The organism is Novosphingobium pentaromativorans US6-1 (assembly GCF_000767465.1).
GTDB classification, from domain to species: Bacteria; Pseudomonadota; Alphaproteobacteria; order Sphingomonadales; family Sphingomonadaceae; genus Novosphingobium; species Novosphingobium pentaromativorans.
The window spans coordinates 2,168,398-2,224,131 of sequence record NZ_CP009291.1; the positions used below are offsets into that span (position 1 = coordinate 2,168,398).

Sequence of the window (55,734 nt, forward strand, 5' to 3'; positions counted from 1 at the left end):
TAATCCGTCGCATCGTGGATCGCGTCGAGGGGCAGCGCCGTCATCCGCCTGCCGAAGCGACGGTCGACCTCCTGCAGGGCCACGATATCGGCATCGACTTCGCGCAGGATGCGCAGGATGCGCTCATGGTCGCGTCGGCGATCGAGACCGACCGCCTTGTGGATGTTGTAGCTGGCGAACCTGATCTTCACGCGCGAAACCGCTCCTGCCGCCCCCGACCGGGCCGCCCTTGCAGCAGAGTATCTCCGACGATCCGGAGCTGCCAAGGTCTGTACAGGATCAATCCGCGAGAGAGGGGGAGAGTTCCCTGCTCAGCGGCCGGATCAACGCTCCTTGGTGGCGCTGAAGGTCAGATCGGGATTGCGTTCCTGCTGGTAGCTGACGTCCCAGGCGGACTTGGCCATGAACACCGGATCGCCGTCGCGGTCCTTGGCGAGGTTCATCTTGTTGAAATCCGCAAAGTCCCGGAGCGCCTTGTCGTCGCCCTTGATCCAGCGCGCCGTGTCGAAGGGCGATGCCTCGAGCACCGCCTCGACCTTGTACTCGGCCTCCAGCCGCGAGATCAGCACGTCGAGCTGGAGCTGGCCGACGACGCCGACGATCCACTGCGAGCCGATCTCCGGATAGAAGACCTGGATCACGCCCTCTTCGGACAGGTCGTCGAGCGCCTTGCGCAGCTGCTTGGTCTTGGTCGGATCCCTGAGCGCGACGCGCCGCAGGATTTCCGGCGCGAAGTTGGGCAGGCCGGTGAAGCGGATCTGGTTCTTCTCGGACAGGGTATCGCCGACGCGCAAGGTGCCGTGGTTGGGGATTCCGATGATATCGCCAGGCTCGGCGCTGTCCGCGATCTCACGGTCCTGCGCGAAGAAGAGGATCGGCGAGTGCACCGCGATCGGCTTGCCCAGCCCCGACGGCGTCAGCTTCATCCCGCGCTTGAAGGTGCCCGAGACCAGCCGCATGAAGGCGATGCGGTCGCGGTGCATCGGGTCCATGTTGGCCTGGACCTTGAAGATGAAGCCAGTGACTTCCTTGTGCTCGGGATCGACCGGCCCTGCCTCGGTCGGCTGCGGGCGCGGCGGCGGCGCGAAGTTGGCGATCGCCTCGATCAGTTCGACCACGCCGAAGTTCTTGAGCGCGGAACCGAAGAACACCGGAGTCAGGTCGCCCCCGCGATAGGCCTCGATGTCGAATTCGGGATAGCCGGCCTGGGCCAGCTCGATTTCCTCCGCGACTTCCTCGGGCAGTTCGACGTTTTCGTCGACCTTGCCGAGGAATTCCTTGCTGCCGCCTTCCGGACGGCTGACCTTGCCGCTCTTGAGATCGAGAATGCCCTGGAAGAGGCCACCCATGCCGACCGGCCACGACATCGGGCAGACATCGAGCGCAAGCATGTCGGCCACTTCGTCGAGCAGGTCGAAACAGGCCCGGCCTTCGCGGTCGACCTTGTTGACGAAAGTGATGATCGGCACCGACCGCAGACGACAGACCTCGAACAGCTTGCGGGTCTGCGGCTCGATGCCCTTGGCCGCGTCGATGACCATGATCGCCGAATCGACCGCGGTTAGCGTGCGGTAGGTGTCCTCGGAGAAGTCTTCGTGGCCCGGCGTGTCGAGCAGGTTGAATGTGATCGTGTTGCCATCGGCATCGGTACGCTCGAAAGTCATGACCGAGCTGGTCACCGAGATGCCGCGCTGCTGTTCGATCTTCATCCAGTCCGAGCGCGCGCGGCGCGCCTGGCCGCGCGCCTTGACCTGTCCGGCAAGGTGAATCGCCCCGCCCTGAAGCAGGAGCTTCTCGGTCAGGGTCGTCTTGCCCGCGTCAGGATGCGAGATAATGGCGAAGGTGCGGCGCGATGCAGTCATGGGCGCGCCTTTAGTGGGGCGCGCGCCTTACCGCAACTTTCGCGCGCCTATCCTTCGCGGGCAACCTGGAAACCGGCGAAGGACTGGTTGACCGGCATGAGCTCAAGAGCATTGATATTGACGTGCGGCGGCTGGCTGGCGACCCACAGCACGACATCGGCGATATCCGCCCCCGTCAACGGGTTCACCCCGGCATAGAGGCGGTCCGAGGCCTCCTTGTCGCCGCCGGTGCGGATGACGGTAAACTCGGTCTCGACCATGCCCGGCTCGATCGAGGTCACGCGCACGCCGGTGCCCGACAGGTCCGAGCGCAGGCCCAGCGAGAACTGGCGCACGAAGGCCTTGGTTCCGCCATAGACGTTGCCGCCGGTGTAGGGGTAGGTCGCCGCAACCGAGGAAAGGTTCACGATCACCGCCTTGCGTTCGATCAGCGCCGGCAAGAGCTTGTGGGTGAGCGAGACCAGCGACGTCACGTTGGTCTCGATCATCGTCTTCCATTCGGCGAGATCGGACTTTTGCGCCGGCTGGGTGCCGAGCGCGAGCCCGGCATTGTTCACGAGGCAGTCGATCTGCGCAAAATCTTCGGGAAGCGCGGCCAATGCAGCGTCGCGGGCTGCTTCATCGCGCACGTCGAATACGCAAGGGTGGACCTTGTCCGCCCCCAGCTCGCTTGCCAGAGCCTCGAGCCGCTCCGCCCGGCGGCCGGTAGCCACCACGCGCCAACCCGCTTTCACGAAAGCGCGGGCACAGGCTTCGCCGATACCGGCCGTGGCACCGGTGACGAGAACGGTCTTCATATTGATCTCCTTCAATCGGCCGTCAGGACGGTCACATCCATGCGGAACGAACGGCTGGCGCCGGGTTCGAGTTCGACGATCCCCGGCTTGCTGCGGAACTCTCCAGCGAATCCCACCGGATCGGCATGGCCCTGCCAGGGCTCGATGCACAAGTAGCGTGCGCCGGGTTTCTGCCAGATGCCCAGCATCGGCGTATCGGGAAAGGCGATGGCAAGCTGCGAGCCGCCGGGCGTCCCGAAAGTCAGCGAACGGCTCGTCGGCGCGTCCCAGATCATCGCATCCGGCTCGAACAGCGCGGCATCGAGTTCCAGATGATGCCCCTCGACCGGGGATTCGAAGACTTCGGAAAGCAGCAGGCCGCTTGGCGGATCGATTCGCCGGATCGGCTGCGGCTCGGGCTCGGCGAAGGCAATGACGTGATCGGCCTTTTCCGACCCGCCGGGCAGCGGCCAGGCAAAGGCGGGATGATAGCCGAAGCTGAAAGGCAACTGCGCTTCGCCGGTGTTGCGGACCGTCGCCGTCATGTGCAGCGTCATGCCCTCCAGGCGGAACTCCACCTCCAGCGCGAAGGCGAAGGGATAGACCGCGCGCGTCGCCTCACTGTCCGTCAGCCGAAAGCAGGCGCGGCTCTCTTCTGCTGCGATTGTTTCGAACAGGGAATTGCGGGCAAAGCCGTGCTTGGGCAGTGCGTATTCCAGCCCCTCGAGCAGGTACCTGTCACCATTGAGCGCGCCGACGATGGGGAACAGCAGCGGAGCATGGCCGCCCCAGAACGCCGGATCGGCATCGGTCATGAACTCGCGCCCGAGGGCATCGGTCAGCGACCACAACTCGGCCCCGAAAGGGTTGATCCGGGCAGTCAGATCGCCGGAACCGATAGTCAGCAATTCCACTTCCGGCACCGGCGATCTCCTGTCCGTGTCTGTCAGCCGCGAAGAACGGCCCCGAGCTTGGCGGCCGCGGCGGTTACCTTGTCGGCAATCGCCTTGAGGTCTTCTTCCTTGTAGCTCTTCTCCTGCGGCTGGAGCGTCACTTCAAGGGCCAGCGACTTCTGTCCCTCGGGAACGCCCGTGCCGCGGAAATCGTCGAAGAGCCGGGCCGAGACGATGTTGGCCTTGTCCGCACCCTGCACCAGCCGCACGAGATCGCCCGCGGGCGTTTCGGCCGGCACGAGGAAGGCGAAGTCGCGCGTGATCGCCTGGAGCGCAGGCGGCGCATATTTGATGCGGGCGAAACTGGCCGCGCCCTTCTTCGCCGGGATGGCGTCGAGATAGATCTCGGCCAGGGCCACCGGCCCGTCGATGTCGAACTGCTTCGCCACCCCGGGATGGATCATGCCGAACCGGGCCAGCACGTTCTTGGGCCCAAGGCGCAGCGTGGCCGATTGGCCGGGATGGAACTGCGGCCCGGCCTCACCCATGACCTGGAGCTTGTCGGCAGGGGCGCCTGCTTCGGCAAGCAGGGCCAGCACTTCGCCCTTGGCGTCGAAGGCGTCGAAGGCAGTCGCCTTGCCCGATGCCCAGCCGCGCGGCGTCTTCTCGCCTGCAAGCACCACACCGAGGGTCAGGCGCTCGTCGCTCATGCCCGCCTTGCCGCGCAGATAGCGGCGGCCAATCTCGAACAGGCGCAGACTGGCGGCGCCGCGGTCCAGATTGCGGCGAGCGGCGGAAAGCAGGCCCGGCAGCAGCGAAGGGCGCATGACTTTCATGTCCTCGCTGATCGGATTGGACAAGGTCCAAAGGGGGCCCTCGCCATCGGCAAAGGCTGCCGCTTCCGCTTCGGGAAGGAACGACCAGGTCACCGCCTCATGCATCCCGCGCGCTGCGGCAGCGCGGCGAACGCGGCGTTCGAGCTGCTGCATGGCCGTGGCGGTCGGCAGGGCGACACCGTCGGCACGCGGCAGGGCCACGCTCTCCACCTTGTCGAGCCCGTGAATGCGCACCACTTCCTCGACGATGTCGGGCGCGCCGTCGATATCCGGACGCCAGCCCGGGACAGTCACGGCCCAGGCCTTGTCGAAATTCGCTTCCTCGACGACCACCGAGAAGCCCAGCGCCTCGAGGATTCGCTGTTGCTCCTCCGGCTTCACCACAACGCCGCCGAGCTGCTCTGTCAGACCGGGCTCGAAATGGACGATCCTGGGCGTAGCCGGCGCCGCACCGGCGCGAACCACGTGCGAAGCCTCACCGCCGCAGATCATCTGGATCAACGTCGTCAGGTAATCGAGACCGGTATCGAGGAACTGCGGATCTATGCCGCGCTCGAAGCGGCTGCGCGCATCCGAGGTGAGATTGAGCTTGCGCCCCGTCTTGGCGATGCGGACCGGATCGAAATAGGCGATCTCGAGCAGGACGTCGGTCGTCTCGTCCGAACAGCCCGAATGCTCGCCGCCCATGATGCCGGCAATGTCATGCACGCCGCTGTCGTCGGCGATCACGGTCATCTCGCCATCGAGCGTGTAGCTCTTCTCGTTCAGCGCAACGACGGTCTCTCCATCGCGGGCGCGGCGGGCGACCACGGGACCGGAAAGCCTGGCCAGATCGTAGGCATGGGCCGGGCGGCCGTGGCCAAGCATGAGATAATTGGTGATGTCGACCAGCGCCGAAATCGGACGCTGACCTGCCGAGAGCAGCTGGTCCTGCAGCCACTGCGGCGACGGGCCGTTCTTCACGCCCTTGATGACGCGGCCGTAGAAGGCCGGACAGCCTTCCGGATCGTCGGTGCGGATCTCGACCGGGCACGGGAACGTGCCTTCGACAGGCTCCACCTTCATCGGCTTGAGCGTGCCGAGACCGGCCGCGGCCAGATCGCGGGCAATGCCGAAGAGCCCCATGCAGTCGGGCCGGTTGGGCGTGATCGCCACTTCGATGATCGGACTGGCGCCGTGATAGGCGGCGAAATCGGTGCCGACCGGCGCATCTTCGGGCAATTCGATGATGCCGTCGTGGTCATCGCCCAGCTCCAGCTCGCGCGTGGAGCACATCATGCCGTTCGATTCGACGCCGCGCACCGCGGCAACCTTGAGCACCATGCCGTTGGCCGGAACCGTCGCGCCGGGCAGTCCCAGCACGCCGACGAGGCCGGCGCGCGCATTGGGCGCACCGCAGACCACCTGAAGCGGATCGCCGTCTCCGGTATCGACCGTCAGCACCTGCAGCTTGTCGGCATCTGGATGACGCGCGGCAGTCAGGACCCTGGCGACGCGGAAGCCGGCGAGCCTGGCGGCCGGGTCTTCGATGCCTTCGACTTCAAGGCCGATGGCATTGAGCGTTGCCGCCACTTCCTCGACGGTCGCTTCGGTTTCGATGTAGCGCTTGAGCCAGACGAGCGAGAATTTCATGTGTTCTTTCCTTCCGCTCAGGCCGGCGTACCGACGCCGCCCGAGAGGGTCGGCACGTCGAGGGCGGAGAATCCGTAGTGAGAGAGCCAGCGAACGTCGCCGTCGAAGAAGGCGCGCAAGTCGTCCATGCCGTATTTCAGCATGGCAAGTCGATCGACGCCGGTACCGAAGGCAAAGCCTTGCCATTCGTCGGGATCGAGCCCGCCAGCCTCGATGACGCGGCGATTGACCATGCCCGAACCGAGCACTTCCATCCAGGCGTGCCCCGGCGCATCGCCCGATCCGCCCACGACGCGGCGGCCGCCTTCGTAGGCATAGCCCACGTCGACTTCGACCGAAGGCTCGGTGAAGGGGAAGTAGCTGGGACGCAGGCGCAGGACGATGTCGTCACGCTCGAAGAAGGCCTTGAGGAAAGTTTCGAGCGTCCACTTGAGGTGTCCCAGGTGAATGCCCTTGTCGATCACGAGGCCTTCGATCTGGTGGAACATGGGCGTATGGGTGGCATCGCTGTCCGAGCGATAGACACGGCCCGGCGCGATCACCCGCAGCGGCGCACCTTGCGCGATCATCGAACGGATCTGCACCGGCGAAGTATGCGTGCGCAGCAGCATCTCGCGCCCGTCATCGTTGTGATCGGGGAAATAGAAAGTGTCGTGCATCGCACGCGCCGGATGGCTCTCGGGCATGTTGAGCGCGGTGAAGTTGTGCCAGTCGTCCTCGATTTCGGGGCCAGTGGCAACGGCAAAGCCCATGTCGGCGAAGACTTCGGCCAGTTCGTCCATGACCTGCGAAACCGGGTGCACGGATCCGCGCGGCTGGTCGGGCGCGGGCAGCGAAAGATCGATGGTCTCCGAAGCGAGGCGGGCGTCGAGAGCGGCGGTTTCGAGCGCTTCCTTGCGCGAGGTCAACGCCTCGGTCACGCTTTCGCGCAAGCCGTGGATCTTGGGGCCTTCGGCCTTGCGCTCGTCCGGGCTCATCTTGCCCAGGGTTTTGAGCAGGCCGGAGATCGAGCCCTGCTTGCCCAGAAACTCGACGCGCAGCGCCTCCAGCGTATCGAGATCGGATGCCCCCGCTATCCGCGAGAGCGCCTCCTGGCCGGTTGCTGCGTAGTCCACGTGTCGTCTGCCTGCTGCGTTGCTGGTATCGAGCCGCGGTCCTTAGGCAGGTCAGCCGCGAATCGCAACGAAAGAGCAGGATAGCGCGGTGCGAAGGCGCAATTCTTCACAAGTCGGGCTTGATCCCGTGCCAGCTCGCACCTTCCTTCAACTCGAGCGCGACTTGGCGGGCATAGCGCGTGCGTTCACGGATGACCGGCTCGACGACCGGCTTGGACAATTGCCCGTATTCCGAGGGGGTCATGCCCATGAATTCCCGGAAGTCGCGCACGAACTGGGCTTGGTCGTGATAGGCCGCATCCATTGCCCCCATCCACCTGAGGGTCGGGTCGACGGTGAAGTGGGTAAGGCTGCGCAGGAACCTCTCGCGGCGCAGCAGGGTCTTGGGTGAGAAGCCGAAGGCCCGCTGGCACAGGCGCTCCAGCGTGCGGCGGCTGACGCCCGAACGCTCGACCAGCTCCGGCACCGTCTCGATCTCCGGATCATACAGCGCCTCATAGACTTCGGCGATGCTGCGGGCGGAAGGGTCGCGCAGCTGCTCGAGCCCGTCGAAAAAGTCGGTGAGGCGGTCAAGTTCCCCTTGCCTGTCCGGCTCGGGACCAAACAGGATTTCGGCCAGGGGCCTGAACTTTGCGAATGCGGGATCGGTCATGCCATCGGCCAGCCGATTGGCATATTTATGCGCGGGCGCCCCGACCAGCAGGGCCCAGCCAAGCGGATGAAGCAGGACGCCCCACTGGCGAATGGTCCCCGTTCGCAGGTAAGCCTCCTGCGTGCGCGGCCCGGAGACGGAGAAAGTCGCCGTACCCAGAGCCTGGCCGTCGCGCGTGGCGCCGCCAACCAGCGGTACGTGATTGAAGCGCAGGGTGGCCCAGTCAGGGAACATGAAATCTTCGATGAAGCCGTCGCCTTCGACTTCGATCTCGATGAGGAACACACCTGCAAAATAGCGCAGCAACCTCGGAGAGGTACTCATGTATTCCGCAGTTACCTTGCAGGACGGGGGCATCCTTTCAAGCTCCTAGCTGGACCGGCAAACCTAACGCAAAGTTGTAAACACGCAAGAAAATGGGCGCGGATTTATGCATCCGCGCCCATTCTCCGATCTCGGTCCGGGCCAATCGGCCCGGCTTAAAAACGATTCCGATCAGGCCGGAAGCGCTTCCTTTGCCTGCTTGATCACCGCCGAGAAAACCGAACCTTCGTTCATGGCGAGGTCGGCCATCGTCTTGCGGTCGAGTTCGATACCGGCGAGCTTGGCGCCGTGAATGAACTGCGAGTAGGTCAGGCCTTCGGCGCGGACGGCAGCGTTGATACGCTGGATCCAGAGCGCGCGGAAAGTCCGCTTCTTAACCTTGCGGTCGCGATAGGCGTACTGGCCGGCCTTTTCGACGGCCTGGCGAGCGACGCGGATCGTATTCTTGCGGCGGCCGCGGTAGCCCTTGGCCTGGTCCAGAATACGCTTGTGCTTGGCGCGGGTGGTAACACCCCTCTTGATACGGCTCATCGGTCAGTACTCCTCAGTTGAGCCCGTAGGGCGCCCACTTCTTGATCGTCTTGGCATCGGCGTCGGAAATGACCTCGGTGCCGCGATTCTGGCGGATGTACTTGCCGTTATGGCTAATCAGGCGGTGACGCTTGCCGGCAACGCCGTGCTTCACCTTGCCGGTGGCGGTGAGCTTGAAGCGCTTCTTGACGCCGCTCTTCGTCTTCAACTTGGGCATTTTCGACTCCTTTTCAGGGACACGTCGCACCAGCCGTGGCAGCCCTTCATGGCCAGACCAGCACGCCGAATCCCCGTCGCGGAGATTCGACCGTGTCGATTGAAGGTCGCGCCCTTAGTGGGAAGATCGCCGCAAGGCAAGCGCGAAGACGCCGCCGAGCGGCGTTCAGGCCCCGTTGCGCAGCGTGGTGAAGGCACTCAACCGGCTTTCCTCCAACCACGCGAGGTAATCGCCGCCGGCTATCGGGCGGGCATGAGCGGGCAGCGGTATCCGCCAGAGTATAGACCTGCGCCGCGACCCGCCCGCCTTTGCCGATAAGCACCGGCATCGCCGCGCGGCGGTATTCGGCGCCTTCATAGCGATCGAGCAGCGAAAGTTCACCGGGTGCGAGTTCGAGCTCACACAAGGTACCGCGCACACGATGCGCCGACGCAGCCGGGACCAGCGCGGGGAACCAGCCGTTGCCGCTGCGGATCGCATGGATTTGTCCAGGGAGGCTCGCATCTGCGCTGGTCTGGCAGCGCGCGGCGATCCACGCGCCCATCCGGGTTCCCGCGCGGGGTTGAAGCGTGCCGTAAACGAAGAGCCGCAGCCGCGTCACCTTCTCGCGTCGCAACCGGTCAGTGATGGCAGGCCAGCGCCTCGACGACGTCTTCCAGCCGGGCCGGATCGCCGATCGCCAGGACCTCACCGCCCGAAGCGGCATGGAGCGGATCGCCGTTCCAGTCGCACATGGTCCCGCCCGCACCTTCAACGATCGGCACGAGAGCGGCCCAGTCGTGCAGCTTCAGCCCGGCCTCGCAGACGAGGTCGATCTGGCCGGATGCAAGCAGACCGTAGTTGTAGCAGTCCCCGCCCATCATCATCCGGCGATGGTCGGTGCGGGCCGCAAGCGCCATGAAGTGGTCGCCCTGGTGGTCGTCGAAGTATTGCGGACCGGTTGTGGCCAGCATGGCATCGGAGAGCTGGCGGCAGGGCCGTGTCCGCACTTCACGGCCATTGAACGTGGTCGCCATGCCGCTGGCACCGACCCACCGCTCGCCGAGAATCGGCTGATCGATCACGCCCATCACGGGCCAGCCATCCACCAGCAGGGCGATCAGGGTGCCGAAGATCGGCCGGCCGGCCAGAAACGACACGGTGCCGTCGATGGGATCGAGGACCCAGCTCCGCCCCGAAGTCCCGGCCTCGGTGCCGAATTCCTCGCCGACGATCTCGTCGCGCGGCACTTCCGCCTTGAGGATCCGGCGCATCGCCTCTTCGGCGGCGCGGTCGGCCACGGTTACCGGCGAGGCGTCTTCCTTGCGCTCTGCATCGAGCCCCGAGCGGAAATGCGGACGAATGGCATCACCGGCAGCATCCGCCAGACGCAGGGCAAGGGCGAGGTCCTGATCGATCTTCATGAGCACCCTCTGCCTGCAGCATTCCGGGCTGGTCAAGCGGCAATATATTACCTGCAGTACCTGTAAGAAAATTGCAGGTCGGATGGAACGAATGTATAGATTTCCTCCATTGCGACACTTGGAGCGGCATCGTATTTCATGGTTAAGGGCTTTTAACTTAACGAAAGAGGGGCATGCATCGCAAGAAACGTCCGGCTGTGGATACGTCCATCGAACCGGAACAAGGGGTGACCAGCGGAGGCCAGCCCCTCTCCTATAACCGGGCACCCGCACCGGACCTGGCTCCGTGGGTGGGCCGCCTCTACGTGACCAAAGTTACCGCGCCCGAAGATTATCAGTTGTCCTGCGGGCTGTTCAACGACACCGCCTGCCTTCGCATCCAGCTTGCGGGCGATTGGCGGGCGGTGACCGCTACCGGCCCCGAGCATTTCGGCAAGGCTGCCCTGTTCTTCGGGCCGCAGTCGCGGCGGATGCCCGTCTCGGTAACCGGCAGCTTCACGAGCCTCGGCCTGATCCTGCGTCCGGGCGCCTGCCTTACACTGCAGGGTCTCCACGTGCGCGAGTTCGTGGACCGGCTGGTCGTGACCGACGCGGTCAAATCGCCCTCTGCCAAAATCCTGTCGAACATCGATCCGGACGGATCTCCCGAAGATTGGCTGCAAGCGCTTGAAAACATGGTGCGACGCCGGATCGATCAGATTGACGCCAGGCATCCCGATCCGGTGACCTCCCGATTCGAAGAGCTGGCTTTCAGCAACCCGAACATCACCGTCGCCCAGGCCGCGCGCGATTGCGGCGTCGAGCGCCGCAAGCTCGAACGCATGATCAACCGCGACTTCGGCATGTCACCCAAGCAAGTGCTGCGGCGTGCGCGCGCGCTCGACATGGCCAGTCATTTGCGCGGGGTGGCGGACAGGAACGAAGGCGACGAGATCGCGCTGCGCTATTACGACGAGAGCCACCTCATCCATGAGTTCACCGAATTGTTCGGAATGTCGCCGCGCCAGTTCCAGAGCACACCGCAGCCGATCCTGACCCTGGCGCTGGAATCGCGGCAGGCCCGCAGGCTGGAAGCGCTCAAGCGGCTCCAGCCCGGCCAAGACAGGCCCTGGGCCTGACAGGACCGACGCCGCTCTTGCAGCGCCAGTCCTTCATCAATTGATCCGAAGTGGATCGACCTCAGTCGAAAAGGCTGGAAACCGAGCTTTCGTCGGCGATACGGCGAATCGCCTCGCCGATCAGCGGTGCGATGGTCAGGATCCGGATGCGATCCGATTCGCGCGCGGCATCGGTGGCCTGGATCGAATCGGTGATCACCAGTTCCTTGAGCGCCGAATTGTTCACGCGCGAAACCGCTGCGCCCGAAAGCACGCCGTGGGTGATGTAGGCAGTGACGCTGACTGCGCCCTCGTCCATCAGCGCCTGCGCGGCATTGCACAGGGTCCCGCCCGAATCGATGATGTCGTCGATCAGGATGCAGGCGCGGCCCTTGACGTCGCCGATGATATTCATGACCTCGGACTGCCCCGGGCGGTCGCGGCGCTTGTCGACGATGGCCAGCGGCGCATTGTCGAGACGCTTGGCCAGCGCGCGGGCGCGGACCACGCCGCCGACGTCCGGCGAGACCACCATAAGCGACTGGTCGCCGTAGCGGGCCTGGATATCGGCCGCCATGACCGGCGCTGCAAAGAGGTTGTCGGTCGGGATATCGAAGAAGCCCTGGATCTGCCCGGCGTGCAGATCGACCGAGAGAACGCGGTCGGCCCCGGCCTCGGTGATCAGATTGGCAACGAGCTTCGCCGAGATCGGCGTGCGCGGTCCCGGCTTGCGGTCCTGGCGGGCATAGCCGAAGTAGGGAACGACCGCCGTGATCCGCTTTGCCGAAGCGCGGCGCAGCGCGTCGATGCCGATCAGCAGTTCCATCAGGTTGTCATTGGCCGGAAAGCTCGTCGGCTGGACGACGAAGACGTCCTCGCCGCGCACGTTCTCGTGAATCTCGACGAAGATTTCCTCGTCGGCAAAGCGCCGGACGCTGGCGTCGGTTAGCGGCAACTCGAGATATCCCGCGATAGCGCGCGCGAGCGGAAGGTTGCTGTTGCCGGACATGATCTTCATCGCGAATCCCCGAGACGGCCGATAGTTTTTGGGCTGATGGCGCAGGCCTCTAGCCATGCGTCATCCGATTGCAATAGAGCGCGGCAGGTTTTTCTCCCCCGCCACAAGCGGCAAGGCCGGACCCGCACCAACGGACCCGGCCCTAACTGCCTGAATCGTCAGGACGACGCGATCAGTGGCGGTGTTCGCCCTTGATCCAGCGCACAGTCCCCGAACTTGCGCGCATGACGACACTTTCGGTCGTCATCTTGCCGCCCTTGAGGCGCTTGACGCCATCGAGCAGCGAGCCGCTGGTCACACCGGTCGCCGCGAATATGCAGTCGCCCTTGGCCAGTTCGCCGAGCGTGTAGATCTTGTTCAGATCCTCGATGCCCCACTTGCGCGCACGGGCCCGCTCATCGTCGTTGCGGAACAGCAGGCGGCCCTGCATCTGCCCGCCCACGCAGCGAAGCGCAGCGGCGGCCAGAACGCCCTCGGGCGCGCCTCCCGAACCCATGTAAACGTCGATGGTGGTCGTCTCGTCGGTCACCGCGATCACGCCGGCAACGTCGCCATCGGGAATGAGCTGGATGCCGCAGCCGATCTCGCGCAGTTCCTCGATCAGGTCCGCATGGCGCGGACGGTCGAGTACGCACACGATGATCTCGTGCGGATCCACGCCCTTGGCCGCAGCAATCGACTTGATGTTCTCGGTCGGCGTCTTGTCGAGGTCGATCACGCCCTCGGGATAGCCCGGCCCCACGGCCAGCTTGTCCATGTAGACGTCGGGTGCGTTCAGCAGGCCACCTTCTTCGGCGGCAGCGAGGACGGCCAGCGCGTTCGGTCCGGCCTTGGCCGTGATCGTCGTGCCTTCCAGCGGATCGAGGGCGATGTCGATCTTCGGCCCCCGATCGGGAGCACCGCCAACCTTCTCGCCGATGAAAAGCATGGGAGCCTCGTCACGCTCCCCCTCGCCGATCACGACAGTCCCGTCGATATAAAGTTCGTCAAAAGCCTTGCGCATGGCCTCGACGGCGGCATGATCGGCGGCTTTCTCATCACCGCGACCAATGAGTTCGGAAGCGGCAATGGCTGCCGCCTCAGTAACGCGCACCATTTCGAGAACGAGGACGCGGTCGAGAACTTTACTTGCAGGAGTTTTCTTGTCGGACATGTTCACTCCGGATTAATCCGAGGAGGAAAGGTTCGGACCGCTTAGACAGAGGAATTGAAATTGTCGAGAAGGTGGCCGTTCGTTTTCGCGCTTATTGCATTCGCTCCAGTCCCGACAATTGCACAGGTGAGCGAAGCCGACCGAGAATTAGCGGAAAAGATGATGGCGCGCGGTCGCGTAACGCCCGACAAGTTGACCAATCGCTGTTCGACGCCCGAGCGTCGCGGCGACATCGTCGTCTGCGCACCCAAGCAGGACGAATTCCGCATGCCGTCGACGGCCGACAGCGATCCCAATTCGAAGGAAGCGCTGGACGACGGCCAGCTTCGCGCGCCCGACGTTGCCGGAAACGGCATCTTCAAGGGCAAGGCGACGATGGGTTTCGGCAGCGTCACCCGCCCTTACATCATCGATCTCTCGTCGATCCCCCAAGCGCCGGAAGGCTCGGACGCCGACAAGATCGCCAAGGGCGAGATGCGCGCCGACTGACGGCGGCAGACGGGAGCCTGGTGCGAGGAAACCTCCCCCGCGCTTGACCTCACCGCGCCATCAGTTGGCGATGATCTGCATGACCAGCGGCTGCGCGGCCAGGTTGTCCGAGCCATCCAGAATGCGCATGGCCTCGGTAACGGCCGATTCCGGCCCCTCGTGCGTGACCACGGCGATGATGACTTCGCCGGCATCGTCCGAAGGCGCCTTCTGGATCAGGCTCTCGATCGAGACGCCGGCATCGCGCATGGCTGCGGTGATCTCGGCAAGCACGCCCGGACGGTCGTGGACGATGAAGCGCAGGTAGGAACGGCCGAACCGATGGCCGGTCGGTGCCGGCGCAATGTCCTCGAGCTCGCTTGCGGGCATCGAGAAGGCCGCTCCCTTTTCGCCGCGGGCGATGTCGATGATGTCCGCAACCACGGCGCTGGCGGTCGGTCCGTCACCGGCACCGGCACCCTGGAACAGGAGGCGGCCCATGAAATTGCCTTCGGCGACGACCGCATTGGTCGCACCGTCGACATGCGCGAGCGGATGATCGATCGGGACAAGATGCGGCCGCACGCGCTGGAACAGGCCCACACCGCCATCGAGGCGATCGATCTCGGCCATCCCGATCAGGCGAATGACGTAGCCCAGCGAACGGGCCTGCTCGATGTCCGCAGCCTTGACCGGCGAAACGCCCATGGTCTCGACGGCGTCGAAGCGCAGGCGGGAACCGAAGGCAATCGCAGCAAGGATCGACAGCTTGTGCGCGGCGTCGATGCCCTCGATGTCGAAGGTCGGGTCCGCTTCCGCATAGCCCAGACGCTGTGCTTCCTCGAGAACATCGGTGAAATCGCGGCCGGTATCCTCCATCGTGGAGAGGATGTAATTGCAGGTGCCGTTGAGAATCCCGTAGACGCGCTCGATCTTGTTCGCGGCGGCGCCTTCGCTCAGACCCTTGATGACCGGGATGCCGCCGGCAACCGCGGCTTCGAACTTCAGGGCCACGCCGGCGGATTCGGCAGCCGAGGCCAGTTCCAGTCCGTGATGGGCGATCATCGCCTTGTTGGCGGTAACCAGCCCCTTGCCATTGCCAATCGCCTTGCGCGCGAGCGACAGGGCAGGTCCATCCGAGCCGCCGACCAGTTCGACGACGACATCGACATCCTCGCGGGCGGCAAGCGCTGCCGGATCGTCTTCCCAGGTGTACTGCGTCAGGTCGACGCCGCGATCCTTGGTGCGGTCGCGCGCGCTTACCGCGGCGATCCGAATCGGACGCCCCGCACGGCGGGCAATCAGCTCCGCGTTGGTCTCGATGAGACGGACGACACCGGTACCGACGGTACCCAGACCTGCGAGTGCGATATTGAGCGGTTCTACCATGGACTTCCCTTTCGGGAGCGCGCCCTAGGCGACGCCGGACGGAATTGCCAGTACCTTCCCGCGCCGACACCCAATCTTGCCGCAGAACTACTGCGCCAACGCCGCTGTCCTCACGGTGCCGCCCCTCAGACGCCCTGCCCAAGCGTCCGGCGGCAAACGCCCAGTTCACCCAGCACCATGCGATAATCGGACTCTGCCTGTCGCCGCGCCGCGAAGCCTTCCGAAACGTTGGCCTTGGGCGGCAGGGCATTGGGCAGGAAGCAGGCCAGGCGATACCATTCGAGCGTGTCGCGCCTTGGCGGATTGCCGACATCGGCGATGAGTTCCGAGAAGGACGCGCCCCAGATCGGCGGCCGCCCCGGCTCATGGCGCACGGTGATCGACGCCGCCGAGCCATCCTTAGTCGACAGGAAGATCTGCGTCTCGCCTTGCCCCGCCAGCGTTCCGGGCACGTAGAGGATCTCACGAACCCCGGTCACTTTCGCCGGCGCGTCGGGCGAGACGAGGGCCTGCAGCACGCGGCGTACTTCGGCATCGGCTTCGGGCGTCCACAGCTGCTGCGCTTCGGGCGAGACGAGCTGTATTTCTCCCGGGCGCCCCTTTACCGCACGTGCGAAGAGAAGAACCTCCTGCTTCTTGAGATTGGGTGCCTTGCCGCGCGCGTCGAGCGGCAGGTCGACAAGGTAGGCAACCGATTCGCCCAGCGGCGTGGATCCCGTGAGCAGGGCCTTGGTGTCGGCCTGCACATAGAAGCGTGCCATGCCCTGCTTAAGCCCGGGAGACCTCTCGTCAGCCACCCGCACCAACTTTCGAATCTGTGCATGGATCACCAGTCCTGACGAATCGGCCAGGTCTGCGATGTCGGCGTAAGTTACCCCGGCCGAAGCCGCCGTGCCTTCCTGAGCCCGTGCTGGAACGGCCTGCGCAAAGAGCACTATTCCGGCAAACCCCGCCGCAAGTGAGCGCAATTTCGATGACATGTGACGGTATCTCCGTGGCAAGAGCATTGAGTATAAGCGTGTCGATTGACAGGCCCAAAGTCGCTTGACGACAATTTCGTCTCAGCCGGGCTGAATTGACGGTTAACCTGTGTCAGGTTCATAAGACATTGCGCAGGGTGGGCTTCGCCGCTAAGGAAGCTCGCAAAACGGGGCAAAAACACAAAATCGCCCCTCGGCCCGGACCTCCGTCGCATAGTCTACGGGTTAAGGGCTGTCAGCCGTCAGGGTGGGTAATTTAGGTTTCGTCATGGTTTTCGCAACTGCGAAGGCCATGGTCGCCCTTGGATTCGTCCGGGGCTTGGTAATGGAGTGATGCGTCTGAATGGCTTACGCTGACCAGCAAATGAGCGGTAATAAGATTACCGCGCTTGTCATTGTCGCGCTGATCCACGTCTTCGTCGGCTATGCGCTAGTCACGGGCCTCGCCTACGAGGCGGCGAAGAAGGTCATCAACAAGGTGACCACCGTGGACATCAAGGAAGATAAACCCAAGGAGGAAGAGCCGCCGCCGCCACCTCCTAAACAGGAAAATGTGCCGCCGCCGCCCATTGTGGCGCCGCCGCCGCCGATCAACATTGCCCCGGCCCCGCCGCCGGTGCAAACCGTGATCACCCCGCCGCCGCCGCCGCCTGTGGTCATCCAGACCGCAGCGCCGCCGCCGCCGCCGCCGCCGCCGTCCAAAGCCAAGGGCGCCTCGCCCAAGGGCATGAACAGCTGGGCCGCCCGCATCCAGGCCAACTATCCGACCCGCGCAGCTCGTGAAGAGCGTGAAGGTCGCGTTGGCGTGCGAGTGACCATCGGCGCGGACGGCAGGGTGTCCTCCTGCTCGGTTACGAGCTCGAGTGGCAGCCCTGACCTGGACGAAGCAGCATGTGACGGCATGAGCCGCTACGCGCGCTTCAACCCGGCCATCGACACCGCGGGTAATCCGACGACGGATACGTATTCGACCGCGATCGTCTACAAGCTCAACTAACTCCTGTACGGCAGGGTCCCGTGCGGACCCAGGCCAACTCCTGCATTCTTCTTGAGAGGTAAAATCGCATGCTTATCGTTGACATCCTCGCCGCTGCCGGCGAAGCCGCCGCGCCTCAGAACAAATTCGGTTTCGCAGAAGCCCTCGAGCAGGGCGGCTTCATCGCCTATGCGACCGTGATCATTCTCGGCATCATGTCCTTCGGTTCGTTCTACATCCTGTTCACCAAGTGGTTCGAACAGTCGAAGATCCTGCGCCAGTTCAACACTGTCCGCAGCAGCTTCTGGAAGGCCCCCACCCTGCGTGAAGGCGCCGCCAAGCTCGAAAAGAACAGCGCATGGCGCCAGCTCGTCGACGACGGCATCGCCGCTGAAGACCAGCACGCCAAGATGACCGATTCGCTCGAAGCCCACGACTGGCTGCACGGCTCGCTCGCTCGCTCGGAATCGACCATCAACGCCCGTCTCGCTTCGGGTCTGCCGTTCCTCGCCACCGTCGGCGCGACCGCACCGTTCATCGGTCTGTTCGGTACCGTCGTCGGCATCTACCGCGCTCTGATCGCCATCGGCATCGCCGGTTCGGCCTCGATCGACAAGGTCGCCGGTCCGGTCGGTGAAGCTCTGATCATGACCGCGCTGGGTCTGCTCGTCGCCGTTCCCGCCGTTCTCGCCTACAACTACCTCCAGAGCCGCAACAAGCGCATCTCGGAAATGCTGACCGGCTTCTCGAACGACGTTCTCGCGAACATCAACTCGAAGGGCGCCGTCAAGCCCGCCATGGCTGCTGCTCCGGCGAAGGCCGCTCCGGCCAAGCCCGCTGCCGCTCCGGCCAAGTCGTAAGACGCTAGGAGCGCGGCAGGTACTCAAGCTGCCGCGTTTTCGGGGCCCAAGGCGACGGAGCGATGCATGCGTGTCCGTCGCCTCCCCAGGGCAACGCTAGAATTAGGATAAGACTATGGCGATATCCACGGGCGGAGGCGGTGCAGACTCACCGATGTCCGACATCAACACGACGCCGCTCGTCGACGTCATGCTGGTGCTTCTGATCATCTTCCTGATCGCGGTTCCGGTCGCGATCCAGACGATCGAAAAACTGCACATTCCGATCATCAAGTCGGTCGAATCGAAGGACAAGGTCGAGAACCTGCTCCTCACCGTTTCGACCACCGACGATGGCGGACGCAGCGCTGGTGAACCCGGGTACACGGGTGCGTCGCGCAATGGCGAGTGCCGCGTCTACTTCAACAACATCACACCGGTCACTGCGGAAGAACTGCGCGACCGTGCCTTCAAGCGCCTCGACTCGATCGTGAAGCGCGAAGGCGGCGCCGAGGCCCTGATGAAGAATCCGGACCTCATCCCGCAGGTGCACATCCGCGGCGACGTGAACGCCCCGTGGCGTTGCATTGCCGGTGCGATCTACAACGTCCAGATCTCGGGCTACCCGACGGTCGGGTTCATCTCGAACCCCGTCGACCCGAACGCCTGACGTTCGTACAGGAACAGGAGTAACACCCCATGGCAATGTCAGGCGGCAAGGATGATGGCGCCCCGATGATGGAAATGAACACGACGCCGTTGATCGACGTCATGCTCGTGCTCCTCATCATGTTCATCATCACCATCCCGGTTGCGACCCACTCGATCGACATCGATCTGCCGGTCGCGACTCCCCCGGACTCGACGCCTCCGCCGGTCGACCCGGTCCGCAACAAGGTCGTCCTCACCTCGGACGACAAGATCATGTGGAACGGCAACCAGATCGACGGCGCAACCCTGCAGCGCCTGCTCGTGGATACGACCAACATCGATCCCGAGCCGGAACTGCAGTTCCAGCCGGAGCCGCAGGCCAGCTACGATCTCTCGGCCAAGGTGCTGCAAGTGATCAAGGCTTCGAAGGTTTCGAAGTTCGGCTTCGTCGGCAACGAACAGTACGCTGAATTCGGCAAGTAAGTCGAAACCGGCGGATCCCTCAAGGATCACGGAAAAGGGGCGGAGAAATCCGCCCCTTTTTTCATGCGCGCAAGAAACGTCCCGGAATCGGCGACACGCCCATCTATTCATCCCCCATCTATTCATCGAGCGCCGGATCGACCCGCATGGCAAGCGAGGCCAGGCTCTCCGCTTCATGCAGGAGTTCGTCGTCCGCCGCGCCCGAGGGCAGGCTCTCGCGCCCGATCATCGAGAGCACGGGAACCGACAGCGGGCTGATCCGGTCGAGCCGGATATGATCGATCTCTCGCGCCGCCCGGTCGAGAACGTCCGCCACGCGCGCCACGTCGGTCATACGTGAGCGGGCATCGGCCCAGGCAGCCTCGATCAGCAGGTGGTCGGGCTCGTACTTGCGCAGGACGTCGTAGATAAGATCGGTCGAGAAGGTCACCTGCCGCCCCGACTTGCGCTTGCCAGGATGCTGCCGCTCGACGAGGCCGGAGATGACCGCGACTTCGCGGAAGGCGCGGCGCAACAGGTAGGACTGCTGAACCCAATCGACGAATTCGTCCGTAAGGATGTCCGGTGAAAGCAGCACCGCCGGATCTTCCACCGGCTTGAGGCCCCAGATCGACAGCGCGTAGTCCGTCGCGACAAACCCGAGAGGGCCGAGGCCGCGATCCTCCATGCGCCGCGTCACCAGCATCCCGAGCGACTGGTTCGCCGGCCAGCCTTCGAAAGTATAGTACGTCGTGTAGGCCAATCCGCGATGGGGGAAGCTCTCGACCAGAAGACGTCCTGGAGCCGGCAGGTGCGAACGCCAGTCCTGCACTTCGAGCCATTCGCGCACGTCATCGGGAAAGCGCGCCCAGCCCGCGCGGTCTGCCAGCATCTCACGGACCCGATCCGCCAGATGGGTCGAAATCGGCATGCGCTGGCCCATGTAACTGGGGATCGTCGCCGAACGCTTCGCCGCCCGGACGACAAGGTCGAGATCCTTGAGCGATTCCACTTCGAGATCCATCCCGGCAAAGCGGAAGGTATCGCCCGGCTCCAGGCTAGCGCCGAAGCCCTCCTCCACCTTGCCCAGCGAGCGCCCGTTGCGGAAGCGCACATCCAGCATCTCGGCATCGACGATGATCCCGGCGTTGAGCCGGTGGCGCGCCGCGTGCTCGGGATGGGTCAACCGCCAGGTGCCGTCCCGGTCCTTCACGATCCGGCGAAAGCGGTCGTAGGAGCGCAGCGCGTAGCCCCCGGTCGCCACGAAATCGAGCACCCGGGCGAAGATCGCTTCGTCGACCCATGCATAGGCCTGGGTGGAGCGTACTTCGGACAGGACGTCTTCCTCCCGAAACGGACCGGAACAGGCAATGGCCATGACGTGCTGGGCCAGGACGTCCAACCCGCCCGGACGGAACCCCTCGCCATCGCGCCGGCCTTCACGCACCGCCTCCTGCGCGGCGAATGCCTCGAAGAACTCGAAGCGGTTGCCCGGGACCAGTATGGCCTCGCTCGGGCTGTCGAGACGGTGGTTCGCCCTGCCGATGCGCTGCAGCAGGCGAGAGGAGCCCTTGGGCGCCCCCATCTGGACGACAAGGTCGATATCGCCCCAATCGATGCCGAGGTCGAGACTGGCCGTGCAGACGAGCGCCCGCAACTCGCCCCGCGCCATCGCGCCTTCGACCTTGCGACGTGCCTCCTTCGACAGGGAACCGTGGTGGATGCCGATGGGCAGCTTGTCCTCGTTGGCATCCCAGAGGCACTGGAAGATGTACTCGGCAAGGAAGCGCGTGTTGGTGAACACCAGCGTCGTGCGGTGGGCGCGGATCTTCTCGTAGAGCTGGTCGATCGCCCATGTCGCCGCATGCCCGCTCCAGGGAATGCGCTCGTCGCGCGGGAGCAGGATCGAAACATCGGGTTCGGCCCCGGCTTCGCCCGCGACAAGCGCGACCGTATCGATGTCGCCCCAGGGTGCCAGCCAGCCGCGATAGGAATCCGGATCCGCCAGGGTCGCCGAAAGTGCCGCGCGCTGCATCGCGGGCGCCAGTGCCTGCAGCCGCGCGAGCGAGAGCGCCAGCAGATCGCCGCGCTTGCCCGTGGCGAAGGCGTGCACCTCGTCGATCACCACCCGCTGCAGGGTCGAGAACAGCTCCGGCGCCTCGGGGTAGCTCAAAAGCAGCGAAAGCGATTCCGGTGTCGTCAGCAGGACATGCGGCGGGCGGGCGCGCTGGCGGGCCTTGCGGTCCGAAGGCGTATCGCCGCTGCGGGTCTCGATCCGGATCGGCAGACCGATTTCCTCGACCGGGGTAACGAGGTTGCGCTGCACGTCGTGTGCCAGCGCCTTGAGCGGAGAGACGTAGAGCGTGTGGAGACCCTCTGCAGACTTCATCCCTCCCAACCGCGACGGGCAGAAGGCCGCCAGCGTCGGCAGAAACCCTGCAAGGGTCTTGCCGGCCCCGGTATCGGCCACGAGCAGCGCATGGCGCCCCTCGTCCGCAGCCGCAAGCATGTCGGCCTGATGGCGCCGGACGCGCCAGCCGCGGCCATCGAACCATTGCGCAATCTCGGGCGGGACTCCCGCTTGCTCACTCATTCCTGGTCTGTCCCGGCACGGCTCATCGTGTCTGCAGCATAGCGTTCCCCACTGGAAATGCAGCGGGAACTCTCCCGGTTCCGGCATGTCCCTCTTGCGACACCTTCCGCGATCTTCGAAGAAGGCCGAAGCGACGCCCCGGGGAGGTGTAATGATAGCGATTGCCGACACCGATCACCTGACCGCCGCCGGTGTCGGTCTCGCACTGGGGTTGCTTGTGGGCCTGCAGCGCGGCTGGGCCCTGCGCGACCGTCCGGAAGGCTCGCGCTTCGCCGGGATCCGCACTTTCGCTCTCATCGGCCTGGGTGGCAGCCTCGCGGGCCTGCTCTATGCCAATGCCAAGGGGCCGGCCACGACGCTGCTGGTGGCGATCTGCGCGCTGGTGATCCTCGGTTACGAGCGAGCGACGCGCAACTCGCAGCGGATCGACGGCACCTCCGGCGTGGTCGCCCTGCTCACGCTCGCCTGCGGTTTTCTCGTAGGTACCGGAGAGGAACTGCTGGGCATCGTCATCGCGGTCGTGATGGTCCTCATCCTGGCCATGCGTACCCAGTTGCACGGCTGGATCGAGCGCCTGAGCGAAAAGGAGATGCTCTCCATCGCGCGCTTCGCGCTGATTGCGCTCGTCATTCTTCCGCTGCTGCCGGACAAGTCGTTCGGCCCCTACGAAGCATGGAACCCGCGCAAGCTCTGGCTCGTCGTCGTGCTCGTCTCGGGCTTCTCCTTCGCGGGCTATTTCGCCGCACGCATCCTCGGGCCAACCCGCGGCATTCTCGCGACCGCGGCAGCCGGTTCGTTCGTTTCGTCGACGGCCGTTACCGCCTCGCTCGCCAACAAGCTGAAGGAAGGCACGCAGGGAACCATGATCGTGGCCGCCGGGATCTCGCTGGCGTCCGTGGTCATGTTCATACGCGTGCTCGCGCTCGTGAGTGTGCTGGCACCGCCGGCGCTGACCGAACTGGCCCAAATCGTGGCCCCCGGCATGGCTGTCAGCCTCGTCCTGACCTTGTGGTACCTACGGCGATCGGCGCAGGAAAAGCGCGAAAAGGGCGGCCACGAAGTGGAGATGCGCAACCCTTTCGACATCGGGCCTGCCCTGCTCCTGACCGCGCTGGTCATGGCCCTGACGGTGGCGGCGCAATGGGTGCTCCAGCACTACGGCGACCGGGAACTGGCCATCGTCCTCGCATTGTCGGGAGCGCTGGACGTGGATTCCGCAATCATCACCCTGGGCAACCTGCCCACAGGCACATTGGCGCCGAGGACTGCAGGGCTTGTCCTTGCCGTACCGGTCGTCCTCAATACCCTGTTCAAGGCCTTCGTCGCCAGCAGCGTCGGGGGCTGGCACAAGGGCAAGCACGGCACTTTGCCTCTAATCGCCTGCGCCGTTCCGGTAACGGTAACCGCCCTGCTCATGATCTGACCTTGCAAGGTCCTGCAGGCTTGCAGTGCCTCGGCACCCTTCGAGAGGCGCAGGGGTGGATGCGCTTCAATTCCCCCGCGAAAGACCCGACATGGCAAGCTGTGCGTCGACCTCGGCGATGAGCCGCTCCAGCCCTTGCGCCGTCCCGCTTTCGGCGCGGGCGACCAGCACGTCCTGCGTGTTGGACGCCCGCAGCAGCCACCAGCCGTCCGGTGTCCTGACCCGTACACCATCGATCGCGACGAAATCCGCCCCCGCTTCGGCGAGGCGGCGGCGCACTTCCTCGACCGCCGCGAACTTGCGGGTCTCGTCGACATGGAAGCGCAGTTCGGGCGTGTTGAGCAGTTCCGGCATGGCCCCGCGCAATTCGGTGATCGAGCGCCCCAGCCGCACTGAAGCGGCCATCAACCGGACCGCGGCATAGAGTGCATCGTCGTAGCCATAGAAGTCATGCGCGAAAAAGACATGGCCGCTCATCTCTCCTGCCAGCGGTGCTCCCGTCTCGGCCATTTTCGCCTTCATCAGCGAATGGCCTGTCTTCCACATCAGCGGCTCACCGCCATGCCCGGCAATCGCGTCAAACAGGGCCTGCGACGCCTTGACGTCAGCGATGACGGTCGCACCGGGCACCATGCGCAGCAGGTCTTCGGCAAAGATCATGAGCAGTTGGTCACCCCAAATCGTCCGTCCCATGCCATCGACGACGCCGATGCGGTCGGCATCGCCGTCGAAGGCGATCCCGAAATCGAGGCCCTCGGCAGCGACCAGCGCCTTGAGGTCGGCCAGATTGGCTTCCTCGGTCGGGTCGGGATGGTGGTTGGGAAAGGTGCCGTCGACAGCAGTGAAGAGCAGGAAATGCTGCCCCGGCAAGCGCGCCGCCAGCTTTTCCAGCGCCAGCCCGGCAGCGCCGTTTCCGGCATCCCAGCCGATCCGCAGCGCGGACAGCGCCTCCCTCGGCACTTCGCCCAGTCCCTCGACGATGCGGGCGACGTAGGCATCGAGGACTTCGCGCAGCTCGACACTGCCAGCGCCTTCGTCCCAGTCCCCCGCCTGCGCCATGGCACCGAGGCGGGCGATATCCGCGCCGAAGAACGGCTTGCCTGCCAGCACCATCTTGAAGCCGTTGTGCCCGGGCGGGTTGTGGCTGCCGGTGATCTGGATGCCTGCGTCGATGTCCGCCCCTGTGGCTTCGGCAAAGTAGAGCATCGGCGTCGGCCCCAGGCCGATCTGCACGACATCCGCGCCGCTGCCCACGAGCCCCTCGACCAGCGCGGCCTCCAGCATCGGCGAACTGGTCCGACCGTCACGCCCCACCGCGACCTTGCGCCCCCCGCAGCGACGCACGAGCGTGCCGAAGCTGCGACCGATGGCGCGGGCATCGTCGGGGCCCAGCGTCTCACCGACCACCCCGCGAATGTCGTACTCGCGCAGGATCGTCGGATCGATGCGATGGCTCATGGCTGGGGGGTGCTGTCCTGCGGCAGGTTGGCCAGCAGGATATCGCGCGCTTCGTTGGCTTCGTGGACCTTTTCGCTCGACCCGCCCCGATCAGGGTGCACTTGCGCGATCAGCCGCCGGTGCGCTTCGAGGATATCCTTGCGGCTGGCGCCTTCCGACACGCCCAGCAGGGCCCGGGCCCGCGCGCGCGGGAAGGCCTTGCCGCTGCGCTTGCGCGATTCCCATGGCCAGCGCCCGAAAGCCATTTTCCAGGCAATGCAGGCCAGCGCCGCCAGCCACAGGAACTTCATGCCTGCGACGCGAGCTCGAGTTGGCCCTTGTCGCGGGCCGGCACCGGCAGATTCAGGCCGGCGACGAGGCTGCGCAGCTCCTGCCGGGCGACGAGATGGCTGGTGCCCAGTTCGCCCAGGTGGCCCTTGTCGAGCAGGGTCAGGCCCGAGGGAAACAGCTCACGGTAGATGACGCGTTCCGAAAGGCCGCTGGCGATGCGGAAGCCCACTCGCTTGGACAATTCCTTCAGGGCCTCGTCGAGACGGCGCATGTTGCGCGCCTCGACGTGCTGGACGCGGTTGCGCACCACCACCCAGTCCAACTCGCGCCGACCATCCTGGATCGTCTTCAATCCGCGCTTCTTGCGCGTTTCCCACATGAGCTCTGCATAGAAGGACAACTTCTTCACGCGGAAGCTCTCGCTCTCGACCTGGCCGATGAGGTCGAAATCGACGAAGCTGTCGTTCAGCGGGGTGACGAGCGTGTCCGCGGTCGTCGCCACGTGGCGGGCGAAGACATCGTCACGGCCGGGCGTATCGAAGATCAGGAAATCGTAGCCCTCGGCGATTTCCTCGGAAAGCGCGTCGAGTTCGTTCACGTCGTCGCCATCGTAAACCGCAAAACGCGCGCCGGGCAGCGCGATCTCGCGTCGCTGTTCGGTTTCCACGCGGTTTTCCAGATAGCGGAACAGGGTGCGCTGGCGCGGATCGAGATCGATCGCGGCCACTTTCGCACCCTGATAGGCAAGGCCGATGGCTACGTGGACGGCGGTAGTGGACTTGCCGGTACCGCCCTTTTCGTTGGCGAAGACGATGCGATGCGCTGTCACGAGACCTGTGTTCGCTTTCCCTGTTGATGCGGGCTATTCACCCGGCCACCAAGTCAAATACATTGCCGCCCCCGGCGCGCTGCGGCTAATGGCCGGCGCGCCAGCCGGTCAAGGGCATCATATCGGAGCAGCCGTCAGCAATGCAAACCGTCCACAGACTTGATCCACTACGCCGTGCAGTCGACGCTCTGCGCACGCGTGGATCGCTCGCCCTCGTTCCGACCATGGGAGCGCTTCATGAAGGCCATCTGACACTCGTTCGCGAGGCCAAGTCCCGGGCGGACCATGTCGCGGTCTCGATCTTCGTCAACCCGCTGCAATTCGGCGCAGGTGAGGATCTCGATGCCTATCCCCGCCAGTTGGAGCGCGATTCGGCACTGCTGCAGGCCGAAGGCGTTGACTTGCTGTGGGCGCCCACCGTCGATGCCATGTACCCGGACGGCTTTGCCAGCAACATCTCGATCTCGGGCGTGAGCGAAGGTTTCTGCGGCGCCTCGCGCCCCGGCCACTTCGATGGCGTCGCAACCGTCGTGTGCAAGCTGTTCAACCAGGTCCGGCCCGATTTCGCCCTGTTCGGCGCCAAGGACTGGCAGCAGCTGGCCGTCATCCGCCGCATGGCCCGGGACCTCGACCTCACCCTGCCCCTGGCCGACAACATCATCGGCGTGGAGACCGTGCGCGAGGCGGATGGTCTCGCGATGTCCTCGCGCAATGCGTACCTCACCCCCGAGCAGCGCGGGCAGGCCGCCACCCTGCCCTCGGCGATGAAGACCGCCATCGCGGCCATCGAATCAGGCGAGACCATCGCCGCCGCCCTCGCGCAACTGGAGGCCACGCTACTGGCCGGCGGGTTCTCCGCCATCGACTATGCCCGGATCGCCGATGCCGACACCCTCGTTCCGCTCGACGCGCGCAGCCAGAGGCCGATGCGCCTGCTGGTCGCGGCAAGGATCGGCAGGGCGCGTCTGATAGACAACATGGCGGTTCAGCCACAGTAATGTGACAAAAAACACTGAAAACAACTGTTGTTGACTTTGAAATCCTGACTAAACTTGTTCGAGCCCGGGAAGTGGGCTGATGGCGAATCCAGTTTATCGCCCGTCAGGAGGGATGGATTTCATGAAAAAGCTTGCCTGCGCACTTGGCGCAATCGCAGTCGCTGCCTTGCCGCATGTTGCAACGGCGGCCGACAAGTCTTCGGCCCGCAAGCAGCAGGAACAGGGAACCCGCGACATTCCGCGCTGCACCAAGAACCTGGGCACCGTCGGAATTGTGGAGCCCGAAAACCAGTGGTGGCGCGAACTGAGCCTGGGCAGCCCCGAGGCCATCCTGCGCGTCTTCGTCCAGCGCTCGGGCTGCTTTACACTCGTCAATCGCGGCCGTTCACTGCAGAGCAGCGCCATGGAACGCGCCCTGGCCGAACAGGGCGAGCTGCAAAGGGGCTCGAACATCGGCAAGGGCCAGATCAAGGCAGCCGACTATTTCCTGCAGCCTGACATCGTCAGCACCAATTCCAACTCGGGCGGTGGCGGCGTCGGCGGCATCCTTGGCAGTGTCGGCGGCGGCCTGTTCGGTCGCGGCTTCGGCGCGGTGGCAGGCGGCCTCAACGTCAAGAAGGGCGAGGCGAACGTGACGCTTTCCATCGTCAATTCGCGCACGACGGTCGAGGAGGCGCTGACCGAGGGCTATGCCCGCAAGTCCGACATCAGCTTCGGTGGCGGCGGCCTGTTCGGCGGCAACACTTTCGGCGGCGTTGCCGGTGGCGGCTACCAGAACACCAAGATTGGCCAGATCATCGTGCTTGCCTACCTCGATGCCTATACCAAGCTGGTGACCCAGCTTGGCGGTCTGCCCGAGGACGCGGCAGCAGCAGCGCCCGCCGCGCGGTGACGCGAGGCTGGCCGGGCCTGCCGTGGCACCTACCCACCAGGTCTTACCCTGCATTGGCGCTTGCCCGACTCACTCGCGAGGCGTAATCAGGAAATCGACCGCGAAAGGCATCCCTCGCCAGGATCGCGATCCAGACCACGACATGCACCGCAAGGGCAAAGTCCATGGACAGGATCGCGGACAAGAAGGGCCGGTCAGGGGGCCGCTTCGAAAGAAGCGGCCCTTTCCCTTTGCAGCGGCGAATTTCCGGCAAGCGAGCCGATTGCGACGAGCGCACAGGCGCCTGTTGCAGCGCGCCTTGCCCACGGGGCAGTCAAGTCGGGAAAGGTCAAGTGCTGCCTGCCTGCATGCCGGGATTGGAGTCCAAGGGGGGACGGCCCGAGGCGCTACGTCCGAAACGTGAGCAGCGATCCGGCACTATCCTGCGACCGGAGAAGTGACAACTTCGGCTCGTCAGACGAACCTTTCAGCTTGTCGCATTCCTGCGCATTTCCCCCTGTTTTCAGGGCGCAAACGCCGCGCTGTCAGGCCGCAACCTGCAGTTGATTGCGGCCCGAACGCTTCGCCGCGTAGAGCGCCGCGTCCGCATTGTGGATCATGTCCTCCACACCCAGGCCGGCGATGTGATAGACCAGCCCGCAGCTGATCTGCGCACTGATGTCCTGTCCGAAAGGCAGATATACTGCTTCGCTCGCCACGCGATCCACGATGCGCCTGCAGATCCCCTGAGCCACTTCGGTACTGCCTGTACGCAGGAGAATGACGAATTCGTCGCCTCCCAGCCGGCCGACCAGATCTGTGTCGCGCACTTCGCTCACCAGACGCGCAGCGATCTCCCTGAGCACGGCATCGCCAGCCGGATGGCCGAAATCATCGTTGATCGACTTGAAGCGGTCGACATCGATCAGGGCGAGGCTGATGCCCGTTGTGCGCTCGTCGGCGATGGCGGCCTCGAAGCGCTCCATGAAACCGGCGCGATTGAGCACGCCTGTCAGCTCATCGGTATGGGCTGCATCGGCAAGTTGCCGTTCGCGCAGCTTGCGCCGCGTGGCATCGAGGATCGTTGCAATCGAACCTGCGAACTGGCCCTCGCTGTCATAGCAAGCGCAGAACGTCGCCTCGATCCAGCGTCCGTCTTCCAGCTCTATCTCTGCGATGGCCCGGCCTTGCGGATTGTCGATGGCCTCGACGTGCGCGCTCATCAGCGCATCGGCGCAGACCTCCTGCAAATCCAGGATATCCTCACCGATGAGGTCCTGCGCAGAGCGGCCGAAAATCGAAACGGCATCGCCCGCGACCTGCGTCACCCGCCCAGCAGGCGAGAAATTGACGAGAAGCACCGAAGAGCTTTCCGCCAGCACGTGGATCGCCCGCTCACGCTGGGCCAGCTTGTCCAGCAAGGCGCGGCGCTCGTCGAGCGATGCCGCGATCGGCATGTTGGTAAGCAAGAGGAAGGCGAGATAGACCTGAAAGAACGCGGCTTCGACCCAGAAGCCCTGCCATGAAACAAGAGACACCGGCCCGGCGCCATGCATCGTGGCAACGGCGCCGATTGCCGCGATCAGCATGACGGCCAGGTTCGTACCCAACCACCCAAGCCGAAACGTGACGAGAATCAGCGGCAAGATCGGCACGAAGAGCAACGGGAAATCGCTTTGCCGAAAAACGGCTGCGGCAACCACGACCACTACAGCCTGCAGTGCAAGTGTCTGGAGACGTTCGGCCCCGGACTTCGAGCGGAAACATTGCAGGTACTGGCCTGCAAAGAGGCAATGGAAGAATGGCGTGAAGACCAGCAGGCCGAGCGCATCGGCGGCGAACCAGATGGCGACAGACTCGCCGATCGGCTGTCCGAACATGAGGTAGGCAGTCAGGGCCCCGAAGCCCGTGCTGGCTGCCGGCGCCAAGAGCCCGCTCCAGAATATGAACCGGATCACCGAACCCTTGTCGTGAAGGAGCTTGTTGTCCGCGCTGACGCCCCGCCGCAGTCCCCAGGCAGCGATCAGGATTTCAGGAAGATTCGACAGGCCGAGCATGAGCGAACCGACCCCGGCGCCGCGCACGGCCATGTTGGCCGCGCCATTGCCCAGCAAGGCGGCAAGCAGGTAGAGCGGCCATTCTCCCCGGGGCCGCTGCAGCATCATGGCCACGACAACGGCATTGGCCGGCCAGACCGTGGCAATGCTGCCTTCGTAACTGGTAAGATGGATCGTCGAAGCCGCCAGCGCGAAATAGAGCCCCGCCGCCGCGATCGCCTTGCTCGCCGAACGGAGCGTCACGGCTGCCCTGATTGTATCTGCGACCCTTCCCATGACCCTGTGAAATAAACGAAACAAGATTATCAACGCGTTAAACCGGCGCCGTAAGCACCTGAAATCATGATGTGTTTACTTTGTCACACAAGAATGAGCCCTTGAAATTGCGTTCACCAGGCAACCGGTTGCCTGGACTCGAAAGGCGAACGGAAGTCATCGCCGGCCCCGCGATCGGCCAGACGACCCGATGCCGCGATATGCTTAATGGCCGGAAAAATTCGCCCTCGTGGACACTCCTGACTGAATTTCTTCCCTGCGCAGCCGTAGTTAATGGCTGGAAACAGAAACGCCGGAGAATCAGGGATGGCATATTTCGACCCCGAATGCGGATCTTCGCCGGTTCCGCGCCGGGAAACGCGCGAACAGGTGGAAATGCTCGCGAAATTTCGTCGCAACTTCGTGAGCAGCACGGTCCTGCTCAAGGACCTGACGCGCTTCGGCGCGAAAGTCGAAGGGGTAGGCCGCCTCTGCACCGATGAAGCCGTCAGCCTGGCGCTGCCGGGATGCCGGCCGTCGATGGCCTTCGTCGCATGGGCCAACGATCACAGCGCCGGCCTGGAATTTGCCGACCCGCTCGACGGCCAGACCTTCTCAGATCTCGTGGCCCGCTTCGGCCTCGGTCGCAGCGCTGCCAAGGCCGCCTGATCACGAAAAACCCGGGGCGGCCGGGTCGCCTGCGAAGTTTCAGCTTACTGCCGGTTCAAGAACCGAAATCGTCCCCGCATCGGCATCGATTTCGGCCATGACGCCGACCGGCATGCTCACCTGCCCGGCGATATGGCCAATCTGGGCGCCCTGGAATGCCGGCACGCCCAGCCCTGCAAACCGGCGGTCGAGCACTTCGTAGATCGTGAAGTTCGAATAGCCGCCCTCGGCATTGCTGCAGCCGGTGCACTGGCCGAAGACGACGCCCGCCAGTTTTCCGAGAATGCCTGCAAGGGCCAGCTGCGTCAGCATCCGGTCGATGCGATACTCTGCCTCGTTGGTGTCCTCCAGGAACAGGATCGCGCCGCTGAAATCGGGCAGGTAGGGAGTCCCCACCAGAGCCGCGAGGACGGTAAGGTTGCCACCGATCAATCGGCCACGTGCCTTGCCGCCCCGGAAAGTCCGCACCCGCTCGCTGCGCCGGCCGAGGTAGGTGCCGGCATGCTCGGGCACCGCATATGTCGGCGTCGCCCCGTCGAAAGCCAGTGCGCGGAACGATTCCCAAGCAGCCGGGGGCCAGGACGCCGAGGCGTTCGGTCCGTGAATGCTGGGCACGCCGGTCCGGGCGGCAAAGGCGAGGTGGAGCGCGGTATTGTCGCTGAACCCGGCGAACAGCTTGGGCGTGCGGGCCATCGCGTCGAAATCGAGCCATGGCAGTATGCGCGCGCAGCCCCAGCCGCCGCGTACGGCCATGATCGCGCGCACCTCGTCGTCGGCGAACATCGCCATGAGATCGCCTGCTCGGTCCTTGTCCGATCCGGCAAGATAGCCTTCGCGATCGAGCATATGCGGCGCAGCCCTGGGCTCCAGCCCCATGGCCCGCACGGCCTCCTCGATCTCCTCCAGCCCGAAGCGGTCGCCGATGAAACCGGCCGGGGCGACGAGGCCGAGCACGTCGCCCCGGCGCAGACGCGGCGGCTTCTGCCTGCTTGGCGCACCGGTCGGTCTTGCCGGCATCGCAGGGACCGCAATCGTGGCGGCGGCGGCGCCGAGGCCCATGAGCGCACCGCGCCGCGAAAGATCGGGGATCGTCATGGCGCAAGCCTAGCCGCAGGAGCCCGGGCAGGCGAGTCCCCGCATCTTCGCAAGAGTTTAATATGATGCGGCTATTCTCTCGACGGAAGCCGATCGAACCTCCATCTAGGATCTATGACCGAAGAAGAAAAGAAGATAGCCGACCGCCGCTTCTACAAGGCGGAGCAGGAAGCCTCGTTCGCCGATCAGCAGGAAGGCACCCTGCAAACCCAGAACCCGGCCTATCGGCTGGCGTTCCAGGACACCGAATTCCTCCTGCGCGACGAACTGCGCCCGGTGCGATTCCAGTTGGAACTGCTCAAGCCGGAAATGCTGCTCGAAGAAGCGAACATCGGCTCGACCCTCGTCATGTACGGATCGGCCCGTATTCCCGCGCCCGACGAGTGCGACGCCCTGCTGGCGAAGGCGAGGAGCGAACAGGAAAGGAAGATCGCCGAGCGGCTGGTCGCCAAGTCGAAATACTATGACGAGGCGCGCAAGCTGGCCCAGCTCGCCAGCAAGTGCGCGGTGGTCGAGAAAGGCATGCGCCAGTTCGTCGTCTGCTCGGGCGGCGGCCCGTCAATCATGGAAGCGGCCAACCGGGGCGCGGCAGACGTCGGCGCCGAATCGCTGGGCCTGAATATCGTCCTGCCGCACGAGCAGGCACCCAACCCTTACGTGACGCCGCGCCTCTCGTTCCAGTTCCACTATTTCGCGCTGCGCAAGATGCACTTCCTGCTGCGCGCCCGCGCCGTCGCAGTGTTCCCGGGCGGGTTCGGCACGCTCGACGAGTTCCTCGAACTGCTGACGCTGATCCAGACCGGCAAGATGAAGCCGATCCCGATCCTGCTCTACGGCCGCGAATTCTGGGAGCGGATCATCAATTTCGAGGCGCTGGCCGAAGAAGGCACCATCAATGCCAGCGACCTGGACCTGTTCCACTGGTGTGAAACCGGCGAGGACGGCTGGGCCCGGATCCGCGAATTCTACGACCTCGACTGCGGCTAGCAGCCGGCGTCGATCAGCGGACCGCGTGGTGCCCCATCGGTCCGTTGCCCGCGCCGAATTCCGGCGCATTGAGCAGGGCCGCGCGCACGAAATCGCGGGCGTCCTCGATGGCTTCCTCAAGTGTGGAACCCTGCGCGAGGAACGTCGCGATGGCGCTGGACATCGTGCAGCCTGTGCCGTGGTTGTGCCGCGTGTCGATGCGCGATCCTTGCCAGATGACAGGCTCGTGGCCCGGCACGATCAACCGGTCCTCGACCGTTTCGCCTTCAGCGTCACCGCCTTTGGCAAGGTAGGCCGCCCCGCGCGATGCCATTGTCTCGGCCCCGCCCAGTGCTGCCAGTTCGCCGATGTTCGGCGTCGTCAGCATGGCGAGTTGGATCAGCCGTTCGAACGCAGCCACCGTTTCCTTGTCAGCCAGCGTCGACCCACTCGTCGAAACCATGACCGGATCGAAGATCACCGGTACCTCCAGCCCTTCCAGCCGCTGCGCGACGCACTCTGCGATCGGGGCCGAGCCGAGCATGCCGATCTTCACTGCATCGACGCCGATGTCGGTAATGCAGGCATCGATCTGCGCGCCGACCAGCTCGGGAGACAGCGCCTCGATCGCCTGAACGCCAAGCGTGTTCTGCGCCGTTATCGCGGTGATCGCGGTCATCGCATAGCCGCCAAGCACAGTGATCGTCTTGACGTCGGCCTGGATGCCTGCGCCCCCCGAACTGTCGGAACCGGCAATGGCAAGGATACGAGCTGGCTTCATGAAATAGTCTCGACCGCACACCCACGGGCAGGCTCAAGGCGAACGGGTCAGGAGTCTGCACAAGGCCCCAAAACGTGCCGAGCCTGTCGCTGCACCTGGGGGGGGGAAGTGCTCCCTTAGGCCTTGTACCGCCTCTGCGTCGAGGGGGGATGCGCCGCGTGGTGCTTTTTCGCGCGCGTCGGGCGATCGGTCAGTTCGCCCCCGCAGTTGGGGCACAAGTCGTCGAGGTCGTCCGCGCACGCGGCGCAGTAGGTGCATTCGAAGCTGCAGATGAAGGCGCCGGGCGCCTCTGCCGGCAGATCGACGCCGCAGCGTTCGCAATCGGGGCGCATTTCGAGAGCCATCAGGCAGCCGCCTCTTCCACGGCCAAGCAGATCGAGGCGACCGCTGCCTCGACATCGCCGGCATTGTCGCCTTCGGCCATGACCCGGATCACCGGTTCGGTCCCCGAAGGGCGAATCACCAGTCGGCCCTTGCCCGCGAGCGACGCCTCGGCATCGGCGATGGCGGCCTTGACCCGGTCCACTTCCAGCGGCTTGCCGCCCGCGAAGCGCACGTTGCGCAAAAGCTGGGGCACGGGATCGAACAGGTGCAGCAATTCGCTGGCCCGCTTGCCCGACTTCACCAGCGCCGCGAGCACCTGCAGCGCGGCGACGGTGCCATCCCCGGTCGTCGCGTGGTCGAGCAGGATCATGTGCCCGGACTGTTCGCCGCCGACATTGTAGCCTGCGCTGCGCATCTTCTCGAGCACGTGGCGGTCGCCGACCTTGGTCCGCACGAGGTCGAGCCCGCGCCCCTGCAGGAAGCGTTCGAGCCCGAGGTTGGACATGACCGTGGCCACCACGCCGCCTCCGGTCAGGCGGCCCTGCTCCGCCCACTGGCTGCCGATCAGCGCCATGATCTGGTCGCCGTCGACCGTCTGGCCCTTCTCGTCGACGACGATCAGGCGGTCGGCATCGCCATCGAGGGCAATGCCGATGTCCGCGCCGGAAGAGACCACGGTTTCCTGCAACAGCTCGGGATGGGTAGATCCGCAGCGTGCGTTGATGTTCTTGCCATTGGGATTGACCCCGACCGCGACGATTTCCGCGCCCAGTTCCCAGAACGCCGATGGGGCGACCTGGTAGGCCGCGCCATTGGCGCAATCGATCGCGATTTTCAGCCCGTCGAGGCGGATGTCCTCGGGCAGCGAGCGCTTGACCGCGTGGATGTAGCGACCGCGCGCATCGTCGATGCGGCGGGCCCGGCCGATGTCCTCGGCATCGGCGAGCGCGAGATCCTTGCCCAGCAAGGCCTCGATCGCCAGTTCGTCCTCGTCGGAGAGCTTGTACCCGTCCGGGCCGAACAGCTTGATGCCATTGTCCTGGTAGGGATTGTGGCTGGCCGAGATCATCACCCCAACGTCGGCGCGCAGTTCACGCGTGAGCAGGGCCACCGCGGGTGTCGGCATCGGCCCGAGCAGGACCACGTCCATGCCCACACTGGTAAATCCGGCGACCATCGCGTTCTCGAGCATGTAGCCGGACAGGCGCGTGTCCTTGCCGATCACCACGCGGTGCCGGTGATCGCCGCGCAGGAAGCGGCTGCCTGCCGCCTGTCCCACTTTCATGGCGGTGGCGGCGGTCATCGCCCCCTGGTTGGTGCGCCCGCGAATGCCGTCGGTGCCGAAGAACTGCTTGCCCATGCTCAAGATCGCTATCGAATGTGTTGTCGGACTTGCCCATGCGGGCAAATTGCCATGTCGCGCAACTTCGTTAATGTCTGTTGCACCACAAGGCCAGCCATTGGTGCAATCCTGAGCAACGAGACTTCCCGAACAGGCAGCGCATCACGGATGCCCGAAATCCGCGTCCCCGGCTTGTTGACGCTTGCCGGTCTCGTCGCGGGTCTGGTCTGCGGCGCGCTGCTGGCACACTCGCCGGAGATGGACAGCGCACTTGCGATTGCCGGACCGGTGGGCTCGCTGTGGCTGCAGGGCCTGAAGATGACGATCCTGCCGCTCGTCGCCGGACTGCTGTTCACCGGCATCGTGGAGACAGCCGCCGCGGCCCGCGCCGAGGCCATGGCGAAGCGCACGATGGCCTTCATCTTCGGCTCGCTGGCTTTCAGCGCCTTCGTCGGCGCGACAGTCATGCCGCTACTGCTTTCGTTCAGCCCGCCGCCCGAAGGCGTCGCCGTGCCCGGAACCCAGGCTCCGCCCCAAGTGCCCGGCATCGGCGACTTCCTGCTGTCGATCATGCCGACCAATGTCGTCACCTCGGCCGCGAACGATGCGCTGCTTCCCGTCATCATCTTCGTCGCCCTGTTCGCCGTCGCTTCCTTGCGGCTCGATGAGGCGCCGCGCCGGCAGCTGGCCCTGCTGTTCGAAGGAATGGCCGGGGCGATGATGGTCCTGATCGGCTGGGTCCTGAAGGTCGCGCCGGTCGGCGTCTTCGCGCTCGGCTTCAGCCTTGCCGCGCGCAGCGGTGTCGCCGCGATCGGTGCGCTGGCGCACTACATCGTACTGGTCAGCGCTTGCGGCGCGGTGTTCCTGCTCCTTGCCTATCCGCTTGCCGCCGTGATCGCGCGCAAGCCGCTGGGCCGGTTCGCCGCGGCGGTCCTGCCCGCGCAAGTCGTCGCCATTTCCACCCAGTCCTCGCTCGCCAGCCTGCCCACAATGCTCGCGTCGTGCCGACGCCTGGGCGTGGCGACGACGACAGCCGAGTTCGTCCTGCCGCTGGCCGTGACCATCTTTCGCGCGACGAGCCCGGCGATGAACGTGGGCGTCGTCATCTATGCCGCGCACCTGGCCGGGGTAGAGCTGCATCCCGGCGCCATTGCCGCGGGCGTCTTCGTCGCCTTCCTCACCACTTTCGGGTCGGTCTCGCTGCCCGGCACGGTCAGCTTCATTGCTTCCACCGCGCCGATCGCCGCGGCCATGGGCGTGCCGCTCTGGCCGCTGGCAGTGCTGGTCGCGGTGGAAATGCTGCCCGACATCATGCGCACGGTCGGGAACGTGACGATGGACGTTGCGGTTACGGCCAGCGTAGATATCTCTCGGCAGAGCGCACCTGCCACGACAGAGGACTAAATCTGGGGCTACTGGCTTAGGGACGATACCCGATCTTGCCCCCGCGAGAGTCTCGACCTAGAGGGCCCGAAAACTCCCATCACTGCAGGAAACCACCGTCATGACCGATTCCGTCCAGATCCGCCGCGCACTCTTATCGGTGTCCGACAAGACCGGCCTTGCGGAACTCGGCAAGGCGCTGGCCGACCGCGGCGTCGAACTCGTCTCGACCGGCGGCACCGCCAAGGCGCTGCGCGATGCCGGCCTGACCGTCAAGGACATCTCGGAAGTCACCGATTTCCCCGAAATGATGGACGGCCGCGTCAAGACGCTGCACCCCAAGGTCCACGGCGGCCTGCTGGCGGTGCGTGACAATCCCGAGCACGCCAAGGCCATGGCCGACCACGAAATCGGCGCCATCGACCTCGTCGTCGTCAACCTCTACCCCTTCGAGGCGACCGTCGCCAAGGGTGCGGACCGCGACACGATCATCGAGAACATCGACATCGGCGGCCCCTCGATGGTGCGTTCGGCGGCGAAGAACCACGCCTACGTCACCATCGTCACCGACCCCAGCGACTACGAAGGCCTGCTCGTCGAGCTGGAAGCGACCGACGGCTGCACCACGCTGCCCTTCCGCAAGCTGATGGCCGCACGCGCCTTCGCCCAGACCGCCGCCTACGATTCGATGATCTCGCAGTGGTTCGCCTTTGCCGACCAGGGCCAGACCTTCCCCGAGATGCTCGCCGTCAACGGCCGCCTCGTCACGGAGCTGCGCTATGGCGAGAACCCGCACCAGAAGGCCGCGCTCTACACGCCGGTCGGCCCCTACACCAAGGGCCTCGCCCAGGGTGAGCAGGTGCAGGGCAAGGAACTGTCCTACAACAACTACAACGATGCCGACGCCGCCTTCGAACTCGCTGCCGAGTTCAAGGGCCAGGACCCGGCCGTCGTCATCGTCAAGCACGCCAACCCTTGCGGCGTCGCTCAGGGCAAGTCGCTGCTCGAGGCATGGGAAGGCGCCCTGGCCTGTGACGACGTCTCGGCCTTCGGCGGCATCGTCGCGGTCAACCAGACGCTGGACGGCGCCACGGCCGAGGCGATCTGCAAGATCTTCACCGAAGTCGTCGTCGCTCCCGATGCCGACGAGGAAGCCCGCGCATTCTTCGCCAAGAAGAAGAACCTGCGCCTGCTGCTGACCGGCGACCTGCCCGATCCGCGCCGCGGCGGCCTGACCGTCAAGCCGATCACCGGCGGACTGCTGGTGCAGGGCCGCGACAATGGCGCGATCGGCTTCGACGACCTCAAGGTGGTGACCGACCGCGAACCGACCGACCAGGAACTGAAGGACTGCCTTTTCGCCTGGACCGTCGCGCGCCACGTGAAGTCGAACGCAATCGTCTATGCCAGGGACGGCGTCACCGCCGGCATCGGCGCAGGCCAGATGAACCGCCGCGATTCCTCGCGCATCGCCGCGATGAAGGCCGCCGAGGCCGCCGAGAAGTTCGGATGGGACAAGCCGCGCACGGTCGGCTCGGCTGTGGCTTCGGACGCATTCTTCCCGTTCGCCGACGGCCTGCTCGCTGCAGCCGAGGCAGGTGCTACCGCCGTGATCCAGCCGGGCGGCTCGATCCGCGACGATGAAGTCATCAAGGCCGCCAATGAGGCAGGTCTGGCGATGGTCTTCACCGGCATGCGCCACTTCAAGCACTGATAACGGGGCCGGGACGGCCATGTGGCTGCACTGGCTCGGACCTCTTCTCGGACTGGCATTTCTGGCCGGTCTGGCTTCCGCTGCCGTGCTCCTTCGCCTTGGCAAGGTCCACGGCAGGCGGCGTATCCTCGCCACTGCGGCGTTGCCTTTCGGATGCCTCGCGGTCCCGCTGCTCGGCCTGTCGATACTGGCCGTCGCAGGCTGGGCATTCCGCCCCGGCTGACCGCGCCAACATCCAAAGGGACAGAAACCGGCGCGCAGCGGTGCTGCGGCTTTCCCTGCCTCGATTGTTCCCTCCATTCATCGCACGCGGCGCGCAACTGATCGCAGCATCATGCGAAATGTGGGTTTATTCACTGGACCGAAAGCACTTTAGCGGCATGTGGGCCGCATCGAAATCGAACTACGGATTGCTACGCAGGACATGGGACTCTTCAAGGCCGACTTCTACCGCTTCTTCGCTCTCGGGTTCGCCGGGGGCGCACTGCTGGTGTTCGGTTCCATGGGTCTGCACCACAGCGCTTCGCTGGCCGACAACATCGTCCCGCCGGCCGAGGCCGCGACGACGCGCTGAGGCCCGGCGCCGGGCAGGCCGGGGCCTCCTGCCCGCCCGGCGCGATTGCTTCCGGCCGCTTCCGGCCCCATATTGCGGCCATGGCGACACGACACGTACATCACGAACATTCGGGCGCAGGCCTCGTGAAGGCTGCGCAGTCCGCGCTTCTCAAGGCCGGCGAGCAGTGGACCGAAATGCGCGCCGACGTCTTTGCCGCACTGGCAGAGCATGACCGGCCCGCCTCCGCCTACGACCTCGCCGAAAACGTCTCGGCGCTGCGGGGCAAGCGCGTCGCGCCCAACAGCGTCTATCGCATCCTCGACCTCTTCGTGCGCACCAACCTGGCGCGCCGGGTGGAAAGCGCCAATGCCTATGTCGCCAACAGCCACCCGGGCTGCCGCCACGACTGCATCTTCCTGATCTGCGATTCCTGCGGCCAGATCGTCCATATCGACGACGACCGCCTGACCGGTTCGCTGATCGCGGCGGCACGCGATGCGGGCTTCGCCGATGTGCGCCCGGTGGTGGAACTGCGCGGGACTTGCGCGGCCTGCGGCTGACCCGGCGCACTCCCCCCGCCATGCGCCAAGCCCCTCGCGGCCTTGCGAAGTTGTCCGCCATACGGCAGGGCAGGGTATTCGACTCCCGCCCGCAATCCGTGTAGACACGATCCATGACCGCCAACCCGGCAACGCCCCTCCTCGACACTGTCGATACGCCCGTTGACCTGCGCAAGCTCAAGCCCGCGCAGCTGCGCCAGCTCGCCGATGAGCTGCGCGAGGAAATGATCTCCGCCGTCGGCCAGACCGGGGGACACTTGGGCTCCGGCCTCGGCGTCGTCGAGCTGACAGTGGCGCTGCACTACGTCTTCAACACGCCTGAGGACCGGCTGGTCTGGGACGTGGGCCACCAGGCCTATCCGCACAAGATCCTCACCGGGCGGCGCGACCGTATCCGCACCCTGCGCCAGGGCGGGGGCCTGTCCGGCTTCACCAAGCGCAGCGAGAGCGAATACGATCCGTTCGGCACCGCGCACAGCTCCACCTCGATCTCGGCGGCGCTGGGCTTTGCCATCGCCAACAAGCTTTCGAACCAGCCGGGCCGCGGGATTGCCGTGATAGGCGATGGCGCGATGAGCGCGGGCATGGCCTACGAGGCGATGAACAACGCGCGCGAGGCGGGCAACCGCCTGGTCGTGATCCTCAACGACAACGACATGTCGATCGCGCCGCCGGTCGGCGGGCTTTCCGCCTATCTCGCGCAGCTCGTTTCCTCGCGTCCGTTCCTCAACATCCGCGATTTCGCGCGCAAGGTTTCGCGCCGCCTGCCCGAAGCGCTGCACCGCGCCGCGAAGAAGACCGACGAATTCGCCCGCGGCATGGCGATGGGCGGCACCCTGTTCGAGGAACTGGGCTTCTACTATGTCGGCCCGGTCGACGGCCACAACCTCGAACAGCTGATCCCGATTCTCGAAAATGTGCGCGATGCCGCCGAGGGCCCGATCCTGATTCACGTCGTGACCAAGAAGGGCAAGGGCTACGCCCCGGCCGAGGAAGCGGCAGACAAGTATCACGGCGTTCAGAAATTCAATGTCGTCACCGGCGAGCAGGCCAAGGCGCCGGCCGGTCCGCCCAGCTATACCGGCGTATTTGCCAAGGCCCTGATTGCCGAGGCGAAAGGCGATCCGCGCGTCTGCGCGATCACGGCGGCGATGCCTTCGGGCACCGGGCTCGACAAGTTCGCCAGCCAGTTCCCCGAGCGCAGCTTCGATGTCGGCATTGCCGAACAGCACGCAGTGACTTTCGCCGCCGGGCTTGCGGCCCAGGGCATGCGTCCGTTCTGCGCGATCTACTCGACGTTCCTGCAGCGCGCCTTCGACCAGGTCGTGCACGACGTCGCGATCCAGAACCTGCCGGTGCGCTTCGCCATCGACCGTGCCGGCCTCGTCGGTGCGGACGGCGCAACCCATGCCGGATCGTTCGACGTGACCTATCTGGCCACCCTGCCCAACTTCGTGGTCATGGCCGCCGCCGACGAGGCGGAGCTGGTGCACATGGTCCACACCGCCGCGCAGCATGACAGCGGCCCGATCGCCTTCCGCTATCCGCGCGGCAACGGCACCGGCGTCGCCCTGCCGGAAAAGCCGGAAGTGCTGGAGATCGGCAAGGGCCGTATCGTCAGGGAAGGCACCAAGGTCGCCCTGCTTTCGCTCGGCACCCGTCTGGGCGAGGCATTGAAGGCAGCCGACACGCTGGAAGCCAAGGGCCTGTCGACCACCGTCGCCGACCTGCGTTTCGCCAAGCCGCTCGACAGCGACCTGATCCGCAAGCTGATGCTGAGCCACGAAGTCGTCGTTACGGTCGAGGAAGGCTCGATCGGCGGCCTGGGCGCCCACGTCCTCACCATGGCGAGCGACGAGGGCCTGACCGACAACGGCCTCAGGATCCGTACCATGCGCCTGCCGGATGTGTTCCAGGATCACGACAAGCCCGAGGCGCAGTACGACGAGGCCGGGCTGAACGCCCCCCAGATCGTCGACACCGTGCTCAAGGCGCTGCGCCACAACAGCGCGGGCGTGAACGAAGCGCGCGCCTGAGCCGCGCCGCCCCTTACCCCTGTACCGCTGCCCCCCTCACCCTGAGGGTGACGAACTGAGGGTGTCGAAGGGAGGGCACCGTGCGCCCGTGCTTCGACACGCTCGGCATGAGCGGATGAGGCGACCCCCAGAACCATTTATCATTGCGAGCGGCCACAGGTCGCCCGCCATGCCGAACCGCTTTACCAGTCGTAGGCCTTGGGCAGAGACGTCCTGTCGAGGTCCTTGTAGCGTTCCTTCAGGCGGCTCTGGTGGTTGTCCAGCGGCTGCTTGACGCCGTCGATCCACACTTCCAGCGGGGCCGAGGACAGTTCCAGCGGATCGCCGTCCCAGACCACCACGTCGCCAACCGCGCCGGGCGCAAGCACGCCGGCGCGCATGTGGCCGTTGCGGCCGTCCATGCCGCTGATCTCAGCCGGGATCGAAGTGATCGCGGCCAGTGCCTCTCCCCAGCTCAGGCCTGACGCGCCGGGGATCTTGTTCAGAGCGACAAGATTGCCCGCCTCCTGGGGCGCGTACCGAGGCTGGTTGTCGTTCGCAAGCATGCCGATGGCGACCTTTACGCCCGCCAGCTTCATCCGGCCGACGTTGGACTGAGTGGCGGCGATGCGGTCGAACTGGGCCGGCAGGTCGTTCAGCGCCGTGGCAATCACCGGCACGCCTGCCGCCGCGATCTCGTTGGCGACGAGCCAGCCCTCGCTCGCGCCGACCAGCACGAGATCGAGCTTGGGAAACTCGCGCTTCAAGGACAGCACCGAACGGATGTCGGCAGCGCGTTCCACTTCGACGTAGAGCGGCTGGGTCCCGGCGATGACCGGCCCCAAGGCGGCGGCATCGGCGCGCGTCAACATCGCGTCGGACTGGCGGTCCGCGCCCTGTGCCATGGCCGCCACATCCCTCGCCTCGCGCAGGGCATTGCGCAAGGCGACATGCGCTGCGACGCGGCTGCCACCGGCGAGCTTCGCCCCGCCCTCGCCCAGAGCGACGACCTGGAAGGCCCGCGCCTTCGTCACTGCCTCGGGATCGGCACCAAGATCGATCAGTGCACCTTGTCCGGCGAAGATCGAATTGCCGTTGAACGGCGTCACGCTGGCCCGCGTCACCCCGCCTTCGCGGCTGACCGCGATGTGCTCGTTCGCCGGATTGATCGCCGGGGCCACGTCGAGCGCGGCGTTGAAGGGCGCCTGATCGGATCCGCGGTCATCGCTCTCGCTCACTTCCTGAACATCGAACAGGCCAAGGTCGGTGTAAGTCGCGAAGATACCCGGCGTAACCCATTTGCCACTGCCGTCGATCGCCTCGACGCCCGCCGGCACGGTGACGCCCGCCCCTGCGGCAATGACCTTGCCGCCGCGAACGACGACAGTGCCGCCCTCGATGGGCGCACTGCCGTCGCCGATGGCAAGAGTGGCATTGGTGATGGCAAAATCCTGCGCAGACGCGAGCGAAGGCAGGCCCAGCGCGGCGACACCGGCAAGAGCAGCGGCGACCGTGGAGAGGCGCTTCATTTCACATCTCCTTCGCCGGGCTGGCCCAATTCGAAGTCGCTCACCGGGCGCCGCTTGGGATCGAGTGCATCGTACATCAGCGCGCCGTCGATCCAGACTTTCTCAGGCCGGGTGTAGACCGAGAGCGGATTGCCGTTCCACAGCACAACGTCGGCCATCTTGCCGGTTTCGAGGCTGCCGGTGCGGTCGGCAACGCCCATCGCCTTGGCCGGGTTGTAGGTGAACCAGCTCACCACCTCGGCATCGGGAATGTCGATGCCGATGCGCCGGCCGTCCGCCTGCGCCTTGGCCGCTTCCTGGTTGAGGCGCTGGATGCCGTTTGCACTGTCGGAGTGGATGATCACGCATACGCCTTGCTTCTGCAGCAGGGCTGCATTCTCCGGGATGGCGTCGTAGGCTTCCATCTTGAAGCCGTACCAGTCGGCCCAGACGGCGGCGCAGATGTCGTTCTGCTTGAGCAGGTCGCCGATCTTGTAGGCCTCCACAGCGTGGTGGAACGCGGCGACCTTGTATCCCATCTCCTTGGCCATATCGATCACCAGCGCCATCTCGTCGGCACGGTAGCAGTGGTTCTGCACGAGGATATCGCCGTCGAGCACGCCGACCAGAGTCTCGTTGGCAAGGTCGCGGTCGCGCTCCTCGTCCTTCGCGTATTTCTTGGCATCGAGCCAGGTCTGCCGGTCGACCGCGAAATTGCCCATGCGGGTCGAGGGTTTCTGGCCCTTCGATCCATAGACGCGCTTCGGATTCTCGCCGCAGGCCATTTTCAGCGAATAGGGCGCGCCGGGGAACTTCATTCCCTGCACCGTCAGGCTCGGCACGTTCTTGAGCGTGACCGAACGCCCGCCCATGAGATTGGCCGAGCCGGGCAGGACCATCAGCGAGGTAACCCCGCCATTGGTGAGGGCGCGGGTGAAACCGGGGTCCTGCGGCCATACCGAGTGCTCGGCCCAGACTTCGGGCGTGGTCGGGCTGGTCGCCTCGTTGCCGTCGGCCAGGGCATCGACGGAGGGCGAAGGATAGTCGCCCAGATGCGAATGCGCGTCGATCACGCCGGGAGTGACGAACTTGCCCGCGGCATCGATGCGCGTGTAGCCATCCGGCACAGCGAGATCGGACCCGCCCACGGCGACGAGCTTGCCGTTCTCGAACAGCAGCGTGCCGTTGTCGATGCGCCCGCCGCGCCCGTCATAGACCGTCGCGCCGACCAGTGCCGTGGGCCTGCCGGGGTAGGGTTTGTAGGTCGAAGGATAGGGCGTCTCGGCTACCGCTTCCTTATCCTTGTCCTTCTTCCTGGCCAGCGCGTCGCCGCTGGGCAGCGCGAGGGCGAGGCCCAGCGCAAGGGCGCCGGTCCATTGCCGCAATGCGGGCGGTACTTTCATGACAAAACCCCTGTTCACCCAAAAAAGCGGCCCGGGCGTTTCCACCCGGGCCGTCGCATTCCTGTCGTTCAGGTCGGCCGGTTTTCCGGGTGCATCCCGGCTTCCTGCGCCTCGAGCCCGACTTCGCCTTGCCCGACCAGACCATCGCCATGATCGCGGTCTTCCAGCGTATCGAGATGCATCCAGCGCTTCACGATCGGAGAAAGGAGCAGGACGACGATGGCAATGCCGATCGTAACCCAGCCAATCTTGCTGTAGATCGCCAGCGTGAGGTCCTTCGACATCTCGCCGCTTTCGCCGCCGGTCGCCTCGCCGATCCGTCCGGCCACGAAGTTGCCGACCGCGGTCATGTAGAACCATGCGCCCATGATGAAGCTGCCCAGATGCGCCGGTGCCAGCCGCGTCATGGCCGAGAGGCCGACGGGCGAGAGGCACAGTTCGCCGGTGGTGTGCAGCAGGTAGATGAGGAAGACGAAGACGACCGAGGTCATCACCGCCGGATCGCCGGTGCCCGCGCCCCAGACGAAGACGAGGAAGCCAAGGCCGACCTGGATCAGCGCAAGGCCGAACTTGGCCGGGGCCGAAGGCTCGAGCCCGCGCTTGGCGAGGATCTGCCAGAGACCGGCGAAGAGCGGCGCGAAGAGCACGATGTAGATCGGATTGATCGACTGGAACAGGCTGGTCGGGACGCCGCCCCGATCGACGTACTTGTCGGTGTAGAGGCTGAGCGATCCGCCCGCCTGCTCGAACAGGCCCCAGAACACGGGGTTCAGCGCGATCAGGAAAAGGATCGCGAAGATCCGCTCACGCGGTTCCTTGGGCAGCTTGAAGGCTTCGTAGAGCGTATATGCGAGCATCGCGACGCCGGTGATGATCAGCAGGTTCTGGATCACGTCGACGTACTGGATCAGGAACCAGATCACCGCGACTGCGGCAATGCCGGTACCGTAGAGCTTGAACTCGTTGTTCTTCTGCAGCGGCCTGGGCGGCTCGCCCTGCCCCAGCAGCGCCGGTTTGCCGACAACGAAGATGATCAGGCCCAGCACCATGCCGATGCCGGCCAGGCCGAAGCCCCAGGACCAGCCGATCGTCTCGCCCAGGTAGCCGACGAGGATCGTGCCGAGCGCGGCGCCGACGTTCACGCCCATGTAGAAGATCGTGTAGGCCGAATCCCGCCTCGCATCGGTCATCTTGTAGAGCTGGCCGACGATCACCGAGATATTCGCCTTGAGGAAGCCTGAGCCGACGATGATCAGCGACAGCGCCAGCCAGAACACGTTGATCGCCGGATCCGCCTGTTTGACGGCCGGATCGGCAACGCCCTGCATGCCTTCCCAGGCCATGAACAGGTGGCCGAGCGCCAGGACGACGCCGCCGAACAGCACCGCCTTGCGCTGGCCGAGCCAGCGGTCGGCGAGGTAACCGCCCAGAACCGGGGTAATATAGACAAGGCTGGTATAGCCCCCGTAGATCAGCGAGGCGTCGCCGTCGTTGAACAGCCAGAACTTCGTCAGATAGAGGATCAGCAGCGCGCGCATGCCGTAGTAGGAAAAGCGCTCCCACATCTCGGCATAGAACAGCACGAACAGGCCCCGGGGGTGGCCGACGAATTCCTCGCTCTTGCGCGTGGCGATGAGGCCGCCGATGGCGAGCGTAGCGAACAGGGCCAGTGCAGCGATTGCCGCAATCCAGTCACCCTCGTTCCAGTTTGTTATGTCCTTCATGCGACCTCTTGTGGCCTTTCCTTGACGGCAGAGAAGGTATGAAGGGGGGCAAGGTAGCGGACAAAACGAGGGTGTAAATGGGGGGCGCCCGCGACAGGGCCTGCGCCACCCTGTGCTTTAGGGTGCATTCCAAGGGATTACTGCTAAGCCATTGCGCATAAAGCCGTGGAATGGCATTTTCTCTTTTCGCAATCGGCAAAGTTCACGAAATTTTGTGATTCGCCCAAGCCATGAAGATTTTTTTGGGGGGACGTTGAAATGATCAGGTCGGAACTGCTGCAGGCCTTGGCCAAGGACAATCCCGAATTGCGAAGCGAAGACGTCGAGCGCGCGCTCGATACCTTCTTCGACGAGATCGCGCAGCGCCTTGCCGATGGCGGCCGCGTCGAACTGCGCGGCTTCGGCGCCTTTTCCACTCGCCACCGTGACAGCCGCAAGGGCCGCAACCCGCGCACCGGCGAAACCGTGGAAGTTCCCGAGAAGAAGGTGCCGTATTTCAAGCCCGGCAAGGAAATGCGCGCGAAGCTGAACGTCAGCTAAGGCGCGCACGGGCGCACTTCGACGGGCCTGTCATCCCCCGCAGGCCGAGCCCGTCGAAGCTAACCCCTTGCTCCCTTGCCGAATACCGCGCTCACGCCCCGATCCAGCGCTCACGCATAATCGCGCGCGACGCGGATTTTCTGCTGGCTGCGTTCGGGAACCCACTTGATGGTTGGCGCAGGACGCCCCTTGTCCACCTGGATCAATGCCGCGCCCGGCGCATCGATATCAGCATTGTAGATGGTCACAGTCGCCGGCACGCTCGACTGGAAGTAGAGGACAGGCGCCTTGTTGGTCGCTCCTGCACGAACCACCGGACTGTCAAGCACGTAGTTCGGGCCGCTTCCTCCCACGAACGAGAAATGCCCGATCCAGCCGGTGCCGCCGCGCTTCACCGGATTCTCGCTGCGGCAGTTCTTGAGCGTGCCGCTGTTCCAGAGCCGGTAGTTGAGCTTGTTCCCGCTGGCGAAGCAGCCTTCCATGTAGACGTCCTGCGACTTGGTATCGAAGCCGCCATCGCTCGACCCGGTCGCCACGCAGGAATAATAGCGGATCTTGCTGTTTCCGCGCTCGTCCGAGAATCCGTCGCCATTCCAGTACTTGTCCGAAGGGCGCTGGGTTTCGCAGAAATCGTGCGCCTCGACGCGGCGATAGACGATGTCGTGCGCTTCATCGTCGAGCGCGAAGCCGACGCAGTAATTCGCGCATTCGCCATTGCCGCGCGCGACGACGTCCTCGATCAGCCCGCGCGTCGAACCGTAGCGGATTCGCATGAAATTGCGGGCCAGCCGGGCGGCATTCACCCGCCGGACGGTAAAGTCGCTGACCGGGGCAGGCACATCGGGATGGTTCCACGACCAGTTCTCGATGAAGCGGTACATGTTGGCGACCTGGCAATCCTCAACCGTGACATTCTGCGTCGTCGTGTGGAACAAGCGAATCGCGCCATTGCCGAGGTCGAGAAAGTAGCAGTTGCGAATCAGCGTGTTGCTTTCCGCTTTTATCGCCGTGCCGCCATCGGTGCCCGAACCGCCGGGCGAACGCGTGCCCCGGAACGTGCGGCCGTCAATGATGGTGAGGCCCGAGGTCTGTGCCTGTAGCAGCGAAGGCCTCAGAACGATACCGGCGGCGGCGGTTCCGATCAGTCCACGGCGCGTGATCAGTCCAGTCATGCAGTTCCATCCTTTCGTTACGACGAGAGGGCGGGGGGGGCATGCCGAGACCTGCACACAGCACGTTGATATATCTTTAAGTTTGGACCTTATGTTGCAATTAACCCTACATCACCGAAAGCTCGCGAGACCGCGCTTTGCGGCTGCGCCGGCAAAACCTGGGCGACTGCTGCAGGCGGATTGCGCAGCGCCGCGCAGCCAGCTAGGAGCCATGATCCTGCGACGTGCGGACGTGGCGGAATGGTAGACGCTGCGGACTTAAAATCCGCTTGGGTATCCCAGTGCGGGTTCGAGTCCCGCCGTCCGCACCACAAAGTCAGCTACGTAAGCGCACTCATACCGGCATTTACCGGATTGAAACCATGCGAAGGCGATAAACCCGGACTGCAATTGACTTCGGCAATGCAGATCGTAGCAACTGGTGTCGCCAGAGCGCGAGTACCATGGGGGGTACGCTCGCAATGAAATACCCGGGAATTCTGTCCGAGCCCGAGGCAGGTCAAATCGACGACTACAACGAAAAGCGCGTTCAGCCGCGCTTTGCGCTCATGTTGCGCAGCGCCAAGCTCGTCGGCCCCAGCGGGGAATTTCTCTGCATCGTCAGGGACGTTTCCGAAAGCGGCGCCAAGCTGAAGACCTTTCATCCGGTCATCAACGACGAGCCACTGGCGCTCGAGATCGCCACCGGCGAACGCTTCGGTATCGAGAAAGTCTGGGAAAGGGACGGCGAAGCCGGCGTCCGCTTCCTCGATTCGGTCGACATCATGCGTTTCATCGCTGAAGCAGGCCCCTTCCCCAAGCGTCCGGTCCGGATCAGGGTCAACCACGATGTGACCCTCGCCTTCGCCGGGACGACTGCCCCGGCAACGGTCTGCGACCTGTCGCGCCAGGGCGCGCGCATCGAAACCCCGCAGCATCTGGCGATCGGCCAGACGATCCGGATCAGCGGAGACCACCTTCCCGAGTTCGAAGCCACCGTGTGCTGGCGCAAACATCCCGCCTATGGCCTGGTCTTCCGCCAGCTCATGAGCATGGATGAACTGGCCCAGCGCGTCTATCGCATGCAGCTTCAGGGACCTGCGGCGGCCTGAGCGGATCGGCCTGACAGGGAATCAGGCTGGGCGGAACTTCATCGCCGCGCCGTTCATGCAATAGCGCTTGCCGGTGGGCTTGGGTCCGTCGTCGAAGACATGACCGAGGTGCCCACCGCACTTGGCGCAATGGACTTCGGTGCGCGGATAGCCGAGCTTGTAGTCGGTCGAGGTGCCGACGGCGCCGGCCAATGGCTTCCAGAAGCTGGGCCAGCCGGTACCGCTGTCGAATTTCGTGGCCGAAGAGAACAAGGGGTTGCCGTCCGCCGCGCAGACGAACGTGCCCTTGCGATGTTCATCGTTGAGCGGTGAGGAATAGGGCCGCTCGGTGCCCGCCTCGCGCAGGATGTGGAACTGTTCGCGCGTCAGGCGCTTGCGCCATTCCGCCTCGCTGTAACTGACCGGATAGGCCTTCGCTTCGGCATCGTCGCTGCCACAGGCAGTCAGCACCGGCAGGGCCGCGCCCACTCCCAACCAGGCAAGCAGTCGGCGGCGAGACGTGGCGAGCGGCATCCGGTTTCTCCTGTTGCAGGCACGGCAGGGCAGCTGCGGGTCGGCGCAGACGGCCTCGAGATCGGGACATACCTCGCGAATTCAATACGCAGCCTTAATGAAGGGTCCTCAGGCCCCTTCCGACGCGTTCGCCGAAGCGCGGCGCAGGAGCCCCCTGAAGCCGCCTCGCCGGTCCGAGCGCCCCGGCCCGGATTTCATCACCCGGCGCCTGAACAGTGCCGAGCCGAAACGCACCAGCAGGCCTACCCAGATCATCTGCCAGATCACCGCGAACAGGTGCGGGGACAGCGCCGGGTCCTGCGCGGCGCGCGCCAGCATCGCGAAAGGCGAGCTGAACGGAAAGAACACCGCTGCCACTTCCATGAAGGAGCCCGGCTGGGTCATCGCGAAGCTGGCGAAGAAGAAGACGAGAAGCTGCAGCATCGTGACCGGCATCGACAGGGTCTGGACCTCGCGCACGGTCGTTGCCATCGAGCCGATCGCGAGGAAGACCGAGCCGAGAAGCAGGTAGGCCATGGCGAAATAGACGATGCCCAAAGCCATGAGCATCGGCCAGCCTACCGCCGGATCCGGCAACTGCGGGACGGCTGTTCCGGCCGCCACATAAAGCGCCGCCCCGACTGCACCCCAGACGGAGATGCCGACGAAGGACACCCCGAGCATGGCGAAAAGCTTGCCGAAGAAGACCGATTCCATCGGAATAGCCGCGGCCAACACCTCGATGATCTTGTTGCCCTTTTCCTCGACGAGGTTGGACAGGACCATGCCCGCCAGCATCATCGTGAGCAGGAACAGCAGCATTTGGGCGGCCTGCGCGGTCCTGAGCTGGCCCTTTCGTTCATTGGCGTTGCTGGTCACGGTCCGGTCCAGCCGCACTTCGGGCAAGGCCCGTTCGCGCGGCGCAAGCGCTTCGGAGGCGATGAGCGCCACCTGTCCGCGCCAGCGTTCGATCTGGTCTTCCGGGCCGGTGAGGACCGGCGCCTGCGGCGTGCCCGAGAGCACCGCCGCGACATTGCCCCTGCCACCGTCGACGATGGTGCGCGGATCGAACCGTTCTCCCGGGTCCAGTCGTCGCAGAATCACGAAATCGGGCAGGAGATTGCCGATATTGGCCGCCAGCCGGTCCCTTGCCGCCCGCATCGCCTCTGCATCGTCGCCCTGCATGACAATGGCGACATGAGGATTGTCCGCCGTCTGCTGCACACGCTGGCCGACGCTGCCGGCCAGTCCACCGACGATGAGCGGGAACAGCGGGCCGAGCAGAAAGAAGAAGAAGGTTCGGCTCATCAGGATCGCCACGAAGTCTCGCCGGGCAACGACCCATGCAGCGCGGGTGATCGACAGTCTGCCGCGGGGACGGGTCATCGGCGCAGTTCCTCCGGCTTTTCCTGTTCCAGCGCCCGGGCCGCAGCCTCGCCGGCAATCGCGACGAAGGCGTCGTGAAGCCCCGCCCGCTCGATCGAGAGCGAGAGAATGCCGGCTTCGCCTTCGATCAGAGCGCGCAGCAGCGGCTCTATCCCGGTATCGGGCAGCGAGAAGAACCAGAAGCTGCCTTCATGGCGCGCATCGGCAGGCAGCGCGGCGCGCCACGGACCGTCCTGCGCACGGGTCTCCAGCCGGACCTGCGCGGGAATCCGGTCGCGCGCGACGTCAACCGGTCCGGCAAAAGGCACCTTGCCCCCGGCGATGATTGCCACTTCGTCGCACAGCCGCTCGGCATGGGCGATGACATGGGTGGAGAAGATGACCGTCGTCCCGTCCTGCGCGAGGCCGTGCATCATGCGTTCGAGCTTGCCCTGATTGAGCGCATCGAGCCCGGAGAACGGTTCATCGAAGATCACCAGGCGCGGCTTGTGGACGAGCGTACCGAGGATCTGCACCTGCTGCGCCATGCCCTTGGAAAGCTGCCGGATCTGCCGGTCGGCGGCATAGCCCAGACCATGCTGTTCGAGCAGTTCGCGCCCGCGCCGGCGGCCTTCCTTCAGCGGCAAGCCGCGCAGGGCGCCGACGAAGGCGATCGCATCCACCGCCTTCATCGCGGGGTAGAGACCGCGTTCTTCGGGCAGGTAGCCGATGGCATGGGCAACGTCATGCGGTCGATCCGCACCCAGGATGCGGCGATAGCCCCGGTCGGGGTCGATGATGCCCAGCAGCATGCGCAGGGTCGTCGTCTTGCCTGCGCCGTTGGGGCCGAGAATGCCGTAGACCGCGCCGCGCGGCACGGTGAGATCAACGCCGTCGACCGCCGTTACCCCGTCGAAACGCTTGACCAGTCCCCGCGCCTCGATGGCGAGCGGCCCGAAGTCGGGCCCATCGGCACAGGCAGCCTGGTCATTGCCCGCCACTCGCCAATCTCCTAGTGCGACATTCATGGACGCTCTCCTGCGGTAACCACCGATGAGGGAGAGCCATAAACGGGAACATCCGCAAGCTTGGTTAACTCCGCATTGGTCGACGTCGCGCCGGACACATTCATCGAGGACCTGCAGGCGCAGGCCCGTTCGCTCGGGTTCTGCGCTCTCGGCATCGCTTCGGCAAGCGAAGACCCGGTGCGCGCGCAGCGGCTGGAGACGTGGCTGGACGATGGCATGCACGGTTCGATGGCGTGGATGAAGGAACGCGCCCACCATCGGCGTTCGCCACAAGGGCTTTGGCCGGAAGCGCGCAGCGTGATTGCATTGGGTATGAGCTATGCTCCCGCCGCCGACCCGCTGGCTCATGCGGATCGTCCTGAAATTGCGCGCATATCGGTTTATGCGCAAGGGGCCGATTACCACGATACGGTGAAGAAGGCGCTCAAGCACCTCGCGCGCTGGATCGTCCTCGAGGGTGAGAAGCGCGGGCTTGGCGGCGCGGACGGCTCGGTCGGCGTGAAAGTCTTCACCGATACCGCACCGGTCATGGAAAAGCCGCTGGGCGCCGCCGCCGGACTGGGCTGGCAGGGCAAGCACACCAACATGGTCAGCCGCGAGCACGGCTCCTGGCTGTTCCTTGGCGAGATCTACACGACGCTGGACCTTGCACCGTCAACGCCCGGCCGGGATCGCTGCGGGTCATGCAGCGCCTGCCAGGACGCCTGCCCGACACAGGCCTTTCCCGCGCCGTACCGCCTCGATGCGCGGCGCTGCATCAGCTACCTCACGATCGAGCACAAGGGCGAAATCCCGCTCGAGTTCCGCGAGGCCCTGGGCAATCGGATCTACGGCTGCGACGATTGCCTGGCCGTGTGCCCATGGAACAAGTTCGCGCAAGTCGCGCATGTCCACCGCACTTTCCTGCCGCGCGGAGAGCTGGCCGCGCCGCCGCTGGCCGACCTGCTCACGCTCGACGATGCGGGCTTTCGCAAGCTCTTTTCAGGCTCCCCGATCAAGCGCATCGGCCGCAACCGCTTCGTCCGCAATTGCCTCTATGCGGCCGGAAACAGCAAAAGGCCCGACCTGCTGGAACAGGTCGGGCCCTTGCTGAACGATCCGGACCCTGCCGTCGCCGGCGCGGCGCAATGGGCCGCGAGCAAACTTCAGAGCGTCCCTTGAATACCCGCCCCCTGCCCCGCCATCGCGGGGACAGGCAGGCGGTTGTCCTTAGAGCAGTTCCTTCAGCGGCTTGGCCGCATCGGCCAGCGCTTCGAGGTCGGGGGTGGCCCCGGCTTCGACCAGCTTGCGGCCCTGCACGTAGTCCTTGACCATGTTCACGCAGTCGAGGGCGAGGACGCGGCCATCCTTGAGATAGATGACCGAGAAGCTGCGCTCCTCCGGATTGCCGCGGATCACGGTCTTGTCGAAGCCGACATTGATGCCGGCCGTCTGCAGCTTGAGGTCGTACTGGTTCGACCAGAACCACGGGAACGCCTTGTAGGGCTTTTCGTCGCCGCAGATCGCCTTGGCCACGCAAGTGCCCATGTCGTTGGCGTTCTGCACCGATTCCACGCGCATCACGTTGCCGCCCGCATAGTCGCAGGCGAAAGCCGCGCAGTCGCCGATCGCATAGACGTCGGGCAGCGAGGTGCGGCAATACTCGTCCACGTCGACGCCATTGGCGCCGGCAGCGCCGGCCGCGATCAGCGGGCCGACGGCGGGCACGATGCCGATGCCGACGATGACGCCTTCGGCCGGGATCACTTCGCCGCCGGCAAGCTGCACGCCGGTCACCTTGCCGTTCTCGCCGACGAGGCTGTCGACCATGACTTCGGTGCGCAGGTCGACGCCGTGTTCGGCGTGTTCCTTCTGGTAGAAGGTGGACAGGTCTTCACCCGCAACGCGTGCCAGCACGCGCGGAAGCGCTTCGAGCAGCGTGACCTTGAGGCCCATCTTGGACAGCACCGCCGCGGCTTCCAGGCCGATGTAGCCGCCGCCGATGACGACGATGTTCTTCGTGCCGGCATCGACTTCGGCCATCAGCGTGTCGCAGTCCTCGCGGGTGCGCACGGCGTGGATGCCGGCAAGGTCCGCACCCTGGCACGAGAGACGACGCGGATCCCCGCCAGTGGCCCAGACGAGCTTGCCGTAGCCATAGCTCTCGCCGCTGGAGAGCGTCAGTTCATGCGCCTTGGGATCGACCTTGGTGACTTCGGTGCCCAGCTTGAACGCGATGTTCTTCTCGGCCCAGAACGTCGGCGGACGGATGTAGAGACGATCGAAGGTCTTCTCACGCGCGAAGTATTCCTTCGAGAGCGGCGGACGCTCATAAGGATATTCCGGCTCACGGCCGATGACGGTTATGGTGCCTTCGAAGCCGTTCTGGCGAAGGGCGATCGCGCATTGTGCACCGCCATGCCCGGCTCCCACGATTACGACGTCTGCCTTGCTCATGGTGTTCCTGTTCCCTGACTCGCCGTCCGCTTGGGGAATTTCGCAGCCGGGGTCAATGCCTAGATCCTTGCCGATTTTCCCCCTTCGGCGAAAGATCCTTTCTCGCGTGGGGATGGCGGCCTGTCCGCCCCCGGATCAGCCCGGCACCCGTTCCAGCGCTTCCATGGTCAAGGCCAGCGAGCGGTATTGCGCCTGCGGATCGAAGGTGGCGCCCGACACGATCAGTTCGTCCGCCCCGGTGCGCGCGATGAAGGCTTCGATGCCTTCGCGCACTTTCTGCGGCGCGCCAATCGCACTGACTGAGCGGACCTGTTCGAGCATGGCCAGCGCCGATCCCGGCAGGTTGGCGCGGTAATCTCGCACAGGCGGCTTGAGGCGCCCGGGATTGCCGGTGCGCAAGGCGACGAAGCTCTGCTCCGTCGACGAGGCGAGATAGGCGGCCTCCTCGTCGCTGTCGGCCGCGATCACGTTGATCGCCGCCATGAAGTGCGGCTTGTCGAGCACTTCGGATGGCTGGAACCGCTCGCGATAGACCCGCGCGGCATCGTCTAGCTGCGCAGGCGCAAAGTGCGATGCAAAGGCATAAGGCAGGCCGAGCATAGCGGCGAGCTGGGCACCGAACAGGCTCGATCCCAGGATCCACATTTCCACGTCGGCCCCGTCCGCCTGCGGCGCAGGGACGCCGCCCACGGCCTGTCCGGCAAAGCGCGCTCGCAGTTCGACCACGTCCTGCGGGAACTGCTCGGCTGCGGCCATGATGTTCTTGCGCAAGGCGTTGCCGAGGCGTCCGTCCGCCCCCGGCGCGCGGCCCAGGCCGAGGTCCACGCGTCCCGGGAACATCGCCGCCAGCGTGCCGAACTGCTCCGCGATCACGAAAGGGTTGTGGTTGGGCAGCATGATCCCGCCAGCGCCGATCCGGATCGTCGAAGTCGCATGTCCGATATGCGCCAAGACCACCGAAGTCGCGCCCCCGGCGATGCCGTCCATCCCGTGATGCTCGGCCACCCAGAACCGTTTGTAGCCCGCCGCTTCTGCGGCCCGGGCATAGCCGGCGCTGATCGCCAGTGAGTCGGCAACGGTGCTGCCTTCGCGGACGGTGACGAGATCGAGGACGGAAAGCGGAATCATGGGGTTCTGGCTCCTTCGGGGCCGAGTTGTTCGAGATAGCCTTGCGCCTTGGCGGCCATGTCGCTGCCGGGGGTCAGTGCAAGGACGGAACTGAAGCTGCGCCGCGCCGCGTCGTCGTTGCCCGACAGCGCGGCGATCACGCCGGCCTCCAGCCCGATTTCGGCATCGCGCGGGGCGAGACCGGCAGCCTGCTCGATCTGGGCCTGCGCCTCGATCAGCTTGTTCTGCCGCCGCGAAAGCGTGGCTGAAAGCAGCCAGGCCTGCGCATTGTCTGGCTCGGCCTCGCGCGCCTGCGCGAGAGCCCCGGCCGCCTCGTCGGGCCGGTTGACGGCAACGAGGGCGCGGGCGCGGTCGAGCGCAATGGAAGCGGTTAGCGAATTGTCCTCGGCCAGCTTCGCTTCGCCCGCCGCGGGG

54 protein-coding genes and 1 tRNA gene (2 of these 55 cut by a window edge) are annotated in these 55,734 nt (G+C 65.1%); 21 read left to right on the forward strand and 34 right to left on the reverse strand.

Going from position 1 to position 55,734, the window contains the following annotated elements; translation table 11 throughout:
• The 11 genes from JI59_RS10035 to hisN form a co-directional block, all read right to left on the reverse strand.
• A protein-coding gene (locus tag JI59_RS10035; protein ID WP_007012847.1) for an endonuclease/exonuclease/phosphatase family protein crosses the window boundary here: on the reverse strand, positions 1-191 show its start. Its footprint begins 514 nt before the window's first position; 191 of the gene's 705 nt are visible here — the first part of the coding sequence; its start codon is at positions 189-191; the stop codon falls past the left edge of the window.
• A 132-nt stretch (positions 192-323) separates the two neighbouring features.
• Positions 324-1,862: a peptide chain release factor 3 gene (locus JI59_RS10040; RefSeq protein WP_007012846.1), complete on the reverse strand. Its 1,539-nt coding sequence runs from the start codon at positions 1,860-1,862 to the stop codon at positions 324-326.
• A gap of 47 nt (positions 1,863-1,909) precedes the next feature.
• Complete coding sequence (locus tag JI59_RS10045; protein ID WP_038575958.1) at positions 1,910-2,659, reverse strand: SDR family NAD(P)-dependent oxidoreductase; 750 nt, start codon at positions 2,657-2,659, stop codon at positions 1,910-1,912.
• A gap of 11 nt (positions 2,660-2,670) precedes the next feature.
• Complete coding sequence (locus JI59_RS10050; RefSeq protein WP_007012844.1) at positions 2,671-3,561, reverse strand: aldose 1-epimerase family protein; 891 nt, start codon at positions 3,559-3,561, stop codon at positions 2,671-2,673.
• A 23-nt stretch (positions 3,562-3,584) separates the two neighbouring features.
• On the reverse strand, positions 3,585-5,999 hold the full coding sequence (gene pheT / locus JI59_RS10055; protein ID WP_007012843.1) for a phenylalanine--tRNA ligase subunit beta: 2,415 nt from the start codon (positions 5,997-5,999) through the stop codon (positions 3,585-3,587).
• 17 nt (positions 6,000-6,016) lie between these two features.
• Positions 6,017-7,114, reverse strand: a complete 1,098-nt coding sequence (pheS, locus tag JI59_RS10060; protein ID WP_007012842.1) for a phenylalanine--tRNA ligase subunit alpha — start codon at positions 7,112-7,114, stop codon at positions 6,017-6,019.
• Positions 7,115-7,220: 106 nt separating this feature from the next.
• Positions 7,221-8,090 carry a helix-turn-helix domain-containing protein gene (locus tag JI59_RS10065; RefSeq protein WP_238532511.1) on the reverse strand — a complete coding sequence of 290 codons (870 nt, stop codon included), beginning with the start codon at positions 8,088-8,090 and terminating at the stop codon, positions 7,221-7,223.
• A 171-nt stretch (positions 8,091-8,261) separates the two neighbouring features.
• Positions 8,262-8,621 (reverse strand): 50S ribosomal protein L20, encoded by a 360-nt coding sequence (gene rplT, locus JI59_RS10070; protein ID WP_007012840.1) that lies wholly within the window; start codon positions 8,619-8,621, stop codon positions 8,262-8,264.
• Between the two features lie 13 nt (positions 8,622-8,634).
• Complete coding sequence (rpmI, locus tag JI59_RS10075; RefSeq protein WP_007012839.1) at positions 8,635-8,838, reverse strand: 50S ribosomal protein L35; 204 nt, start codon at positions 8,836-8,838, stop codon at positions 8,635-8,637.
• 46 nt (positions 8,839-8,884) lie between these two features.
• Positions 8,885-9,439 (reverse strand): gamma-glutamylcyclotransferase family protein, encoded by a 555-nt coding sequence (locus JI59_RS10080; protein ID WP_238532510.1) that lies wholly within the window; start codon positions 9,437-9,439, stop codon positions 8,885-8,887.
• 19 nt (positions 9,440-9,458) lie between these two features.
• On the reverse strand, positions 9,459-10,241 hold the full coding sequence (hisN, locus tag JI59_RS10085; protein WP_038575960.1) for a histidinol-phosphatase: 783 nt from the start codon (positions 10,239-10,241) through the stop codon (positions 9,459-9,461).
• 173 nt (positions 10,242-10,414) lie between these two features.
• Here hisN and JI59_RS10090 point away from each other — a divergent pair, with 173 nt between their 5' ends.
• Positions 10,415-11,359, forward strand: a complete 945-nt coding sequence (locus tag JI59_RS10090) for a helix-turn-helix domain-containing protein (protein ID WP_038575963.1) — start codon at positions 10,415-10,417, stop codon at positions 11,357-11,359.
• A 61-nt stretch (positions 11,360-11,420) separates the two neighbouring features.
• Here JI59_RS10090 and JI59_RS10095 read toward each other — a convergent pair whose 3' ends face one another.
• Both JI59_RS10095 and glpX read right to left on the reverse strand, forming a co-directional pair.
• Complete coding sequence (locus JI59_RS10095) at positions 11,421-12,356, reverse strand: ribose-phosphate pyrophosphokinase (RefSeq protein WP_007012835.1); 936 nt, start codon at positions 12,354-12,356, stop codon at positions 11,421-11,423.
• Between the two features lie 172 nt (positions 12,357-12,528).
• Positions 12,529-13,509: a class II fructose-bisphosphatase gene (glpX, locus tag JI59_RS10100; protein ID WP_038575966.1), complete on the reverse strand. Its 981-nt coding sequence runs from the start codon at positions 13,507-13,509 to the stop codon at positions 12,529-12,531.
• 126 nt (positions 13,510-13,635) lie between these two features.
• On the opposite strand from glpX, the gene JI59_RS10105 reads away from it, so the two are divergent.
• Positions 13,636-13,998, forward strand: a complete 363-nt coding sequence (locus tag JI59_RS10105; protein WP_007012833.1) for a hypothetical protein — start codon at positions 13,636-13,638, stop codon at positions 13,996-13,998.
• A gap of 60 nt (positions 13,999-14,058) precedes the next feature.
• Here the strand turns inward: JI59_RS10105 and JI59_RS10110 are convergent, their stop codons facing one another.
• Both JI59_RS10110 and JI59_RS10115 read right to left on the reverse strand, forming a co-directional pair.
• The gene (locus JI59_RS10110) at positions 14,059-15,366 is read right to left on the reverse strand and encodes a homoserine dehydrogenase (protein ID WP_007012832.1); all 1,308 of its coding nucleotides are present in this window, start codon (positions 15,364-15,366) and stop codon (positions 14,059-14,061) included.
• A gap of 125 nt (positions 15,367-15,491) precedes the next feature.
• Complete coding sequence (locus JI59_RS10115) at positions 15,492-16,346, reverse strand: hypothetical protein (protein WP_007012831.1); 855 nt, start codon at positions 16,344-16,346, stop codon at positions 15,492-15,494.
• A gap of 343 nt (positions 16,347-16,689) precedes the next feature.
• Between JI59_RS10115 and JI59_RS10120 the strand changes: the two genes are divergently transcribed.
• The 4 genes from JI59_RS10120 to JI59_RS10135 all read left to right on the forward strand — a co-directional run bounded on the left by JI59_RS10120 (position 16,690) and on the right by JI59_RS10135 (position 19,295).
• Positions 16,690-17,343, forward strand: a complete 654-nt coding sequence (locus JI59_RS10120) for an energy transducer TonB (protein ID WP_038575968.1) — start codon at positions 16,690-16,692, stop codon at positions 17,341-17,343.
• Between the two features lie 68 nt (positions 17,344-17,411).
• Positions 17,412-18,182 carry a MotA/TolQ/ExbB proton channel family protein gene (locus JI59_RS10125; protein WP_007012829.1) on the forward strand — a complete coding sequence of 257 codons (771 nt, stop codon included), beginning with the start codon at positions 17,412-17,414 and terminating at the stop codon, positions 18,180-18,182.
• Positions 18,183-18,297: 115 nt separating this feature from the next.
• A complete protein-coding gene (locus JI59_RS10130; protein WP_173364740.1) occupies positions 18,298-18,831 on the forward strand; it encodes an ExbD/TolR family protein in 534 nt (177 codons plus the stop codon).
• A gap of 29 nt (positions 18,832-18,860) precedes the next feature.
• A complete protein-coding gene (locus JI59_RS10135; protein ID WP_007012827.1) occupies positions 18,861-19,295 on the forward strand; it encodes an ExbD/TolR family protein in 435 nt (144 codons plus the stop codon).
• Between the two features lie 118 nt (positions 19,296-19,413).
• On the opposite strand, the gene JI59_RS10140 is transcribed toward JI59_RS10135, so the two are convergent.
• Positions 19,414-21,867: a ligase-associated DNA damage response DEXH box helicase gene (locus JI59_RS10140; protein ID WP_038575969.1), complete on the reverse strand. Its 2,454-nt coding sequence runs from the start codon at positions 21,865-21,867 to the stop codon at positions 19,414-19,416.
• 151 nt (positions 21,868-22,018) lie between these two features.
• On the opposite strand from JI59_RS10140, the gene JI59_RS10145 reads away from it, so the two are divergent.
• Positions 22,019-23,290 (forward strand): MgtC/SapB family protein, encoded by a 1,272-nt coding sequence (locus JI59_RS10145; protein ID WP_007012824.1) that lies wholly within the window; start codon positions 22,019-22,021, stop codon positions 23,288-23,290.
• A gap of 66 nt (positions 23,291-23,356) precedes the next feature.
• Here the strand turns inward: JI59_RS10145 and pgmG are convergent, their stop codons facing one another.
• Genes pgmG through JI59_RS10160 form a run of 3 tightly spaced genes read right to left on the reverse strand, consistent with a single transcriptional unit; the run spans position 23,357 to position 25,847 of the window.
• Complete coding sequence (gene pgmG / locus JI59_RS10150) at positions 23,357-24,748, reverse strand: phosphoglucomutase/phosphomannomutase PgmG (RefSeq protein ID WP_007012823.1); 1,392 nt, start codon at positions 24,746-24,748, stop codon at positions 23,357-23,359.
• Positions 24,745-25,038: a J domain-containing protein gene (locus JI59_RS10155; protein WP_007012822.1), complete on the reverse strand. Its 294-nt coding sequence runs from the start codon at positions 25,036-25,038 to the stop codon at positions 24,745-24,747. The genes pgmG and JI59_RS10155 overlap by 4 nt, the downstream gene beginning before the upstream one ends.
• On the reverse strand, positions 25,035-25,847 hold the full coding sequence (locus tag JI59_RS10160) for a division plane positioning ATPase MipZ (protein ID WP_007012821.1): 813 nt from the start codon (positions 25,845-25,847) through the stop codon (positions 25,035-25,037). Before JI59_RS10160 ends, JI59_RS10155 begins: the two co-directional genes overlap by 4 nt.
• A gap of 140 nt (positions 25,848-25,987) precedes the next feature.
• Here JI59_RS10160 and panC point away from each other — a divergent pair, with 140 nt between their 5' ends.
• Both panC and JI59_RS10170 read left to right on the forward strand, forming a co-directional pair.
• Positions 25,988-26,845, forward strand: a complete 858-nt coding sequence (gene panC / locus JI59_RS10165; RefSeq protein WP_039857251.1) for a pantoate--beta-alanine ligase — start codon at positions 25,988-25,990, stop codon at positions 26,843-26,845.
• Positions 26,846-26,966: 121 nt separating this feature from the next.
• Positions 26,967-27,737: a CsgG/HfaB family protein gene (locus JI59_RS10170; protein ID WP_038577443.1), complete on the forward strand. Its 771-nt coding sequence runs from the start codon at positions 26,967-26,969 to the stop codon at positions 27,735-27,737.
• Between the two features lie 524 nt (positions 27,738-28,261).
• Here JI59_RS10170 and JI59_RS10175 read toward each other — a convergent pair.
• Positions 28,262-30,049: a sensor domain-containing diguanylate cyclase gene (locus JI59_RS10175; protein WP_038575972.1), complete on the reverse strand. Its 1,788-nt coding sequence runs from the start codon at positions 30,047-30,049 to the stop codon at positions 28,262-28,264.
• A gap of 306 nt (positions 30,050-30,355) precedes the next feature.
• Between JI59_RS10175 and JI59_RS10180 the strand changes: the two genes are divergently transcribed.
• Positions 30,356-30,697, forward strand: coding sequence for a hypothetical protein (locus tag JI59_RS10180; RefSeq protein ID WP_007012816.1), 342 nt, complete (start codon positions 30,356-30,358; stop codon positions 30,695-30,697).
• A 39-nt stretch (positions 30,698-30,736) separates the two neighbouring features.
• Here JI59_RS10180 and JI59_RS10185 read toward each other — a convergent pair whose 3' ends face one another.
• Entirely contained in the window at positions 30,737-31,792 is a 1,056-nt protein-coding gene (locus JI59_RS10185; protein ID WP_007012815.1) for a S66 peptidase family protein, read from the reverse strand.
• Between the two features lie 114 nt (positions 31,793-31,906).
• On the opposite strand from JI59_RS10185, the gene JI59_RS10190 reads away from it, so the two are divergent.
• Entirely contained in the window at positions 31,907-32,779 is an 873-nt protein-coding gene (locus tag JI59_RS10190; protein ID WP_007012814.1) for an LOG family protein, read from the forward strand.
• Between the two features lie 13 nt (positions 32,780-32,792).
• Here the strand turns inward: JI59_RS10190 and thiD are convergent, their stop codons facing one another.
• The 3 genes from thiD to glmM all read right to left on the reverse strand — a co-directional run bounded on the left by thiD (position 32,793) and on the right by glmM (position 35,223).
• Positions 32,793-33,539, reverse strand: a complete 747-nt coding sequence (thiD, locus tag JI59_RS10195; protein ID WP_038575974.1) for a bifunctional hydroxymethylpyrimidine kinase/phosphomethylpyrimidine kinase — start codon at positions 33,537-33,539, stop codon at positions 32,793-32,795.
• Between the two features lie 116 nt (positions 33,540-33,655).
• Complete coding sequence (locus JI59_RS10200) at positions 33,656-33,883, reverse strand: DUF1272 domain-containing protein (RefSeq protein WP_007012812.1); 228 nt, start codon at positions 33,881-33,883, stop codon at positions 33,656-33,658.
• On the reverse strand, positions 33,883-35,223 hold the full coding sequence (gene glmM, locus JI59_RS10205) for a phosphoglucosamine mutase (protein ID WP_007012810.1): 1,341 nt from the start codon (positions 35,221-35,223) through the stop codon (positions 33,883-33,885). Before glmM ends, JI59_RS10200 begins: the two co-directional genes overlap by 1 nt.
• A 150-nt stretch (positions 35,224-35,373) precedes the next feature.
• Here glmM and JI59_RS10210 point away from each other — a divergent pair, with 150 nt between their 5' ends.
• The 6 genes from JI59_RS10210 (at position 35,374) to dxs (ending at position 41,454) form a co-directional block, all read left to right on the forward strand.
• On the forward strand, positions 35,374-36,609 hold the full coding sequence (locus tag JI59_RS10210) for a dicarboxylate/amino acid:cation symporter (protein WP_007012811.1): 1,236 nt from the start codon (positions 35,374-35,376) through the stop codon (positions 36,607-36,609).
• A 100-nt stretch (positions 36,610-36,709) separates the two neighbouring features.
• On the forward strand, positions 36,710-38,302 hold the full coding sequence (gene purH / locus JI59_RS10215; RefSeq protein ID WP_007012809.1) for a bifunctional phosphoribosylaminoimidazolecarboxamide formyltransferase/IMP cyclohydrolase: 1,593 nt from the start codon (positions 36,710-36,712) through the stop codon (positions 38,300-38,302).
• Between the two features lie 19 nt (positions 38,303-38,321).
• Entirely contained in the window at positions 38,322-38,525 is a 204-nt protein-coding gene (locus JI59_RS10220; RefSeq protein ID WP_007012808.1) for a hypothetical protein, read from the forward strand.
• 201 nt (positions 38,526-38,726) lie between these two features.
• On the forward strand, positions 38,727-38,876 hold the full coding sequence (locus tag JI59_RS10225) for a hypothetical protein (protein WP_238532509.1): 150 nt from the start codon (positions 38,727-38,729) through the stop codon (positions 38,874-38,876).
• Between the two features lie 80 nt (positions 38,877-38,956).
• On the forward strand, positions 38,957-39,418 hold the full coding sequence (locus JI59_RS10230) for a Fur family transcriptional regulator (protein WP_038575977.1): 462 nt from the start codon (positions 38,957-38,959) through the stop codon (positions 39,416-39,418).
• Positions 39,419-39,531: 113 nt separating this feature from the next.
• A complete protein-coding gene (gene dxs / locus JI59_RS10235; protein WP_007012805.1) occupies positions 39,532-41,454 on the forward strand; it encodes a 1-deoxy-D-xylulose-5-phosphate synthase in 1,923 nt (640 codons plus the stop codon).
• A 182-nt stretch (positions 41,455-41,636) separates the two neighbouring features.
• On the opposite strand, the gene JI59_RS10240 is transcribed toward dxs, so the two are convergent.
• The 3 genes from JI59_RS10240 to JI59_RS10250 all read right to left on the reverse strand — a co-directional run bounded on the left by JI59_RS10240 (position 41,637) and on the right by JI59_RS10250 (position 46,068).
• A complete protein-coding gene (locus JI59_RS10240; RefSeq protein ID WP_007012804.1) occupies positions 41,637-42,962 on the reverse strand; it encodes an amidohydrolase family protein in 1,326 nt (441 codons plus the stop codon).
• On the reverse strand, positions 42,959-44,344 hold the full coding sequence (locus tag JI59_RS10245) for an amidohydrolase (RefSeq protein WP_038575979.1): 1,386 nt from the start codon (positions 44,342-44,344) through the stop codon (positions 42,959-42,961). The genes JI59_RS10240 and JI59_RS10245 overlap by 4 nt, the downstream gene beginning before the upstream one ends.
• 68 nt (positions 44,345-44,412) lie before the next feature.
• A complete protein-coding gene (locus JI59_RS10250; protein WP_007012802.1) occupies positions 44,413-46,068 on the reverse strand; it encodes a peptide MFS transporter in 1,656 nt (551 codons plus the stop codon).
• A 258-nt stretch (positions 46,069-46,326) separates the two neighbouring features.
• Here JI59_RS10250 and JI59_RS10255 point away from each other — a divergent pair, with 258 nt between their 5' ends.
• A complete protein-coding gene (locus tag JI59_RS10255) occupies positions 46,327-46,608 on the forward strand; it encodes an integration host factor subunit beta (RefSeq protein ID WP_007012801.1) in 282 nt (93 codons plus the stop codon).
• 110 nt (positions 46,609-46,718) lie between these two features.
• Here the strand turns inward: JI59_RS10255 and JI59_RS10260 are convergent, their stop codons facing one another.
• Positions 46,719-47,780, reverse strand: coding sequence for a hypothetical protein (locus tag JI59_RS10260; RefSeq protein WP_007012800.1), 1,062 nt, complete (start codon positions 47,778-47,780; stop codon positions 46,719-46,721).
• Positions 47,781-48,006: 226 nt separating this feature from the next.
• On the opposite strand from JI59_RS10260, the gene JI59_RS10265 reads away from it, so the two are divergent.
• Together JI59_RS10265 and JI59_RS10270 are read left to right on the forward strand one after the other, a co-directional pair.
• A tRNA-Leu gene (locus JI59_RS10265) sits at positions 48,007-48,091 on the forward strand.
• 150 nt (positions 48,092-48,241) lie between these two features.
• On the forward strand, positions 48,242-48,871 hold the full coding sequence (locus tag JI59_RS10270; RefSeq protein ID WP_007012799.1) for a PilZ domain-containing protein: 630 nt from the start codon (positions 48,242-48,244) through the stop codon (positions 48,869-48,871).
• 21 nt (positions 48,872-48,892) lie between these two features.
• Here JI59_RS10270 and msrB read toward each other — a convergent pair whose 3' ends face one another.
• The 3 genes from msrB to JI59_RS10285 all read right to left on the reverse strand — a co-directional run bounded on the left by msrB (position 48,893) and on the right by JI59_RS10285 (position 51,756).
• Positions 48,893-49,384 carry a peptide-methionine (R)-S-oxide reductase MsrB gene (msrB, locus tag JI59_RS10275; RefSeq protein ID WP_038575981.1) on the reverse strand — a complete coding sequence of 164 codons (492 nt, stop codon included), beginning with the start codon at positions 49,382-49,384 and terminating at the stop codon, positions 48,893-48,895.
• A 108-nt stretch (positions 49,385-49,492) separates the two neighbouring features.
• Positions 49,493-50,749 (reverse strand): ABC transporter permease, encoded by a 1,257-nt coding sequence (locus tag JI59_RS10280; protein WP_007012797.1) that lies wholly within the window; start codon positions 50,747-50,749, stop codon positions 49,493-49,495.
• A complete protein-coding gene (locus tag JI59_RS10285) occupies positions 50,746-51,756 on the reverse strand; it encodes an ABC transporter ATP-binding protein (protein WP_013831638.1) in 1,011 nt (336 codons plus the stop codon). The genes JI59_RS10280 and JI59_RS10285 overlap by 4 nt, the downstream gene beginning before the upstream one ends.
• A 75-nt stretch (positions 51,757-51,831) precedes the next feature.
• Between JI59_RS10285 and queG the strand changes: the two genes are divergently transcribed.
• Positions 51,832-52,917, forward strand: coding sequence for a tRNA epoxyqueuosine(34) reductase QueG (gene queG / locus JI59_RS10290; protein WP_007012795.1), 1,086 nt, complete (start codon positions 51,832-51,834; stop codon positions 52,915-52,917).
• Positions 52,918-52,965: 48 nt separating this feature from the next.
• Here queG and ddmA read toward each other — a convergent pair whose 3' ends face one another.
• The 3 genes from ddmA to JI59_RS10305 all read right to left on the reverse strand — a co-directional run.
• Positions 52,966-54,192 (reverse strand): dicamba O-demethylase ferredoxin reductase subunit DdmA, encoded by a 1,227-nt coding sequence (gene ddmA, locus JI59_RS10295; RefSeq protein WP_007012794.1) that lies wholly within the window; start codon positions 54,190-54,192, stop codon positions 52,966-52,968.
• A 135-nt stretch (positions 54,193-54,327) separates the two neighbouring features.
• Complete coding sequence (locus JI59_RS10300; protein ID WP_007012793.1) at positions 54,328-55,320, reverse strand: LLM class flavin-dependent oxidoreductase; 993 nt, start codon at positions 55,318-55,320, stop codon at positions 54,328-54,330.
• Positions 55,317-55,734: the end of a tetratricopeptide repeat protein gene (locus tag JI59_RS10305; RefSeq protein ID WP_007012792.1), read on the reverse strand. It continues 458 nt past the right edge of the window; only the last 418 of its 876 coding nucleotides appear in the window; its start codon lies off the right edge, out of view — the gene reads right to left on this strand; its stop codon occupies positions 55,317-55,319. Before JI59_RS10305 ends, JI59_RS10300 begins: the two co-directional genes overlap by 4 nt.

Excerpts from the sequence above, each read along its gene's own strand:
- JI59_RS10210 (WP_007012811.1), top strand. The coding sequence starts at position 35,374 with ATGCCCGAAATCCGCGTCCCCGGCTTGTTGACGCTTGCCGGTCTCGTC.
- JI59_RS10155 (WP_007012822.1), bottom strand. The coding sequence starts at position 25,038 with ATGAAGTTCCTGTGGCTGGCGGCGCTGGCCTGCATTGCCTGGAAAATG.
- JI59_RS10170 (WP_038577443.1), top strand. The coding sequence starts at position 26,967 with ATGAAAAAGCTTGCCTGCGCACTTGGCGCAATCGCAGTCGCTGCCTTG.
- JI59_RS10125 (WP_007012829.1), top strand. The coding sequence starts at position 17,412 with ATGCTTATCGTTGACATCCTCGCCGCTGCCGGCGAAGCCGCCGCGCCT.
- JI59_RS10225 (WP_238532509.1), top strand. The coding sequence starts at position 38,727 with ATGGGACTCTTCAAGGCCGACTTCTACCGCTTCTTCGCTCTCGGGTTC.
- purH (WP_007012809.1), top strand. The coding sequence starts at position 36,710 with ATGACCGATTCCGTCCAGATCCGCCGCGCACTCTTATCGGTGTCCGAC.
- JI59_RS10130 (WP_173364740.1), top strand. The coding sequence starts at position 18,298 with ATGGCGATATCCACGGGCGGAGGCGGTGCAGACTCACCGATGTCCGAC.
- JI59_RS10200 (WP_007012812.1), bottom strand. The coding sequence starts at position 33,883 with ATGGCTCTCGAAATGCGCCCCGATTGCGAACGCTGCGGCGTCGATCTG.
- JI59_RS10180 (WP_007012816.1), top strand. The coding sequence starts at position 30,356 with ATGGCATATTTCGACCCCGAATGCGGATCTTCGCCGGTTCCGCGCCGG.
- rpmI (WP_007012839.1), bottom strand. The coding sequence starts at position 8,838 with ATGCCCAAGTTGAAGACGAAGAGCGGCGTCAAGAAGCGCTTCAAGCTC.
- rplT (WP_007012840.1), bottom strand. The coding sequence starts at position 8,621 with ATGAGCCGTATCAAGAGGGGTGTTACCACCCGCGCCAAGCACAAGCGT.
- JI59_RS10090 (WP_038575963.1), top strand. The coding sequence starts at position 10,415 with ATGCATCGCAAGAAACGTCCGGCTGTGGATACGTCCATCGAACCGGAA.
- JI59_RS10120 (WP_038575968.1), top strand. The coding sequence starts at position 16,690 with ATGGCTTACGCTGACCAGCAAATGAGCGGTAATAAGATTACCGCGCTT.
- JI59_RS10065 (WP_238532511.1), bottom strand. The coding sequence starts at position 8,090 with ATGAGTACCTCTCCGAGGTTGCTGCGCTATTTTGCAGGTGTGTTCCTC.
- JI59_RS10040 (WP_007012846.1), bottom strand. The coding sequence starts at position 1,862 with ATGACTGCATCGCGCCGCACCTTCGCCATTATCTCGCATCCTGACGCG.
- panC (WP_039857251.1), top strand. The coding sequence starts at position 25,988 with ATGCAAACCGTCCACAGACTTGATCCACTACGCCGTGCAGTCGACGCT.
- thiD (WP_038575974.1), bottom strand. The coding sequence starts at position 33,539 with ATGAAGCCAGCTCGTATCCTTGCCATTGCCGGTTCCGACAGTTCGGGG.
- glpX (WP_038575966.1), bottom strand. The coding sequence starts at position 13,509 with ATGTCCGACAAGAAAACTCCTGCAAGTAAAGTTCTCGACCGCGTCCTC.
- JI59_RS10300 (WP_007012793.1), bottom strand. The coding sequence starts at position 55,320 with ATGATTCCGCTTTCCGTCCTCGATCTCGTCACCGTCCGCGAAGGCAGC.
- JI59_RS10230 (WP_038575977.1), top strand. The coding sequence starts at position 38,957 with ATGGCGACACGACACGTACATCACGAACATTCGGGCGCAGGCCTCGTG.
- JI59_RS10285 (WP_013831638.1), bottom strand. The coding sequence starts at position 51,756 with ATGAATGTCGCACTAGGAGATTGGCGAGTGGCGGGCAATGACCAGGCT.
- glmM (WP_007012810.1), bottom strand. The coding sequence starts at position 35,223 with ATGGGCAAGCAGTTCTTCGGCACCGACGGCATTCGCGGGCGCACCAAC.
- JI59_RS10115 (WP_007012831.1), bottom strand. The coding sequence starts at position 16,346 with ATGTCATCGAAATTGCGCTCACTTGCGGCGGGGTTTGCCGGAATAGTG.
- msrB (WP_038575981.1), bottom strand. The coding sequence starts at position 49,384 with ATGCCGCTCGCCACGTCTCGCCGCCGACTGCTTGCCTGGTTGGGAGTG.
- JI59_RS10045 (WP_038575958.1), bottom strand. The coding sequence starts at position 2,659 with ATGAAGACCGTTCTCGTCACCGGTGCCACGGCCGGTATCGGCGAAGCC.
- JI59_RS10280 (WP_007012797.1), bottom strand. The coding sequence starts at position 50,749 with ATGACCCGTCCCCGCGGCAGACTGTCGATCACCCGCGCTGCATGGGTC.
- pheT (WP_007012843.1), bottom strand. The coding sequence starts at position 5,999 with ATGAAATTCTCGCTCGTCTGGCTCAAGCGCTACATCGAAACCGAAGCG.
- JI59_RS10135 (WP_007012827.1), top strand. The coding sequence starts at position 18,861 with ATGGCAATGTCAGGCGGCAAGGATGATGGCGCCCCGATGATGGAAATG.
- JI59_RS10145 (WP_007012824.1), top strand. The coding sequence starts at position 22,019 with ATGATAGCGATTGCCGACACCGATCACCTGACCGCCGCCGGTGTCGGT.
- hisN (WP_038575960.1), bottom strand. The coding sequence starts at position 10,241 with ATGAAGATCGATCAGGACCTCGCCCTTGCCCTGCGTCTGGCGGATGCT.
- JI59_RS10140 (WP_038575969.1), bottom strand. The coding sequence starts at position 21,867 with ATGAGTGAGCAAGCGGGAGTCCCGCCCGAGATTGCGCAATGGTTCGAT.
- dxs (WP_007012805.1), top strand. The coding sequence starts at position 39,532 with ATGACCGCCAACCCGGCAACGCCCCTCCTCGACACTGTCGATACGCCC.
- JI59_RS10095 (WP_007012835.1), bottom strand. The coding sequence starts at position 12,356 with ATGAAGATCATGTCCGGCAACAGCAACCTTCCGCTCGCGCGCGCTATC.
- JI59_RS10110 (WP_007012832.1), bottom strand. The coding sequence starts at position 15,366 with ATGGTAGAACCGCTCAATATCGCACTCGCAGGTCTGGGTACCGTCGGT.
- pgmG (WP_007012823.1), bottom strand. The coding sequence starts at position 24,748 with ATGAGCCATCGCATCGATCCGACGATCCTGCGCGAGTACGACATTCGC.
- JI59_RS10260 (WP_007012800.1), bottom strand. The coding sequence starts at position 47,780 with ATGACTGGACTGATCACGCGCCGTGGACTGATCGGAACCGCCGCCGCC.
- ddmA (WP_007012794.1), bottom strand. The coding sequence starts at position 54,192 with ATGAGCAAGGCAGACGTCGTAATCGTGGGAGCCGGGCATGGCGGTGCA.
- JI59_RS10175 (WP_038575972.1), bottom strand. The coding sequence starts at position 30,049 with ATGGGAAGGGTCGCAGATACAATCAGGGCAGCCGTGACGCTCCGTTCG.
- JI59_RS10270 (WP_007012799.1), top strand. The coding sequence starts at position 48,242 with ATGAAATACCCGGGAATTCTGTCCGAGCCCGAGGCAGGTCAAATCGAC.
- JI59_RS10245 (WP_038575979.1), bottom strand. The coding sequence starts at position 44,344 with ATGAAAGTACCGCCCGCATTGCGGCAATGGACCGGCGCCCTTGCGCTG.
- JI59_RS10190 (WP_007012814.1), top strand. The coding sequence starts at position 31,907 with ATGACCGAAGAAGAAAAGAAGATAGCCGACCGCCGCTTCTACAAGGCG.
- JI59_RS10250 (WP_007012802.1), bottom strand. The coding sequence starts at position 46,068 with ATGAAGGACATAACAAACTGGAACGAGGGTGACTGGATTGCGGCAATC.
- JI59_RS10255 (WP_007012801.1), top strand. The coding sequence starts at position 46,327 with ATGATCAGGTCGGAACTGCTGCAGGCCTTGGCCAAGGACAATCCCGAA.
- JI59_RS10240 (WP_007012804.1), bottom strand. The coding sequence starts at position 42,962 with ATGAAGCGCCTCTCCACGGTCGCCGCTGCTCTTGCCGGTGTCGCCGCG.
- JI59_RS10185 (WP_007012815.1), bottom strand. The coding sequence starts at position 31,792 with ATGACGATCCCCGATCTTTCGCGGCGCGGTGCGCTCATGGGCCTCGGC.
- JI59_RS10220 (WP_007012808.1), top strand. The coding sequence starts at position 38,322 with ATGTGGCTGCACTGGCTCGGACCTCTTCTCGGACTGGCATTTCTGGCC.